The organism is Streptomyces sp. x-80, assembly GCF_046549095.1.
Taxonomy (GTDB): Bacteria; Actinomycetota; Actinomycetes; order Streptomycetales; family Streptomycetaceae; genus Streptomyces; species Streptomyces celluloflavus.
The window spans coordinates 1-56406 of record NZ_JAJPWM010000026.1 but is presented as its reverse complement, the minus strand read 5'-3'; the positions used below and the strand labels follow the sequence as shown (position 1 = coordinate 56406).

Sequence of the window (56406 nt, the reverse complement as noted above, 5' to 3'; positions counted from 1 at the left end):
TCGCGCCATGGACGATGTTGCCGCCGGCCTGCTCAGAGTCCTCGACGTGTGGTGCGCGACCAGCGGCGTGACCCGGCAGCTGACACCTCGCCACCGGCGGCGAGCCGTGGCCTCGCGAGGCTGCGGCGGGCCACGGGCGATCCCCTGCCGGTTCGCGGTGGCCGGGGCCTCGTCCCGACGTCGCGGGAGCGAACGAGGTGGCGTCGCCGAGCGGGTTCGCCGGCCGCGGCCATGGCCTCGCACACCGGGCCGCTCCGGCCCGCGAAGGGTACGTTCGGCAGCGTCACGGGACTTTCTGACGTCCCGCCACGAGCCTTGGTGGCATCCGGTGCCGGGGCCGGGCCGCTACTCGGTCTTGGCCAGGTGGACCCCGAAGAAGCTCCTCAGCCTCGTGACCGCGGGCGTGACGTACTCGTCCTTGTCGTAGAGGTCGTTGTGCGTCGCACCGTCGATCCACAGCAGCTCCTTCGGGCCGGGAGCCTGCTGGAACGCTGCCACGCTCATCCAGGAGGTCACCGCTTCGCGCCCGACGATCATGAGCAGCGGAGACGGGGCGAGCAGGCCGAGGGAGCGGAAGGCGTCGAAGGCGGCGATGCGGTCGATGCTGGTCCAGGTCAGAGCCTTGGCCGACCGCGGGTGCCGGGCGCGAGGGGTGCAGTAGTACTCCCAGCCCTCGAAGACATGCGGGCCACCCGCGCGCGCCTCCTCCTCGGTGTCGGGAAAGAGCCTGAAGGTCTGGACGCCCTCGCCGCGGGCTTCGGCGGTCCGCGCGGCGGCGGCCGCCGCCAGCATGCCCTGGATGACGGCGGGGTCCTGGGTGCCGTCCGCGCCCACCCGGAACTGGCGGGCGATGTCGACGGCGCTGACGGTGCCGACGGCCTTGATGCGGTGGTCGGTCGCGGCGGCGGTCAGGACGTATCCGCCGGAGGCGCAGATCCCCAGCGCCCCGATGCGGTCGGGGTCGACATCGTCGCGGGTGGTGAGGAAGGAGACCGCGGCCTTGAGGTCCTCGACCCGATGGGCAGGGTCCTCCAGACCGCGCGGCTCCCCCTCGCTCTCGCCTTGGTACGCGGCGTCGAACGCCAAGGTGACCAGCCCCTGCTCGGCCAGGCGCCGTGCGTAGAGGCCCGCAGCCTGCTCCTTCACACCGCTGCCGGGGTGGCCCACGACGATCGCCGGGCGCGGACCGGCGGCTTCGCCGTCCGGGGTGTAGAGGTGGCCGGCGAGCTTCAGGCCGGCGCTGAGAAACGTGATGTCGGTCCTCATGAGTGGTGCACTCCAGTGACAAGGAAGGGCCGGCTCGCGGGGCGAACCCGATGGCCGCCGGGGTCCGTCGGCCACGCCCCCACCGTCGCGCCGCCGGGCACACGGTGCCAGGGAGAGTCCCGCCTGTGCAGACCAGTACCAGGCACACGGCCGTGAACGCGCGGACACTGGAGCCATGGAACACCGTGGCGCTGCTCCCGATGGCAACGAGCTGGGCGAATTCCTGCGCTCCCGTCGCGCCGCCCTGGATCCCCGGCAGGCCGGCCTGCCCGACGACGGCCGGCTGCGCCGCGTGCCGGGCCTGCGCCGGGAGGAGCTGGCCCAGCTCGCGCACCTGAGCGTCGACTACGTCGTCCGGCTGGAGCAGGGGCGTACCCGCCGGGCCTCCCGCACGGTCCTCGGCGCGCTCGCCGATGCGCTCCAACTCGCCCCCGACGAACGGGACTACCTGCTCACCCTCGCCGATGTCGCGCCCGCCGTTCCCGCGCGGCAGCCCGGCCGGCCAGAGGTGGCCCCGCGTCTGCGGCAGTTGCTGGACACGATGCCCGATGTCCCCGCGATGGTCCTGAACCGCCGCCTGGACGTGCTGGCCTGGAACCCTGGGGCCGCCGCCCTGCTGACCGACTTCGGCGCCCTGCCCCCGACCGAACGCAATCTGATCCGGCTGACCTTCCTCGACGCCGCCGTCCGGGCCCTGTACGCGGACTGGCCGCGCGCCGCCCGCGAATGCGTCGCCGTGCTGCGCATGGAAGCCGGCCGCAACCCCCACGACCGCGGTCTGAACACGCTGGTCGGCGAACTCAGCGTCCGTGATGGAGACTTCCGCGACTGGTGGGCCGGCCACCAGGTCCGCGGCCCGAGACAGCTCGCCAAGACCTACCACCATCCCGTCGCGGGCACCCTCACCCTCGACGTCCAGCAGTTCTCCGTCGACACCCACCCCGACCAGCAGCTGATCGCCTACACCACGGATCCCGACACCCCCTCCCACGAGGCGTTGCGCTTCCTTCTGCAAGGGACCGCGTCCCGCCCCGGCCACCACGACGACCGCACCGCGGACCCCGACAGCCGCCACTGGACACCCACCGGACACCCACGAGTCGGACGCTCTTGACGGAGAACGCCGAGTTCCCGCCCGATGCCATCGGCACCGGACGGGAACTCGGGGGTACGCGTTCGCGTCAGGAGGCGGCGGGCGGCAGGATCCTGCGGTCGATGAGGTCCTGTAGCCAGTGGCGGAAGCTGTCCTCGGTGTCCATGACCTCGGTGAAGCCGGCCTGCCGCAGCTTGATGGTGCTCACGAACGCACGCGGGCCGGCCTCGGCCCCGTAGGCGAAGGCGAAGTCCGCGTGCTGGTGCGCCTTGCCGATCACCCGGTCCAGGCTCAGCGGCCGCAGGTCGTACTTGGCCACGACCTTGTCCCACACTCCGGCTTTCTCCGGCAGGTAGGAGGTCAGCGGAAGGGGCCGGTCCGGGCCGGTCTCGACGCCGAGGGTCTCGGCGAGGGCGGGCCACAGGTTGCGCCATTCGAACACATCGCCGTTGGTGATGTTGAAGGTCTCGTCGGCCGCCTGCGGGGCGGTGGCCGCCCAGGCGAGAGCGTCGGCCAGCAGGCGGACGTCGACCGCCTCCCACACGAAGGACGGACCGCCGGGGAAGGAGAACGGCAGCCCCTCCTCCCGGGCGATGGCCGCGTACGCGCCGATCGCCGGGATGATGTTCAGCTCGACACCGACATTCGGCCCGATGACCACCTGGGGGCGCCATACGGTGTACGCGAAGCCGTGGCGGCCGGCCGCGGCCCGGAGGTAGTCCTCCTGGCGGAACATGTAGTTCTCGTGGTCATCGCGCGGGTCCCGTTCGCGGGCCGGGATCGGGATCGGGTGCAGATGCACCCCGTACGCCTTGGTGCCCTGGAGGATGCTCACATGCCGGAGCGCGCCGGCGGCGGCCAGCGGTTCCACCGTGTTGCGCAGCATCGTCTCGTTGGTCTCCATCTGGTCGCGGTCGTGCCAGCCGGCGACCAGGTCCGGCTTCTCGTACACCGCGGCATAGACCACGTGTGTCACGCCCGACAGGCCCCCGAGCGCCTCCCGGCCGGCGGCCTCGTCGCGCAGGTCCACCGCCACGTGCTGGAAGGGGCGGCGGCTACGGACCTCGGGCTTGCGGCGGGAGACGGCGACCACGTCCCAGCCCTCGCCGAGGAACTTCTCCAGCGACGCGGTGCCCACCAGGCCACTGGCTCCCGTGATCACGACCTTGTTCGTCACGATCGGTCCTCTCCCTCCGGCCGCGCCGGAGAGCCTCTGTGTGCGAGGGGCGGCGTGATGGAGCCGCCCAGGCAGTTTGTTGACGTATCACCTATCGTTCTACGCCTCGATGGTTGACGTGTCAACCGCGCTGGTAGGCTGGGTGTCGTGACCGAGACCCGATGGCTGGCCGACGATGAGCACCGCGCCTGGTGCGCCCTGATCGCCATGCACACACAGCTGACGGCGCGGCTCAACCGGCAGCTCCAGGACGACTCGGGTCTGTCCCTGGCCGACTTCGACGTGCTGTCCCAGCTGACCGACCATCACGAGGACAGGGCCCGCAACTTCGAGCTCGCCGACGCCCTCCAGTGGGAGAAGAGCCGCCTCTCCCACCACCTCAGCCGCATGCAGCGCCGCGGCCTGATAACCCGCGAGGACGCCCCCGACGACGGCCGCGGCGCCCTCGTGGTCCTCACCGAAGAAGGCCGACGCGCCATCCGGCAGGCCGCCCCGGGCCATGTCACCGCGGTACGCCGGTACATGTTCGACCACCTCGACCCCGACCAGGTCACCGCCTTGCGCGAGGTCGCCGAGACCGTCCTCGCCCAACTCGACCGCCGCGCGCCCTACCCGCCCACCACCCACGGCTGAGGCGCCCCGGCTGCCGCTCGGCTCCGCAGGGTCCGCAGGTCACACGTCGCACGTCGCACGTCGCACGTCGCACGTCGCACCGGAAGCGATCACGCGGTGGAGCACCACGCAAACGGGACAGGTCGCCGGTTCGACGGCACAGACGCCCACCTGGACGACGGCGGGAGCACTCCGTCGATCCCCCGTAGCCACTCCAACCGCTCCCCTTCCCCGCACTTCATGCCGATCAACACGCTCCCGACCAGGCAAGACCGGCGGACTTCAGGTCCGCGCCCGGTTCCCCCCGTCACCATCAGCGCACCGCTGGTCAGACCGAGAACGGCCGCACTCTCGCTTTCCGCCCCACCATGCTCACCGTCCGACTCCGCGACCCGGTGCCGGGCGTCACCGACCGGCCGTACCACGCCGCGTTCCGCACCCTGCGAGGTGCGGTCATGTCAACCGCACCTGCGAAGGACCATAGGGCGAGGCAGGCGGGCGGGCTGCGGGCGGCGGAAGGGGCACGGCAAGGTGGTCAACGGGCTTCTGTTCGGGCGCGCGCAGGGGTTCCCGCGCTCAGAACCAGCCACCGTCGGCCTGGATGGTCCGGCCGGTGATGAACGAGGCGTCGTCCGACACCAGGAAGGAGACGACCGCGGCGATCTCGGCGGGCTGGGCCATTCGCCCGAGCGCACTCGCCGTGCGGATAACGGTAGGGAAGTCAGCGTCGACATCGGGATGGACGTACCGGGAACCCGCATGGTCCGACATGTCGGTGACCGTTCCCCCGGGTGCGAGGGCGTTGATGGTGATGCCACGCCGGCCGAGCTCCGGGCTGAGGTTGAGCGCAATGGACTCGACGGCGGCTTTACTCGACGCGTAGAGGGCGTGGTGAAAGACCGCCTTGTGGGCACTTCCCGATGACATCAGTACGACCCTCCCCCCTTCGCCCATGTGTCGTACCGCGTTCTGTACGGCGAAGAACTGACCCCGTGTGTTGACGGCGAAGACCCGGTCGAATTCGGCGGGGGTGACGGCGTCCAACGTGCCGAAGTGCTCGATTCCGGCGTTGCTGGCCAGGATGTCGAGTCCGCCGAGAGCATCGGCGGCCTGGTCGGTCAGCCGCTGGATCTGGTCCGGATCACTGATGTCCGCCTTGAACGCGACCGCCCGGCGACCACCGGCGGTGATCTCAGCGGCGAGCGCTTCGGCCGCGTCGCTGCTGCTCCGGTAGTTGATCGCCACGTCGGCCCCGTCAGCGGCGAATCTGCGGGCCACTGCCGCGCCGATCCCTCGTGCGCCACCCGTGACCAGGGCCTTCCTGCCTGCCAGCGTTCCGCTCATCGTTCTTCTCCCGGGGTTCCGGCGGTCACGGCAGCAGGCGGCTGAAGCCCCTCGCACTCGGAGGCGAAGGGGGCTGCCGTGGTCTTCCTCGTCGCCTGGGTGCGGCCCTGTTCACCACCGGGCGATCCGCACCGTAATCGCCCGGCCTGGGCCAGGTTGCCACTCGAAGCACGGCCCGACCCCGAGTGGCACGCCGCCGTTCCGGCATCGGCGATCACCTTCGGGTTTCCGCTCACCGTGGCAGCCGGAAAGTCGCCCTCGCACCTGGCGGCTCCGTTCCGATTCGCCTGATCCATGTTCCGCCGGCAACCCGCGTCACCTGGCAAGGAAACGCGGCACCCTTCACGAGGAGTGCGTCGATCACCGGGGGGGCGGGTGGGCCGGCGGCGTTCTCCCGGCCCGGTCTCGCCGGCGCCGCCACTACAGCCGTCAGTTCGCCGAGCACCGGCCGATCCCGGGACGAACGTCATCCACACGTCAAGGAAATGGTCATCGCTCCTTACCAGCGTCAACGTGGCACCTGAGGATTGCGAGAGCTCTCCGTGGCGGACAGCCCCGCGACAGCCCCCGCTCAACCCGTCAGGCCGGCCAAATCGAGGCGGTTACGTCCTGCCGCCTCTCGACGGTTCTCATATGACGCTGTCGGTTCGCAACGGGCCAGCGGTGATGTGCAGGGTCCTGATACGCGCGGGCTCTGCGCCGTCGAGACGGTAGATGTGCATGAACGGGGCACGCACGACAGCGTCGGGGGCCGTCTTCTTCGCCATGGTGGCTTCCCCCCGCAGGAGGTGGACGCCGTGGGCGGCGGTCCAGTACTCGACGACTTCGTGGGTGATGTCGAGGGGTCCGTCGATCTTCACGAAGAATGCCTTGATGGCTTCGACGCCGACCACGTGCGCGGTGCCGAAGTACATCTCGGTCTCGTCGGTCATACGGGCGAACCCCTCGCCGAAGGCGAGCGTGTCGATCTCGTGCATGATCTGTAGCACCCAAGTGGGCGGTGCGGCGCTGGTCGCGGTGGGATTCGGTGTCATCGCTCCACTCTCTTTCAGGCCGCCACGGCGGACAGGCCGGCGGGGAAGGCGTCAACTTCGGCATTGGCCTCGTCCGGGTTCTCACAGACGGCGAGGTGACCGGTATGCGGCAGCACCCGGAAGGTGCCCCTCTTTATGGCATCGGCCATCTTCCGTACGAGGTGCGCGGGGAATTGGCTGTCCTCCGCGCCCGTGATGACGAGGCCGGGAATGTGGGCGGGGACCATGCGGCGGGTGGGGGCGAAGTGCGCGTACTGGTAATGCCACATGGTGCCGTCCCTCATCGGGCTCGGCCGGCAGACCATGGCGGGGCCGTCGACACGCCCCCTCCCGCACGTTGATCAGTCCGAGCGATGTCGGGATCAGCTTCTCCATGAGGCTGTCCAGCCAGTTCACTGCTGCCATGACCACTCCCCTCGGGGGCGGTTGGCGGACGACATCCACCCACCGCCACTAGCGGTAGCCTACTGCAACTAGTAGCGAATGTGTACTACTTCTCCATCTCGCTCTGTCGCTCAGCCAGCGGCTCCAGGGCGGAGGCGAGAATGGGCTGGTGGCAGCTGCTGCACGCGAGATAGGGCTCGGTCTCGTTCCCGCAGGTGGTGTGGAGGAGAGGTCGGGAATCGACCCCCGCGCCGGCCGACCGGCTCTCCGCCCAGCGCGTGATCGCCACGACGGCGGGTACGACCAACTCCCGTGCCGCACCGGTGAGCCGGTACTCGTACCACGGCTTGTCGGGCCGGTAGGCCCGCTTCTCCAGCAGCCCCAGCTCGGTGAGGTCGTTCAACCGGGTCGTCAGCATGGTCGCCGAAATTCCCAGGGTGCGCTTGAGTTCGCCGAACCGACGGACACCGAAGAAAACCTCGCGCAGGATCTGGTAGTTCCAGCGCTCCGCGATCGCAGCGAGAAACGACTGGCCGTGCTGAAAGGTGACATGCGGGGTTCGTTCGACCATGACCCGTCCTCCAGGTAGCAAACAAGTACTAGTTGGCGAAATGTACCTGCTACGCCCGCCTTGGCCTCCGGTCCGGGGGCACGTTGCCGCCAACGCCTCACTCCCGTCGGCGGCAACGCGCAGGACTCCCCCTGTGATCCGGACGACAGACCCAGCGCGTCCGGCGACGCGGGGTCACGCGACCCTCTGGACGGGCCATCGGTGCGCTGTTCAGAGATGTTGATCAAGGTCGTGGAACGATCTCGACGTGCTCGCGGAGAACCGATGGGCCAACAGTGGGTTGGCCTGGAGGCGGTGTTGCCGCTGTTACGTACACGCTCTTCCGGCGTTGGCAGATCGACGGCACCTGGCCCGCGTCCTGAAGACCTGAAGACTTGAAGAGACCGCAAGCCAAGGCCGTTGCCGCCGGGCACCTCGGGCGGGAGGCGCCCGTCAACTCGACGATCCGCCGGGCCGGCCGCCAGCACGCCACCGGGGCCTGATTCCGGGGAGCGCGATCTGCGCCCACGTCGTGTGTCCCCGTCGCGTGTCCCCGTCGCGTGTCCCCGTCGCGTGTCCGCGTCGTGTGTCCGCGTCGTGTGTGGTGACTGGTGCGGGCTTGGTGTTGTCGTGGTCGGCGCCAGGTCGACCGGTGCAGGGTGTGGTCGACGGGTGTGGGTCGCGTCCAGGCCGAGGGGTTGCAGCCGACCGGCGAAGGCGTGCTGCCACAGCAGCTGATCGAGCGACCGCGGGAGTCCGTACTCGATGGCGGTTGGCCCATGGGGCCGGACTGCCTGGACTCGGGCCGAGCCTGAAGGCGGAGCGGAGACGAATTTGAGGCGTCCGTGCGGCTTGAGATCACAAGCGAAGAAGACGTCACCCGAAACGCAGACGATCAATTATCGGAAGTTGTTCCTGAAGCACTCGAAAAGCCGACGATCCGTCGGCGGCAGTAGCTGATCCATTCCGGACTTGGGCGTATCGTGGCCGGCGATGGGGTCGGCCCGTAGCCTCCGGAATGCGGGATTGTCGGTGTCGCCCCACCGGTCCCGTCCCTGTCTGCTCTGCTGCGACTGAACAAATGTCGCGCACCCCAACCGCTTCAGCCCTTCACTCGGAAGGATCAGCAATGAGCACGGTCACCACCAGCGACGGCACGAGAATCTTCTACAAGGATTGGGGTCCGCGCGACGGTCAGCCGATCGTCTTCCACCATGGCTGGCCGCTCAGTGCCGACGACTGGGACAATCAGATGTTGTTCTTCCTTGCGCATGGCTACCGGGTGATCGCCCACGATCGACGTGGCCATGGGCGCTCCACCCAGACCGCGACCGGTCATGAGATGGACACCTATGCCGCCGATGTGGCGGCACTGACCGACGAACTCGACCTGCAAGGAGCCTTCCACATCGGGCATTCGACCGGCGGCGGTGAGGTCGCGCGCTATGTGGCGCGTGCCAAGCCCGGCCGTGTCGGGAAGGCGGTGCTCATCAGCGCGGTGCCCCCGATCATGGTCAAGTCGGCCATCAACCCTGGCGGCCTGCCGATCGAATTCTTCGACGAAATGCGCACGACCTTGGCCGCCAATCGCTCGCAGCTCTATATCGACATGCCGACGGGTCCGTTCTACGGATTCAACCGGCCCGGCGCGAAAGTTTCGCAGGGGCTGATCGACAGCTGGTGGCGACAGGGGATGATGGGTGCGGCCAATGCCCATTACGAATGCATCAAGGCGTTCTCCGAGACCGACTTCAATGAGGACCTCAAAAAGATCGACGTCCCGGTCCTCGTCGCCCACGGCACCGACGATCAGATCGTGCCGTATCCGGATTCAGCGCCACTGTCGGCCAAGCTCCTGAAGCACAGCACCCTCAAGAGCTACGAGGGGCTTCCCCACGGCATGTTGTCGACCCATCCGGATATCCTCAATCCCGACATCCTGGCGTTCTTGAAGGCGTAGAGCGCGAAAGAGAGTCACGGCCGGTGTTCCTTGAGCCGTCGCCAGCAGCTGACACGGGAGACCAGTAAGCGCGGGCCCGTAAATGACCTTTTCCGTGCTGGGCCTGACCTTTCTCGCGGCGGCGCGACATGACCTGACCGCTCCCCCGGTAGCCGTCGTCCACGATCACGGTGGTGCGGCCGACGGCGGCCTCCGCGCCGGACAGCTCCCACGCCTTGCCGTCGTTGCGGTTACCGGCGACCGGCCGGCCGACCACGGCGACGACCAGGCGGGGGTTGGCGTCGACGGCGGCCTGGTGGTGCACGAGCACCGGCAGGAGATCGACAGGATGCTGGCCGAGCGCGGACGAGTGCGCATGAGTGCGGGCGAGTACCGACGTACTCGCGAGCGAACGTGCTCCATCACGTACGACTGAACACGGGTTTGTGGACTGTACGAGTCCCGCCCGGCCGCGCCCGTACGCGGCGGGGCCCTCAGCCTGCCGCCGCGGTCCGATAGGGGCGGAAGAACGCCCGCAGTTCCCTCGCGTAGAGCTCGGGCTCCGCGAAGGGCGCGAAGTGCCCGCCGCGCGCGGGCGCCCGGCATGTCGGGCACCACCACGTCGAATGCGTCGGCGGGGTCGGCGCCGTGCGCGCCGGGGTCGGCGAGCAGCGGGATGACCTTCGCGTAGCGCCAGAAGGAGTCCGGCCAGCCGTGGCTGAGGACCAGCGGCAGGACGGGCCCGGCAGGCGCGGCGGCCCGGACGTGCACGAAGTGGATCCCGAGGCCGCCGAGCGGGACACGGAAGCGCGGGAGCCGGGCGAGCGCCGCCTCCTGCGCCGGCCAGTCGAACTCGTCCGCCCAGGAGGCGACCAGCTCGCGGAGGTAGGCGAGGTCGGTCCCGAGCGACCATCCGGCGTCCTCGGGCGCGTCCGGCCAGCGTGTCGCGCGCAGCCGTGCTCGGAGGTCGTCAAGCGCCGCGGGGGCGGTCTGCGAGGTGAATGGCTCAGGACGGGACAGAGCGTCTGACATGGGGCGCATGCTGATGGGGCGGAGTGGACCGCCGGTTCAGGTTCCGTGCGTCTGACGCGCGCGGCCGACAGCGGTCCCGTGGGTATGAGTCGTCCTGGGTCGTCGCCCTGGGCCAAAGGTCCCGCCGTTGCCGGTAACCGATGCCCGGCGGGCTGTGCTTGAGGGCTCGGTGTGCGTCGGTGTACGACGGCGCAGGCGCAGAACCTGGCCCTGGCCCTCCTGGCCCTGGCCCGGACTCCGGCTCTGGCGCTCGCTCAGCGGTCGCGGATCGTGCTGGGGTGGCGCGGAGAAGGCGGGCCGACGAGCCATGGCCGGGCGTCCTGCACCGACGTCGCTATCGCCATCGGCATCGACATCGAATTCGCCACACTCCTCTGCCACGGCCCTCAGGCCCGGGACTTCCCGGCGCGGTGCCCCGAGGGCCGGTCACAGCGCGGATCCACCCACCGGGCAGGGAACAGGGGCAGGGAACAGCGGCAGGGAACGAAGGTGCCGCCGTTCCGGTCTATCGTCAGCGGACGGACGCGCTGAAGGACGGACAGCCGGCCGGTGCCGGCCGGTGAGCTTCCCGCGTTGCCGTCCACCTCACGGTGTCGTCCACGACGCTGGTGGCCGGGGTACGGAGCCCGTCCGCCGCGGCAGCGGCGCCACGGGCACCCTGCCGCGCCCAGCCGGCAGGGTGCTACTCGGCGCTGCCGACCGAACCGGCGGCGCTCGCGGGTTTCGGGGCCGGGCTCAGGACCAGTGGCAGGTACACGTCGTCAACGATGTCGGTGATGGTCTCGTCCTCGATGGGCGCGCCGAACATCAGGAACTCGTTGCGCAGCAGGTCGGTCGCGACCGTGACCCGCCGGGAATCCAGGATCCAGCGCTCGACCTCACCGCGCTCGACGGCCCGCTCCAGGATGACGCCGATCGTCGCGGGACCGACGGTGTGGACCTGTTCCCGGATCAGCCGAGCGAAGTCGGGATCGCGCGTCATCTCGGTGAGCAGGCCGCGCAGGATGCCCCCGAGCGGGCTGGCCATCTTCGCGGACACCTGTCGCAGCAGGGCGATCACGTCCGTGCGGAGCGCACCGGTGTCGGGGAGGTCGACGTCGGAGATGCGACGCAGCTTGCACGCGTCCACGACCAGTTCGGCGCGGCCGGGCCAACGGCGATAGAGGGCGGCCTTGCTGGTGCGGGCCCGGGTGGCCACCCGTTCCATGGTCAGCGCGGCATAACCCACTTCGGTGAGTTCCTCCAGCGCCGCCGTCAGGATGGCGTTTTCCAGCTCCTCACCGCGGCGGCGCGGACCTTTGCGGTGGTCAACGGCCGCTTCGACGGTCTGGTCGACGTTCGGTGGCAGCGTGACTCCCGAGAGTTTGCCGAGGGGGCGTTGCGCTCCTTGCGGGAACACCCTAGCCTCTCAATTAGAGAACTAACCGTTCTTTAAATGCAAGGCTATGAGGGGATCGATGACCGTGACCGTTACGACGCCCCAGACGCACGACGCCCCCGCCTTCCCGAACGACCGCACCTGCCCCTACCAGCTGCCCGACGGGTACGCCCGGCTCCGGGACGACCAGGACTCACTACGGAAGGTGACCCTCTACGACGGTCGCCTGGCCTGGGTGGCGACCAAGCACGAGGTGGCGCGCAAACTGCTGGCCGACCCCCGGCTGTCCTCCGACCGCACCCACGCCGACTTCCCCGCCACCTCGCCACGTTTCCAGGGCCTCCGGGACCGGCGCCCGGGGTTCATCTCCCTGGACCCGCCGGAACACAACGCCAAGCGGCGGATGACGATCAGCGAGTTCACCGTCAAGCGCATCAAGGGCATGCGTACGGACATCGAGCGGATCGTGCACGGCTTCATCGACGAGCTGCTCGCCGCGGGTCCGCCCGCCGACCTGGTCAGCCGGTTCGCACTGCCGGTGCCGTCCATGGTGATCTGCCGGCTGCTCGGCGTGCCCTACGACGACCACGACTTCTTCCAGGACGCGAGCAGGCGGCTGGTGCAGGCGACGAACGTGGCAAGTGCGGTCGCCGCGCGCGACGACCTTGAGCACTACATGGACGAGCTGATCACCAAGCTCCAGGCAGAGCCCGGCTCGGGCCTGCTCGGCAGCCTGGTCACCGAGCAACTGGCCAACGGCGAGATCGACCGCGACGAACTGGTCTCGACCGCGCTGCTGCTGCTCGTCGCCGGCCACGAGACGACGGCCTCGATGACCTCGCTCAGCGTGATCACCCTGCTGGACCACCCCGAGCAGCACGCCGCGCTGCGCGCCGACCCCAGCCTCGTACCCGGCGCCGTCGAGGAATTGCTCCGTTACCTCGCCATCGCCGACATCGCGGGCGGCCGCGTCGCCCTGGCCGACATCGAGATCGACGGGCAGCTCATCCGGGCCGGTGAGGGCGTGATCATCACCAACTCCATCGCCAACCGCGACGGCTCGGTGTTCGAGGACCCGGACACCTTCGACGTGCACCGCTCGGCCCGCCACCACCTCGCCTTCGGCTACGGAGTACACCAGTGCCTCGGCCAGAACCTGGCCCGTCTGGAACTTGAGGTGATCATCACCGCGTTGTTCGATCGCATTCCGACGTTGCGCCTGGCCGTACCCGTCGAGCAGCTGACGCTGCGACCGGGCACGACGATCCAGGGCGTCAACGAACTCCCGGTCACCTGGTGACCCCGGCGAAAGGAGTGGCCATGCGAGTGACCGCCGACCGGAACGTCTGTGTGGGGGCCGGCCTCTGCGCCCTGACCGCACCCGAGATCTTCGACCAGGACGACGACGGCCTGGTCACGGTGCTCAAGTCCGACCCCGACGACGACAGCCGGCCCGCCGCGCGGGAGGCAGGCATGCTCTGCCCGTCCGGCGCCATCCAGATCACCGAATAACCCGGCCGGGACCGGCCCGCCGACGGGATCCGGTCCCTGCCGACCACTCCCGGATCGCCAGGTGCCGCACCATCCGCATCCGCCGGCACGGGCGCACCGACACCGTGTACATCACGACCACACCCTCCTGCGTTCCCGGCTCGCTCCCTGCCAGGACCGTGCGTACGGCCCTGGCTCGCGACCACGAGCCGCACACCCCCAACACCTGTGGCCACGGCTACGAACTGCCGTCGGCCACCACCGGCTTGACATCCACCACGGAAGGCAGGCCATCACCGCGCCACGCGGCCAGCAGGTGCATCAGCGCCGCTTTCCCCGACGTCCACGGCCCCACCTCGTCGCCAGGCCCGCGCCGTCACTCGGCAAGCGGCCGGGCGGTCCGCACCGATCGGACCGGCCCGCCCGCGCCTGGTCACCGTCTGAGCGGTAACGCCGCTCCGGCGGCAGCGGCGCCCGTGGACCACGCGTCTGCGGCCGGGCCGCGTCCCGGTCCGTGCCTGGCCCCGGCCGGCCGGGGCTCCCCCTGGACGACCGGAGTTGAGGGACCTGGTACCACCGGGCGGCGGGGCCCGGACGGCGTGGCCTGTCGAGGGTCCCGGGACGGCTCCACAGGGGAGCGGCGGGTGCGGCGATTCCCGCCCTCGGCCCGTTTCACGCCTCGCGGTCACGTGTCTCACCTCACCATCCGCATGCTGGACGTGGCCGTACGCGCCCGCGCACGGCCACGTAGGCTGGCAGGTGCAGCTGGTTCGCCCCGTCCGCCAGGCGGGATGCGTCGTAAGAGGGAACCCGGTGGGAATCCGGGACTGCCCCGCAGCGGTGAGCGGGAACGACCGCCGTCACCACGCACTGGGCCCGTCCGGGCCTGGGAAGCGACGGCCAGTAGATGTCCTCCTCGGGAGGACGTGCCCGCGAGTCCGAAGACCTGCCCGCTGCCCGTGTGCGACCCCCTCGTGCGCGGACATCCCGGTGACCTCGTGGGCGGGTCGGCGTACATACCAGGCGGACGACCGTGCCATGCCGCGCAGGGTCGCAGAGCGTCCGGTCTGTCACCCCTTCGCGCTCTCGTCCCGTCTCCGGGATCTCAGGGATTCATCTCGCGAAGGAGATCTCCGTGACCACCAAGCCCGCAGCCGCGGCAGCACGGGCCACCGTGTACGGCTACCCCCGCCAGGGTCAGAACCGGGAACTGAAGAAGGCGATCGAGGGCTACTGGAAGGGCCGCGTCACCGCCGACGCTCTCAAGGCCACCGCCGCCGAACTGCGCGGCGCCAACTGGCGGCAGCTCGCCGGGGCCGGCGTCCACGAGGTGCCGACCGGTGACTTCTCGTACTACGACCATGTCCTCGACACCACCGTCATGGTCGGCGCGATCCCCGAGCGGCACCGGGCCGCCGTCGAAACGGACGCGCTGGACGGCTACTTCGCGATGGCCCGCGGCACCCAGGACGTGGCGCCGCTGGAGATGACCAAGTGGTTCGACACCAACTACCACTATCTGGTACCGGAGTTGGGTCCGGGCACGGTGTTCACGGCCGACTCGTCCAAGCAGGTGGCCGAGCTCAAGGAGGCCCTCGCCCTGGACTTGAGCGCGCGGCCCGTCCTCGTCGGACCCGTCACCTACCTCCTGCTCGCCAAGCCCGCGCCCGGTGTGGCCGCCGGCTTCGACCCGCTCACCCTCCTCGACCGGCTGCTGCCCGTGTACGCCGAGGTCCTCGCCGACCTGCGCGCCGCGGGCGCCGAGTGGGTGCAACTCGACGAACCGGCTCTCGTCCAGGACCGCACCCCGGCCGAACTGGACGCCACCGAGCGCGCCTATCGCTACCTCGGCGCACTCACCGACCGCCCGAAGCTGCTGGTCGCCTCCTACTTCGACCGGCTCGGCGACGCACTGCCCGTGCTGGCCAAGGCGCCGGTGGAGGGGCTCGCGGTGGACTTCACCGAGGCCGCCGCCGCCAACCTCGACGCGCTCGCCGCCGTCGGCGGGCTGCCCGGCAAGCGCCTCGTCGCCGGCGTCGTCAACGGCCGCAACATCTGGGTCAACGACCTGGAGAAGTCCCTGGCCGTGCTCGGCACCCTGCTGGGCCTGGCCGACCGGGTCGACGTGGCCGCCTCGTGCAGCCTGCTGCACGTCCCGCTCGACGCGACCGCCGAACACGACATCGCACCGCAGATCGTGCGCTGGCTCGCCTTCGCCCGGCAGAAGACCGCCGAAATCGTCACGCTCGCCAACGGCCTCGCGCGCGGCACCGGCGCGATCGCCGCCGAACTGTCGGCCAACCGTGCCCACCTGGCGTCGCGGGCCGGCTCCCCGATCACCCTGGACCCGGCCGTACGGGCCCGCACGGCGGCCGTCACCGAGGCCGACGCGCGCCGCTCCCAGCCGTACGCCGAGCGGACCGCCGCCCAGCGCGCCCACCTCGGCCTGCCACTGCTGCCGACCACCACCATCGGTTCCTTCCCGCAGACCACCGAAGTGCGCACCGCGCGCAGCGATCTGCGGGCCGGGCGCATCGACACCGCCGGGTACGAGGAGCGCATCAAGACCGAGATCCGGGAGGTGATCTCCTTCCAGGAGAAGGCCGGGCTGGACGTCCTGGTGCACGGCGAGGCCGAACGCAACGACATGGTCCAGTACTTCGCCGAACAGCTCACCGGCTACCTCGCCACCCAGCACGGCTGGGTCCAGTCGTACGGCACCCGCTACGTGCGGCCGCCGATCCTCGCCGGGGACATCTCGCGCCCCGCGCCGATGACGGTGCGCTGGACGACCTACGCCCAGTCCCTCACCGACCGCCCGGTCAAGGGCATGCTGACGGGCCCCGTCACCATGCTCGCCTGGTCCTTCGTCCGCGACGACCAGCCCCTCGCCGACACCGCCCGCCAGGTCGCCCTCGCGCTGCGCGACGAGGTGAACGACCTGGAGGCGGCGGGGACTTCGGTCATCCAGGTGGACGAGCCCGCCCTGCGCGAAACCCTGCCGCTGCGCACCGCCGACCGGTCCGCCTATCTGGGGTGGGCCACGGAAGCCTTCCGGCTCACCACCGGCGGGGTGCGGCCGGCCACCCAGATCCACACCCATATGTGCTACGCGGAGTTCGGTGACATCGTCGAGGCCATCGACGATCTGGACGCCGATGTCATCAGTCTGGAGGCCGCCCGGTCCCATATGCAGGTCGCCCGGGAGCTGGCGGCCCATGGCTACCCGCGGGAGGCCGGCCCCGGCGTGTACGACATCCACTCCCCGCGCGTGCCGAGCGCCGAGGAGGCCACCGCCCTGCTGCGCACCGGACTTGAGGCCCTGCCGGCGGAACGGCTGTGGGTCAACCCCGACTGTGGCCTCAAGACCCGTGGCTGGCCCGAGACGCGTGCCTCGCTGGAGAACCTGGTCGCCGCCGCGCGCACGATCCGCGGTGAGCTGTGAGCCGTGAGCCGTGAGCCGTCGGTGTACTGACCGCGCGTGATCCGGGGCGAGGCCGGTGCGCACTGTGCGCACCGGCCTCGCCCTGCGGCGGCCTTCCGGCGGTTCGGTGGTCCGCCCCTGGCGGCGGCCGTGAGCTGACCCGGTGTCGTGGAGTGCCCGCACCGTGGCGAAGCCGGCGCCGCTCGCTACTGTCGTCGGCTCACGATCAGTTGCGCGTACGCCCTGCCTGATCGGTCTGGTCGGGCTGGTCGGTGTGATCGATGTGGTCGGCGTCGTCGATGGGTCATGTCCGTCGTCCGGGGCGTCGGTGTCCGGAGAACGCGAGAGGGCCCCCGGATGGTTCCGCGGGCCCTCTCCCTGGTGGCTTCGGGTCGGTCAGTCCGAGGCGGCGACCGCCGCTCCCGGTGCGGCCGGCGCGGGCTTGGGGGCCAGGAACCGCTCGGCGAGTTCGCCGAAGGCGAGGCCGAAACCGCCCCACAGGGTGATCTGGATGGCGAGGGCGGAGAGGCGGAACCGCCACAGCAGGGTCGCGGGGAAGTTCTTCGGCACCTCGTTGGTGACGGGCAGGAAGGCATACGCCAGCCCGATCACGAGGGCGAAGGCCGTCACCGCGACGACCGTGGCGTACCAGGCGCCCAGTCGTGGGACGAGCCGCTTGCCCAGGAGGGTGGCGGCGATCGCGAGGAGCACGCTGAGCAGCATCATCAGGAAGTACAGGGTCGTGCGCCTGCCGATGGTGTCGGGCTCGCCGACCGACGGCGGGTTGGCCGGGTACTTCAGGAACGGCACGACGTACACGGCGAGCAGCGCGCAGCCGGACAGCAGCAGCGCGGTGGCCCGCGGGGTGCGGCGGCCGACGCGGCCGAGCGCGAAGCAGTAGGCGAGCGCGGCGATGCCGCCGAACGCGACACCGTAGACCAGGACACCGGTGGCGAGGCCGGCGGTGGACTGGAGGCCGCGGGAGACGAGCTCGACCTCGTGCTCATGCGCCGGGGCGTGGGCCTCCTCGAAGCCGATGGCGCCGTCGACGTTCGGCTCACCGAGGAAGTAGGCGACGATCAGGGCGAGCACCCCGGCCGTGAGGCCGGCGAGCATGCCCCGCACGAGCAGGTTTCTTACCGTTGCGGAGTTCATGGGTATGCGGCGTCCCTCGCGTCAGTGGCAGGGGAAGCCGAGCAGGTGGCGTCCGTCGTGTACCCATTCGTGGACGTCCGCACCGCTGATCACGGAGGTGGCGCCCTGCTCGGCGCCGACGAAGTACAGCAGGACGAGCATCAGGATGCCGAAAAAGACCGCCCAGGGGGCTATCGCTGTCAGCGGCAGCTTGGCGGGTGCGACGGGGGTGGTGGCTGTCGGCTGGGCGACATGCTGCGCCATGGCAGGGCCTCCTCTGGGAGTTCGCGTCCCATATCGGTGGTGCACTGGACGAGGGCGGCGTGTCTGACTCACGTGACGGCCCGCCCGGGGGGCTCGCCGTCTCGCTCACAGTGGCGCGACCGTGCCGGATTTCCACCGGCTTCCGCCACACCCTCGTCGATAACGGACCGACGGTACCCCGTGTCGGGTACATGGCCAAGACCGGGCCCGGTGGCCACGGTCCGCGGCTGCGGCCGGCACGACCCCGGCAGGTGCCCCGGTACGTGGCGGTTCCCGGTCGGCGATCGGCACCGTCCGGACGCCGTAGCGGCCACACCGCGTCCGCCGTGCGGTCCGTGACATGGCGTCGGCCGGGAGGCGGGAACCGGGAGGCGGGTCCGGCCGACTACCTGTGCCGGGTCGCGTCCGTGGCCCGTCGGCTGGTGAGTGGTAGAGGAGATGGTCCATGCGTCCTGGGAAGATGTGCGGGCTCGCGGTGGTGGTCGCGGTGGCCGCCACGGCGTGCGGTGGCGGCGGTGCCGTGGACGGCGTCAAGGGGGCCGGGCCGGCTGCCGCGGGGAGCGGCGGCTCCGGGTTTCCGGTGCGGGTCACGGACTGTCAGGGCGTGCCGACCACGTTCCCGGCGGCGCCCGACAGGATCGTGACGAGCAATGCCGCCGCCCTGGAGATGCTGCTCCGACTGGGGGCGGGCGACCGGGTCGTCGGAACGGGATTCCCGCCCGGCAAGGGCACCCTGCCCGCGGATCTCGACGCACGGGCGCAGCGGGTGCCGGTGCTGGGGAAGGCGGTGATTCCCAAGGAGAAGCTGCTGGGCTCCGGGGCGGATCTCTACATCGACACGTTCGCGTCGATGGAGCACATGGGCGGGGCGGGTGACGCGCCGACCGCGGCGGAGTTCGCGTCGGCGGGGATCCGGCACATCTATCTGGCCTCCACCGCCTGTGCGCCGATGGCCAAGGAGCCGCAGCGGGACCTGTCCGGTGTGGAGGGCGACCTCACCCGGCTGGGCGCGGTGACGGGGACCTCGAAGCGGGCGGCGGAACTCGTGTCGGGGATGCGGGCGAAGGTCGCCGCGGTCCACAAGGCGATCGGCGACGTGCCGCCGGAGCGGCGGCCGGGCTACTTCTTCTTCGACTTCGACGCGGGGACCAAGCAGCCGATCGCCGTCTGCGGCAAGCAGGTCGCCAACGCGGTGATCAACCAGGCCGGGGCCCGCAATGTCTTCGGCGGCTGCGACGGCGCCTTCCAGCGGGTGTCGTGGGAGGACGTGGTCGACAAGAACCCGGACTGGATCCAGCTGGCCGTACGCAACCGCGGGGACGCGGCCGCGAACCGGAAGGCGTTCGAGGAGGCCGCGGCTTTTCTGAAGGACTTCCCCGCCACCAAGGAGCTCAAGGCGGTGCGGGACGGGAAGTTCCTGCGGATCGGCTCGGAGCGTACGACGATCGCCGGTGTCGGCAACGCGGACGCGGTCGAGGAGATCGCGCACACCCTCTACCCGGCCGAGTTCGCGGCGGCCCGGTAGTGGGGGCGCGCCCCGCGGTGCGGGCCGGCGAGAAGCCCCCCGTACGGCAGCGGGACCTCGTACGAAAGGAGATCCCCGTGCGCGAGGACATCCCCGTACGGGACGGCACCGCCGGGCGTGCCGGGCGCGGTGTGCGGACCGGGGTGCTGGCGGTGGGGCTGGGTGCCGCCCTGGTGGTGGCGCTGACCGTCGCGGTGTCCCTGGGCGCCACGGACATCGCGCCGGACCGGGTGTGGTCGGTGGTGTTCCGGCGGCTGGGGGGCGCGGCGCCCCGGCCGGGTACCAACGATCTGATCGTGTGGCAACTCCGCGTGCCACGGGCCCTGTTGGCGGCGTTCGTCGGTGCCGGGCTGGGGCTGGTGGGGACGGCGACCCAGGCGTTGGTGCGCAATCCGCTGGCGGACCCGTATCTGCTGGGTATCTCCAACGGCGCGTCGCTCGGCGCGGTCGGTGCGATCGTGCTGGGGGCGAGCACCGGCGGCCTGCTGGGGCTGGGGCTGTCGGCGGCCGCCTTCGCGGGGGCGCTCGCCGCGTTCGCGCTGGTGTGGTTCATGGCCCGGCGGGGCGGGGGCTTCTCGCCGCTGCGCCTGGTGCTGGCCGGGGTGGGGATCGGGCAGTTCCTCTCCGGATTCACCAGCTATCTGGTGCTCCAGGCCGGTGACGAACAGCAGACGCGCAGCGTGCTGTTCTGGCTCATGGGGAGTCTGAGCGGGGCGACCTGGCAGGTGCTGTGGCCGCCCGTCCTCGCGGTGGCGGCCGGGCTGCTGGCGCTCCAGGCGCGCGCCCGTGCCATGAACGCGCTGATCATGGGCGACGAAACGGCCGCCGGGGTCGGCGTGGACGTCACCCGGCTGCGCCGGGAGCTGTTCGTGGTGACCAGTCTGCTGACCGGTGTGCTGGTCGCGGTGTCCGGGGCGGTCGGCTTCGTGGGGCTGATGGTGCCGCATCTGTGCCGGCTGGTCGTCGGGGGTGATCACCGGCGGCTGCTGCCGCTCTCCGCGCTCACCGGTGCGCTGTTGCTGGTGGTGGTGGACATCGTGTGCCGTACGGCGATGGACACCCAGGAACTGCCGGTGGGTGTGGTCACCGCGATGATCGGGGCCCCGGCCCTGCTGTTCCTCCTGGACCGGCGGATGGCGGCGGGCCGGTGAACGTCGGAATCGAGGATCTGCATGTCGCCTACGCGGGCCGCAACGTGGTCGCCGGGGTGCGTCTGATGGCCGCGGCGGGCGAGATCGCGGGGCTGGTCGGCCCCAACGGGAGCGGCAAGTCCACCGTCCTGCGGACCGTCTACCGGCATCTGCGGCCCGCCGCCGGACGGGTCCTGCTGGCCGGCGCCGATATCCGCACGCTGACGCCGGGGCAGACCGCGCGGCATGTCGCCGCGCTGCCGCAGGAGCGCGGCAGCGACTTCGAACTGACCGTGCGGGAAGTGGTGGCGATGGGCCGGACGCCCTACAAACGGGCCTTCGCCGGCGAGGACCGCGGCGACCGGGAGACGGTGGCCCGGTCGCTGGCCGCCGTCGGCATGGCGGGGCAGGACGCCCGCCGCTTCGCGGCGCTGTCCGGGGGCGAACGTCAACGGGTGCTGCTGGCACGGGCGTTCGCGCAGGATCCGGACGTGCTGGTACTGGACGAGCCCACCAACCACCTCGACGTACGGCACCAGGTGGAGCTGCTCGCGCTGCTGCGGGCGCAGCGCCGTACCACGTTGATCTCGCTGCACGATCTGAACGCCGCGGCGTCGTTGTGCGACCGGCTGCATGTGCTGCACGGCGGGCGGGTGGTGGCGTCCGGCGCGCCGCGCGCGGTGCTGACGCCCGAGCTGCTGGCCGAGGTGTTCGGGGTGCGGGCCGCGGTGACCGAGCACCCGCTCACCGGAGACCCGCTGATCGCCTTCGACCACCGGCGGCTGCCGTCCTCCCCCGCGTCCGGCGGGGCGCCCGACGGCGAGGGCTGAGAGCCTGTCGGGTGACCGGCCGTGATCGGAGTGTGTCAGGTTCGCGTGTTCGTCGGGCAGGGCGGAGGCCCCGTAATGATCGCGTGGTGTGTGCCAGCGCGATAATTCCAGGGCCGTCAGCGGCTCATGCTGTCCGTCCGGCCTGACCGATGCGATGCGGGAGGCCGTCCGACCCGGCGGCGTCCCGCCGGGCCGTACCTGTCCGGACTTCCGCCCGATCCCGTTGCGGACCATCGGGTCGTCCAGCCGTCCAGCCGTCGCTGCCCCATTACCGCCGGGGCAGCGACGGCTGCACGAAGGCCCGCTCCGCATCGGACAGTTCATGGTGACGTATCACCCGAGCGTGATCCGCGACTCAAGATCATGTGAAGACGGAATCCAGATCGTCTCCACACGGCGAGGGGACCGGCAGTGCAACGCTACTTGCCGAGGTAGAGGTCGCGGAGTAGCTCTCCGGCCGCGGGGGCCTGGCACAGTCCCGTGCCGGAGAATCCCGCCGCGTAGAAGAAGGGGCGGTCGGGGTCCCGGCCGATGAGGGCGGCCCCGTCCTTGCTGGAGTCGAAGGAACCGCTCCATCCGCGACGAAGGCGGATGCCCGCGAGGGCCGGGTAGGTGGTGCCGAGCTGCTGCGACAGCCGCTGGAGCCAGTCCTCCCGGGATTCGTCCTGCCGGGGGCGGCCCATCCCGACGAGGATGCGGTCCTTCCAGGCGCGGATCCGCAGTCTGGTGGGGTGCAGGGTCATCGGCAGGTTGGTGAGCGGCTCGGCGGGAGGGTCGGCGAGGAGCAGCTCAGTGGGCTCCGGGGTCACCGGGAGGTGGACGCCGGCCATGTCGCCGACCGCCCCCGCCCAGGGTCCGGCCGCGCAGATGATGTTCTCGGCGAGGATGCTGCCCGCGGGGGTGTGGACCCGTCCGTCGGGGTCGATGGCGGTGACGGGGGCGTCCGTGCGCACGACGGCGCCGGCCTCCTGGGCGGCCGCGGCGTAGCCACGCACGATCGCGGCGGGGTCGCAGGAGTACGCCTCGGGCGACCAGGCCGCCGCCAGGACGGTGCGCTCGTCGAGCAGCGGGTTGAGGCGCGCCGCTTCGGACGCGCTCACGAGCTTGACGTCCACTCCCGCGGCCTGCTGCGCGGCGTGGTCGCGGCGGAACTTCTCCACCTGCTCTTCTTCGGTGAACAGCACCATGAACCCGACGCGTTGCAGGCCGAGCGGAGATCCGGTTCGCTCGGCGAAGGCGCGGTAGGCCGCCAGGCTGCGGACGGCGAGGCTGCCGGTGCGGGCGTCGCCGGGGAAGAAGGTGCGCACGACGTTCGCCGTGGCCCCGGACGCCCCCGATCCGAGGGTGCCCCGCTCCAGCAGGACGGTGCCGACACCGGCCTCGGCGAGATGGCAGGCGACCGAGGTGCCGATGACCCCTCCGCCGATGACGAGGGCGTCGGTGCGTTCGGGCAGCTCGCTCATGCCGGCTGCTCCACTTCGGTGCGGCGCTGCTGGCGCAGCGGGTCCGCGGCGTCCCACGGGAACAGATGCAGGTTCCAGCCCCCCAGGCAGTTGATGTAGAGGGCCATGTGTCTCGCCACGGCCAGAAAGTCGTCACGGTCGAGGTGGTCCAGGCAGGACATGAAGCGCTGGGTGAAGTCCCACAGCTTCTCCAGACCGCAGTAGCCCAGGAACTCGGCCGGGACACCGACCAGCAGGCGTGCCATCTGGCGCACGGAGTCCATCGGCATGTCCGCGACCGCGGCTCGGATCAGGCCACCGTAGGAGGCGTACCCCAGCGGGCGGGTCTCGCCGTTGACGAACAGAAGGGTGGACAGAACCGTCTCGTGGGTCCCGGCCCTGGAGGGGATCCAGCCGCGGTGCATGTCGCCGAGCTCAGGAGGTTCGGACAACCAGATCCGCTCCGTCTCGGTGTGCACGTCGTGGATCAGCTGGTTCGCCTCGGCGTGGGCGGCGGTCAGCCGGGGGATGCCGTGGCCGCCCGAGGTGCCCGCCTGGCGGACCTCCACCAGGATCTGCTTCTTCGTCGAGTAGACCGCCTCCCAGACGGCCTGTCCGGCTTCGAGCAGAGTCGATATGTCCTCCGCCAGGACCTGGCCCACAGGGGCCGCCGGCATCGGTTCGGTCAACTCGCCGTACTTGATACCCAGATGCTGGAGCGCGGAACAGAACACCGTCCCGTTGGGCGCCTCACGCCGATCGGCGATCTTGTAGGACGCGTGGGTGTGCAACAGGGAGTGGATCGGCGCCACGTGATACAGGTGCTCTCCCGCCACCAGCGCGTGCCCCTGGAGGCTTTGGTAGGGCAGCGATTCCCACAGCGCAGCGGCCAACTCGGGGTTGCGATCGTCGAGTTCCGCGGTGACGGTGAAACCTAAACCGGGCCAAGCTATCTCGATGCGCCGTCCGGGTAACGTCTCAGACAAGGTTCTCCCCTTACGTTCCGACGAGGTGTCACCTTCCGTGTCACGGGAGACAGGAAGGCGTTCCAAGCCACATTTGTCACTTCCGCACGAGAACAACACGCCTTCCCCACCCGCCACAAGAAGAATTCGGGCCCATCCATGCCCGTGAACCTCAGTCTGCGGGCTGTCCCACACGGCCGACTATCGAACCAAGGGACCGGCCCCGCCCCGCCCCACTCCCCGGCACTTTCGCCTGCGCAGCACGCCGACGATCAAGGAGTGGGCGGTGCCCGCCACCTTTCCGAGTGCGGAACAGCGCACGCGTTTCGGTCACTTCACCGAGGACTCGGACACGGGACAGCTCCCGGGCCCTTCCTGCTGGATCGGACGGCACGGCGCCGGGCGCCGGCCGCGCGCGGGCCGCGGAACCGGATCGGCCGGGCCGTGCAACTGGACACATGAGCCGTTGACAGCCCCGGAGTTGTCGCACCGGCACACACCACGCGATCGTTCCGGAGCCTCCGCCCTACCCGACGAACACGCGGACCTGCTCACTCACCGGTCACTCACCGGTCACGGCCGGCCATCCGACAGGCTCCCAGCGGGCCGTCGCAGATCCGGCGACCGGCCCCGCACCGGTCACCGTCCACCGTTCACCGCGCCGGTGGCCTCGTAATGGCTCGGCCGTCCCTGGCGCAGGACCAGGCGGCCGAGCCGTTCGGCGTCGGACCGCCGCATCAGTTCCCGTCGGCCGTCCGCGTGCCGGAGCAGACAGGAGTGCCAGGGCGTCAGCCATACGTCGGGGGCGTCGAGCAGGCGTATGCCGAACTTGGCCGAGCCCCGTGGCTGCGGGTGGATGGAGAGCCGACACGCGTCGGGGTGATGTGCGGCGATCAGGTCGCCCCAGGCGCGGCTGCGCTGGATGACGCCGTACGCGCGGGTGCGGCAGTCGCGCTGCAACGCCGAACGGGAGCCGGTGAAGGAGACGGTGTCCTCGAAGAGGAACCGGGTGATGCCCTGGTAGAGCCGCCGGGTCGGCTCGTCGCCGCGCGTCCGGGCGCGCAGGGTCTCCAGGGACGGTGCGTGGCGTGCGTGGATCCGGGACCGCTTCTCGTCGTTCGGGAGGTCCCCGTAGACGTCCCGCAGGTCGAAGACGTCCAGGTGGGTCAGGCCCTCGTCGCGGATCAGGGCGCGCAGGGCGTCGCCGTAGGCGTCGATATGCCGGTCGGGGACGTGGACGAGGTCGCTGAAGACGTGCCCGTCCGAGCAGATGAGCACGCGGGCGCCGGGCGGGTGCACGGCCGTGACGCGGGCGCAGAGGTCGTCGAGGAAGCGCAGCGAGAGCCGTTCGCCCTCGTCCGGGAGGTGGCCGAGGACCTTTGCCGGGTTGGGGGACTTGCAGGGGAAGCCCGGCAGGGTGAACAGGACCGGCTCGCCCGCCGCGACCCGCGGGGCGAGCTGGCGCAGTTGGGCCGGGTACGCGTCGGGGCCGAGGCCGTGGCCGGTGTCCAGCGTGCGCCGGTACGGCAGGAGGGTGGCGAGGATGGCGTGACAGGTGGCCAGGTGTGCGGCGGGGTCGCCCGGCGGGGGCTGGGGAGGGGTGCCGGCCGGGTGGACGGGCGCGGCGCCGGTCGTGGTGACGGGTCTGGTGCCGGTCGGTGGCATGGGGGCTCCTTCGGTGGCCGGAGGCGGCGTCGGTGCGGCGGCCGGGCGGCGGCCTGGGGTGTCGCGGGTGGGTGGGGCGGCGGGCGGCCGGTTCAGCGGTCCCCGCGCTCGTGCCGGGCGGCGGCCGGGTGGCCGGTGACCGGGCACCCCGCGGCCGGGGCGGCGCCGGGGCCGGGCCGGTAGGTCACCGGCAGCCGGTCGACCCCGCGGGCCAGTACCGCGGGGGTCCAGCGGAGCTCCGCCTCGGGGACGGCCAGTCGGAGTCCGGGCAGCCGGCGGAGCAGGGTGCCCAGAGCGATCCGGAGTTCGGCGCGGGCCAGCGCGGCGCCGGGGCAGAAGTGGCTGCCGTGGCCGAAGGCGAGGTGGGCCCGGTCGGCGCGGTCGAAGTCGAGGGTGTCGGCGTCGGCGAAGTGCCGGGGGTCGCGGTTGGCCGCGCAGAGGGAGACGATCACCGAGTCACCCGCCGGGATCCGCGTCCCGTGCAGGTCGGCGTCCTCGGCGAAGAAGCGCCAGGTCGTCAGCTCGAAGGCGCTGTCGTGGCGGAGCAGTTCCTCGACGGCCCGGGGCAGCGGCTCCGGGCGGCGGGCCAGCGCCGCGTGGTGCCCGGGGTGGCGCAGCAGGGTGAGCAGGGCGGTGGTGATCTGCTGGGTCACCGGTTCCTGCCCGGCGACCAGGAGCTGGAAGATCATGGAGTCCAGCTCCTCCTGTTCGAGCCGGCCGCCGTCGCGGGCGGCGACCAGCCGGGAGAGCAGGTCCTCGCCGTACTCACGGCGTTTGTGGACGACCAGATCGGCGATGTACCGCTGGAGCCCGCGCAGCCGGGCCTCGTACGCGGTACGGCCGGGGTCCGTGGGGCCGACGGGCTGGACGACCTTGCCCCAGTCCCGGTCGAAGCGCTGCTGGAACTCCGGTGGCAGTCCGATGACTTCGGCCAGCGCCAGGAAGGGGAAGCGGGCCGCGAAGGCGTCGACGAGGTCGGCGTGCCCGGTGGCGGGGAGTTCGTCGAGCAGCGCGTCGGCGAGGGCCTGGAGGCGGGGGCGGAGGCCCTCGACGCGCTGCGGGGCGAAGGCATCGGTGATCAGACGGCGCAGCGCGGTGTGCCGGGGCGGGTCCTGGTGGAGCAGATGCACCTGGAGCTGGGAGTGCTGCGGCTCGGGCATGATCGATGCGCGGGCCCGCCAGGCGGCGTTGCCGCGCGAGTGGTGCTTGCCCAGCCGGTCGTCGGTCAGCGTGCTGCGGGCGGCTTCGTATCCGGTGACGAGCCAGGCGCAGACTCCACTGGGGAAGCGGACCCGGTGGACCGGACCGCGCTCGCGCAGCTCGGCGTAGAGCGGGTACGGATCGCGCTTGTAGTCCGCCCCGTACAACTCGACGGGATCGGGGATCGCGGCCATGGCGGCCTCCTCACGGGGATGGGTCACCGGGCGCTGCCGGGGTGGTGGTGCGGGCCGGCGGCCGGTGGTGGGGACCGGGCCGGGACGGCACGGCGTTGGAGAGGTCGGGCGAAACGCGCGTCGAGTTCCCGCCGGGACCGGAGGTTTTCGTCCGCGCGGGGGCGAACGACGCGGGCCGCAAACCCAGTTAGTCGCGGCCGGGGGCGCGTCGGTTCCGGTACGGACGGAGGACAAACCTCACGCGTCTCACCGGCCACTTTCGTGCGTCCGAGCGGGGCCGTGGCTGCCACCATGACGCCATCGGGCGGCTGTTGCCACGCGCTCCCCCGCCCCCTCGTTCTCCTCCCCTCCCCCACTCCCCCACTCCTCCTTCCGAGCACTGGAGCGGCGATGTCCTCGTCCTCGGCCGACCGCCGTCGGCCCGTCCTTCCCCCGGCCGTTCAGCGGCTGCTGCCCGCCCGGCCGGTGGCCGGCTTCGCCGTCCTGCTGGCGGTGCTGTTCGCGCTGTCCTACGCGGCCGGCTCCGCCGCCGGACCGGTGGCCCCGAGCCTGCGTCCCGGGGGCGGTGCCGGCACCGGTGGCACCGGTCCGGCCGGCGGTGGCGGCATGGGCGATATGCCCGGCATGGGTGCCGTTGCGCCGCGGGCCGGCATCGTGGGGGATGCGCGGTGACCACCCAACCGCACGACTCGGCCACCCCGCCCGCGCCGTCGCGCACCACCACCCTGGCGGTCGGCGGCATGACCTGCGCCGCGTGCGTGGGCCGGGTGGAGCGGAAACTCGGCCGGCTGGACGGCGTATCGGCCTCGGTGAACCTGGCCACCGGCCGGGCCACCATCAGCCACCCCGCGGCGGTACCCGTGAGCACGCTCGTCACCACCGTCGAGGCCGCCGGGTTCACCGCGCACCTCCCCGAACCCACCGTGGCGCCCGAGCAGCCGGACGGTCCGGATGCCGGGCGTGCCGGGCGCCGGGACGACGGTGCCCGCGCCGCGCGCGACCGGCTGCTGGTGACCGCGCTGCTGTCGCTCCCGGTGCTGGTCCTGTCGATGGTGCCCGGCTGGCAGTTCCGCAACTGGCAGTGGCTGTGCTTCGTGCTCGCCGCACCGGTCGCCGTATGGGGCGCGTGGCCCTTCCACCTCCGTGCGCTGCGCGGCCTGCGGCACGGCGCCGCGACCATGGACACCCTGGTGTCCCTCGGTGTCGCCGCGTCGTTCCTCTGGTCCGCCTACGCGCTGTTCTTCGGCGGGGCCGGCGAGCCGGGCATGGCCATGCCGTTCTCCCTGCTGCCCGCCGCCGATGACGGGACCGCGCACCTCTATCTGGAAGCCGCCGTCGGCGTGCCGCTGTTCGTCCTGGCCGGCCGACGGATGGAGGCCAGGGCCCGGCGCGGCACCGGCTCCGCGCTGCGCTCGCTGGCCGAACTCGCCGCCAAGGACGTCGCGGTGCGGGTGGACGGCGGCGAGGTACGCGTCCCGGTGTCCCGGCTGAAGACGGGCGATCTCTTCGTCGTCCGGCCCGGCGAACGCGTCGCCACCGACGGCACCGTCACCGCGGGGCGTTCCGCCCTGGACCTGTCGCTGATCAGCGGGGAGAGCCGGCCGGTCGAGGTCGGTCCCGGCTCGGCGGCCGTCGGCGGCGCGGTCAACTCCGGTGGTCTGCTGGAGATCCGGGCCACCGCCGTGGGCGGTGACACCCAGCTCGCCCGGATCACCCGGCTCGTCGAGGACGCGCAGACCGGCAAGACCAGGGCCCAGCGGCTGGCCGACGCGGTGGCGGCCGTCTTCGTGCCGGCCGTGCTGACCGTCTCCGTCACCGTCCTGGGGTTCTGGCTCGGGGCCGGTGCCGACCCGCAGGCCGCCGTCACCGCCGCGGTCGCCGTCCTGGTCGTCGCCTGTCCCTGTGCGCTGGGACTGGCCACCCCGACCGCGCTGCTGGCCGCCACCGGCCGCGGCGCGCAGCTCGGCATCCTGGTCAGCGGGCCGCAGGCGCTGGAGCGGCTGCGGCGGATCGACACCGTCGTGCTGGACAAGACCGGCACCCTCACCACGGGGCGGATGAGCGTCACGTCCCTCACCCCGCGGGCCGGCGGCCTCGATCCGGCCGACACGCTCCGGCTGGCCGCCGCGGTCGAACAGGGCTCGGAGCACCCGCTGGCCCGCGCCGTCCTCGCGCACGCCCGCAGCCAGGAGCCCGGCCAACCGCCGCTGCCCGTGGACGACTTCACCGCCACCCCGGGATTCGGCGTACGCGGCGGCGTGGCCGGCCGCCGGGTGACGCTCGAACGGCCCGGCGACCCCGACGGTCTGCCCGCTCCGCTGCCGGCGGCGGTACGTACGGCGGAGGGCGCCGGTGACACGGCGGTCCTGGTCACCGTCGACGGCACCGCGGAGGCCGTCATCGCCATCGGTGACGCGCTCCGCCCCGACAGCTACCGCGCCGTCGACCGGCTGCGCCGCCTGGGGCTGCGCCCGGTGCTGGCCACCGGGGACCGCGCGGCCACCGCCCGCGCGGTGGCCGGTCACCTCGCCATCACCGAGGTCCACGCCGAGGCCCGCCCGGAGGACAAGGCCGCCCTCGTCACCGCCTTGCGGGAGCGGGGCGGGCGGGTCGCCGTGGTGGGCGACGGCGTCAACGACGCGGCGGCCCTCGCCCTCGCCGACCTCGGCATCGCCATGGGCAGCGGCACCGACGCCGCGATCGGCGCCGCCGATGTCACCCTGGTGCGCGAGGACCTCCAGGCCATCGCCGACGCCGTGCACCTGGCCCGCCGGACCCTGGGCACCATCCGCGCCAATCTGCTCTGGGCCTTCGGCTACAACCTCGTCACCGTGCCGCTCGCCGCCGTCGGACTGCTCAACCCGATGCTCGCGGCCGCCGCGATGTCCGCCAGCTCGCTGCTCGTCGTGGGCAACAGTCTGCGCCTGCGGTCGTGGAAACCGGGGTCCCCTGCGAAGCGGGAAAGCTCAGCGCAGCAGGACAACCCAGCGCAGCGGGACAACACGGCGCAGCACGGAAGCACGGCGGAGGCGGCCCGCCCGAGCGAGGGTTCCGACGCGCGACCCGCCCGTACGCACACCCCCCGGAGGACGTCATGAGCCGACTGCGCGGCGCCGCCGTACCGCTGCTCACCTGTCTGGTGACGCTGGGCGCGCTCACCGCCTGGACCGCGGCCGGCCGGGCGGGGTCACCCGCGGAGCTGAGCGCCGCCGAGGGCCGGGTCCTGGTCCCCTTGAGTACGGAAGCCACCGCGGCGTTCGTGACCGTCCGCAACACCGGCGGCGCGGACGATGTGCTGACCGGGGTCACCGGTCCGGCGAGGCACACCACGATGCTCAGCCGCACCGTCGACATCGGGCGGAACGCGCGGCGGATGGAGATGGCCGGCGCCGTCACCGTCCCGGCGGGCGGCTCGCTGCGGATGTCCCCCACCGGCCTGGACATCATGGTGAGCCCGCCGCCGCGGCTCGCGCCCGGCGACCGGCTCACCTTCACGCTGCACTTCCGCGACAGTCCCCCGCTCACCGTCCGGACGCGGGCCGTGCTCCCCGGCCGGTGACGGCCGGTCGGTTACGGCTGGTCGGTGACGGCCGGTCGGTTACGGGCTTCGGGGCCGGTACCACGGGGCTCATGGACAGGCGACCGCCGTCCATGAGCCCCGTCGGCGTACCGGAGCGGCGCGTCAGGCCACCGCGCCCGCGAGGTCCCGGGGCCGGTCACCCGGCCACGGTCCGGCGTCGCGCGCGGCTCCCGGGCACGGCCGGTCCGCCGGGGCCTCCGCTTCCGCCAGCAGCGCGACGAGGGTCTCGCGCGCGCGGGCCACCCGGGAGCGCACCGTCCCCACGGGGCAGCCCATCACCCCGGCGGCCGCCGCGTACGGCAGCCCCAGCAACTGGGTGAGCACGAACGCCTCGCGCCGCGCCGGAGCCAGCGCGGACAGCAGCTCCGCCAGGGCGACACCCTCCTCGAACCCCGGCACACCGCGCGGCTGCACCCGCTCCGCCGCCGTCTGCCAGTCGTCGGTCGCGGCCAGCCGGGGCCGGGCAGCGTGGGAGCGGATACGGTCCGCCACGACCCGGCGGGCGATGGTCAGCAGCCAGGTCCGCGCCGACGACCGGCCCTCGAACCCCGGCAGACTGCGCAGCGCCCGGACATAGGTGTCCTGCGTCAGATCGTCGGCGGCCTGCGGATCGCCGCTGAGGTGCGTCACATAGCGGCGCACATCGAGCTGGGTGGCCCGGACGAACTGTTCGGCCGCCGCCTCGTCGCCGTTCCTGGCGACCAGCGCCCAGGCCGTCACCGCCTCGTCATCGCGCATGCCGCGGCCGCCCCTCGCCGTGCGCCCCCGGGTTCGGGGAGGATGGCCGCATGCTCTGTTCGCGCATTCGTACGGCCCTTTCCGCACGCCTCGACGGCGAGGAACCGCCGCCGGGCCACACCGCCCGCGGGCTCGACGGCCATCTGGCGGAGTGTGCGGACTGCCGCGACTGGGCGGCGCGGGCGCGGCGGCTGACGGCGGTGGTCGGCCAGGCGTCGGCGGACGACCGGGAACCGGCGGCGTCCGCCGACGCCTTGCTCGCCCGGCTGCGGGCGGTGTCCGCGCTCCCGGATGCCGGGGACAGGGACGGGATCGGCGAACAGGCCGGCTGACCGGGCGCGTGGGCGCCCGCCCCGCCGTCCGGTGAACCGGGTACGGACGGCGGCACCTGGGGTGCCGGCATCCGGACAGGAGTCATCATCTGGAGTCCTTCGCGTGGTCCGGTCGCCGCCGTGGCGGCACCGGTGACGTCAGAGCCCGGGGCGCCCGGCGCCGACGACGCGGCGCCGGGTCCGGCCCGGGGGTACGACCGTGCTGTCAGACGACAGCCGGTCCACGCGGCGGACCCCGCAGGGAGATGACATGAGCCAGCAGAACGGTCCGCACCGCACGCCGCGGCTCCGGACGGCGGGGGCGTACGCCGGGCGGGGCGTCGGGCAGTACGATCCGCCAGATCAGGAGCAGCGGGGCGACCAGGAGCGCCGAGACGGTCCGGACGACCCGGAAGGCCGCGCGCTCCCCGCCCCACAGCCACCACGCGCTCAGCAGCGCGACGAGCAGATGCGCCGCGAGCATGCCGCTCGCACTGCCGTGCATCCCGCCCTCTGTCATCGGCTGCGGCATCGGCGGTGACATGCCCGGCAACTGGTCCAGCAGTCCCTGGCCGCCGTGGTGGCCGGAACCCGCCGTGCCGGTGGCGGCCGCCGCCGCGAGAGCGCGGCCCCCCGGCCCCGCCTCCTGCGCCCGGCGGGCGGCCTCGATGTCGGCGAGCGGCATGCCCTGCGCGCCGCACAGCCACGCGTTCGCCCACTGACGCGCGAGCGAGAGCCGCTCACCGCCCGCGTCGGCGACCGCCTGCCCGAAGGAGAACGCGCTGTGCAGGGCCGCCTGGGCGCCCACCGTCAGCACACCCACCAGCACCGGTCCACGCTCGCGGCCCGCGAAACACCAGGCCGCGGCGGTGCATCCGGCACCGGCGGCGAGCAGCGTCCACCAGGGCACGACGGCATCCGACATCGCCATGTGTCCCAGCGCGGCGAGCAGCACACAGACCGCCGCGAACACCGCGGCGCGCAGCCCCCTGAGAATGTGCCCCGCATCCATGACGGCCCCATCGTCGCACCCCGCCCCGCACGGGCGACGGGAGGGGCACCGGCCGGCGCGGGCCCCGGCGGGGCGCGGTGCCACGCGCCACCACCGCACGCCACCACCGGGCGGCCCCGCCGGCCCTTCGCAGTCCGCAACGCACGGCCACGACCGGCGCCTTCACCGCGCACCCACCGCCGCCGCGGACCCACCGGCACCGCGGCCCGGCGGAGGGTGCCGCCTTCGCGATGCCGCCCTAGCGGATCTCGCTCGTCGTACGGCGGTAGGTGGACCGCCGGTCCTCGATGGCGGACCAGCGGTCGCCGTAGACGGTCTGCGTGATGGCCGGTTCCCGCAGGAAGTCGTGCGGGAACCCGAGCGGTACCGCGCTCGCCGCGTCGAGCCGTTCGACGGCGTCGGCGTCGAGTTCGACCCCGACGCTGGCGAGATTGTCGGCGAGCTGGCTCTCCTTGGTGGCGCCGATGATCGGGATGATGTTGCCGGGCCGGCTGCGGAGCCACGCCAGCGCCACCTGCGCCGGGCTCCAGCCGCCCTGCTCGGCGATCTCCAGCACCGCGGTGATGACCGCGTCCTCGTTGTCGTGCTCCGGGCGGCGGTCCTCGAGCCCCGTGCCCAGCCTGCCGGACTCGCCACGGCGGTACTTGCCGGTGAGTTTGCCCGCGGCGAGCGGGGCCCAGGCCAGTACCGCCATGTCGAAGGCGCGTGCCTGCGGGAGCAGTTCGCGCTCCGGCGTCCGCTCCAGCAGGCTGTAGCGCAGCTGCGAACCCGCGAAGGAGGTCCAGCCGCGCAGCTCGGCGAGCGTGTTCGCCTGCGCGATCTCCCAGGCGGGCCAGTCGGACACCCCGATGTAGAGCACCTTTCCGGCGCGTACGAGGTCGTCCAGGGCGCGCATGACCTCCTCGACGGGGGTGAAGTTGTCCCGTGCGTGCACCCACAGGACGTCTACGTGGTCGGTGCGCAGCCGCCCGAGGCTCGCCTCCACCGACTGGACGAGGTTCTTGCGGTGGTTGCCGGCACCGTTCACATCGCCCGGACGGGTCGCGCAGGTGTACTTGGTGGCCAGGACGAAGCTCTCCCGGCGGCCGGTGAGCAGCTCGCCGAGGATGCTCTCCGAATCGCCGTCCGAGTAGTTGTTGGCGGTGTCGATGAAGTTGCCGCCCGCGTCCGCGTAGGCGTCGAGGATCCGTCCGCTCGTCTCCTTGGCGGCGCCCCAGCCATAGGCGTCCCCGATGGTCATGGCGCCCAGGCTCAGTTCGCTCACCCGCAGGCCGGTCCTGCCGAACAGTGTGTAGTGCACGGTGTTCCCCTTCGGTCGGGTCCTGCCGCAGACGCTAGGGGCTGGAGCACACTCCAACACAAGCGGCGACACCGCGCCGCCCGGTGCACCCGGACCCGGTCCCACCGGCCGTGGTCCCACCGGGAGCCACCGGCCGGCCGGGGTGGACCTCACCATGGCGCCGCCCGGCCGGGTCCGGGGACCTCCGCGGCGGGGCCGCGCCGCGGAAGTCGCCGGCCGCCGGTCAGCGGAGGCCGGGCCGGGGACTCACTCGGCCGGGCCGGACGCCACGGTGGTGGCCGCCGCCGGCCGCTCCGACACCTTCTGATCCGCCACCCGCTGTGCCTCCTTCTGCACCAGCGCGCGCAGTTTCTTCGGGGTCAGCGAGGTGCCGGCGCCCGGGACCGGTACCTCGTTCAGCGCCACGACCGGGGCGTCACCGAGCCCCGCGGCGGCGAACTCCGCCTGGGACGCGGCCACCCAGCCCTGCCGTTCGCCGGTCTCGACGCAGGACCGGAAGGTGCCCTCATTGATTTTCCCGGCCTTCTTCGCGAGCCCGAGGAGCAGCTTCCGGTTGCCGAGCCCGTCGTGTGCGATGTCCGACTGGTGCTGCCAGACCTGGTCCACGAACTGGGTGAACCGGCCCTGGTCCTGTGCGCAGGCGGCCGCGGCCGCGGCGGCCTTGGCCCCGCTGCCGCCGTACTGCTTGTCGCTCTGGGTCACCAGGCGGTGGTCGATCTGCACCTGGCCCGACGCGAGGAGCTGGGTGAAGGTGTCGGCGTACCGCTGGGCGAAGGCCCGGGACGCCGGGCTGCCCAGGTCCTCGTAGACCGTCAGCGTCACCGGGACGGTCGGCTTCACCGGCAGCGCCAGCTTCGTCTTTCCCGCGGGACCCGTCGCGTCCGCGGGCGCCACGACCGCGTCCGCTTTACCGCTGCGGACGTACGCACCCAGGGTCGCGGCCGCTCCGTAGACCACCGCGAGCCCCACGATGATCACGGTGTAATGACGCCAGTTGTCCCGTCGGCGCCCGCGCCGCGGCGCGCCCTTCCCGGACTGGTCATTACCTTCTTTGAGTTCCGTGGAACCCGCCATGCGAAACCGCCTTGTCACCATGCTCCGCGGTGGCGTACGCACACCACCACATTCACCGACCACCGCGGCGTCGTCCCGACCACCACGTCAACGTCTCCACTGTGCCAGGTGAACCGCCCCACACCCGCCGACGGGTGGCGCCCACAGCACCGCGCCGGGCGCACCGGGGCCGCCGCCGCGAGGGAAAGAAGCACGCCAAGTCGGTGCGGCCCCCTTGCCAAGGCGAGATAGTACGTGTTCGGATTATTTCCGTCGGATACCGCGATCCCCGTGCATCACCGCAGATCAGAGCATGCCCGCAGGCCGGAGAGAGTCGCCGCGTCGCCCTCCTGGCCGACTGCCCGTCAGCCCCGCCCGCCCGTCACCGGCCCGCCTCCTCCGCCGGCTCCGTCCGCCGCACCCGCGGCCCGGAGCGGCGTCCGCCCTCCCGCCCAGGAGGAACATGAAACCCGCTCCCTTCCGCTACCACCGGGCCCGCGACGTCGTGGGCGCCACCGGGCTGCTCGCCGAACTCGGGGACGACGCCAAGGTCATCGCCGGCGGCCAGAGCCTGGTCGCGATGATGAACTTCCGGCTGGCCCGCCCGCAGCACCTGGTCGACATCGCCGCGCTGCGCGAACTCGACCACCTCGGCACCGACACCGACGGCGCGCTGCGCATCGGGGCGCTCACCACCCATCACACGGTCGAGACCGCGCCGTCCGGCACGCTGGGGGCGGAGTTCGAGGTCCTCCGCGCGGCGATGGGGTGGATCGGACATCTGCCGATCCGTACCCGGGGCACGGTCGGCGGCAGCATCGCGCATGCCGACGCGACCGCCGAATGGTGTCTGCTCGCCGTCGCGCTGGATGCCGGATTCCTGGTCCACGGCCCGCGCGGGCGGCGCCGGATCGCGGCCGGGGACTTCTTCCTCGGCCCGTACACCAACGCCCTCGACCCCGATGAGCTGCTCACCGAGATCGTCTTCCCGCGGCCCGCGCCGTACGCCGCGCTCACCGAATTCGCCGCCCGCCGGGGGGACTTCGCGATCGTGTCGGCGGCGGTGGACCTTGATGTCGAGGGTGCGGCGGTGCGCGGCGGCCGGGTGGCGCTCGGCGGTGTGGCGCCGGTGCCGGTACGGGTGCCCGAGGCGGAGGAGGTGCTGGCCGGCGGCGGCTCGTTCGCCGCGTGCGCGGCGGCGGCCGCGGCCGCCGTCGAGCCACCGGACGACGCCAACGGCAGCGCGTCCTACCGGAAGCAGCTGATCGCCACGCTGGTCCGGCGCGCCTGTGAGGAGGCTGTTTCCCGATGAGAGACGGTCCGATGAAAGACGGTCCGATGCCGGGTGTCCGGGTGCCGGACGCGCCGGGGGCGGGGGTCCCACCGGCGCCGGGGCGGGACGGGCGGCTGGTCGGCCGGTCGGTCCCGCGCCGGGAGGATCCGCGGCTGCTGACCGGGCGCGGCCGGTTCGTGGACGACATCGCGCTGCCGGGCATGCTGCACGCGCAGTTCGTGCGCAGCACCGTCGCGCACGGCGTCATCGAGGCGATCGACCTCACGGCGGTGCACGATGTGCCGGGGGTGGTCGCGGCGTTCACCGCCGAGGATCTGGCGCTCGGCGACATCATCGCCCAACTGGAGCGTCCGGAACCGGAGTTCGTGGCGACGGCGATGCCGGTGCTGGCCCGTGACCGGGTCCGCTACGTCGGCGAGCCGGTCGCCATCGTCATCGCCCGGGACGCGTACGCCGCCGAGGACGGGCTGGAGGCGGCCCGGGTCAGCTATGCCGTACGCCCGCCCGTGACGAGCGCGGCGGCGGCGCTGGCGGCGGGCGCGCCGCTCGTCCACGCGGAGGCCGCGCACAACACCCTGGTCGATGTGTCGCTGTGCGCGACGGACGGCATCGACGAGGTGTTCGCGGCCGCCGACCGCGTCGTCCGGGTGGACACCCGCACCGGGCGGCAGAACGCGCTGCCGCTGGAGACCCGGGGTGCGGTGGCGCACTGGGACGACCGGGAGGAGCAGTTGGTCGTGCAGACCTGCACCCAGGTGCCGCACCAGGTACGGACGGTGGCCTCGCGCTGTCTGCGGCTGGCCGAGCGGGCGGTGCGGGTGGTGGTGCCGGACATGGGCGGCGGCTTCGGCCAGAAGTCCGTGGTGGGCCGCGAGGAGATCGCCACCGCGGCGGCGGCGCTGCGGCTGCGCCGGCCGGTGAAGTGGATCGAGGACCGCAAGGACGCGCTGTCGGCGTCCTTCCTCGCCCGTGAGCAGCACTACGACGTACGTGCCGCGTTCGACGCGGACGGCAGGATCCTGGGGATCGACGCCGATGTGGTGTGCGATATGGGCGCCTACTCCTGCTATCCGTTCACCGCCGGTATCGAACCGCTGATGGCGTCGGCCGAGCTGCCGGGCGTCTACAAGGTCCCCGCCTACCGGGTGCGGGGCCGGGCGGTCGCCACCAACAAGGCACCCACCGCGCCGTACCGGGGGGTCAGCCGCCCGCAGTACGTCATGGTGGTGGAGCGGCTCTTCGAGCGGGCCGCCCGGGAACTGGGCCTGGACCCGGTGGAGATCCGCCGCCGCAATGTCATCACCGACTTCCCGTACACCGGCGTCAACGGCATCACCTACGACCCGGGCTCCTACCTGGAGTCGCTGGACCTCTGCGCGCGGACGCTGCGGGACGAGGGCTGGTACGAGCGGCGGACGGCGGCGGACGGGGCGGGCCGTCATCTCGGCATCGGCTACGCGTGTTTCAGCGAGCGCACCGGCTACGGTTCCGCGGCCTTCGCGCAGCGCAGGATGGCGGTGGTGCCGGGGTTCGACATCTCCGAGGTCCGGATGGACACCAGCGGCGCGGTGACCGTGACCACGGGCACGATGAGTCATGGGCAGAGCCACGAGACGACCATGGCGCAGATCGTCGCCGACGAACTGGGCCTGGACATCGGCGGCGTGCGGCTCCATCAGGGCGACACGGACCGCATCACCTACGGCTGGGGCACCTTCGCCAGCCGCTCGATCACGGTCGGCGGCAGCGCCGTACGGCTGGCCGCGGGCAAGCTCGGCGAGAAACTGCGCCGTATCGCGGCGGACCGCTGGGGCATCCCGTGGGAGGAGACCGCACTCGGCCGCGGCCGGGTGCACCACCGCGGGGACCCGGCCGTCACGATCGGCTACCCGGAGCTCGCCGACATCGCGTACCTCAGGGCCCATCTGCTGCCCAAGGACATCGAGCCGGGGCTGACGGCGACGGCCACCTTCGACGTCTTCAACGACGGGACGTTCTCCAACGCCACCCACGGTGTGGTGGTGGAACTGGACGAGGGCACCGGCCGGGTGGAGATCCTGCGGTACGTCTGCGTCGAGGACTGCGGTGTGGCGATCAATCCGCAGGTGGTGGAGGGCCAGTGCCGGGGCGGTATCGCCCAGGGCATCGCGGGCGCGCTCTTCGAGCAGGTGACGTACGACGCCCAGGGCGAACCGTCGGCGACCAGCTTCCTGGACTACAAGGTGCCCACCGCCCACGAGATCCCGGAGGTGACGATCCACCACCTGGAGACGCCGTGCGCCTTCTCCGCGACCGGGGCCAAGGGTGCGGGCGAGGGCGGCACGATCGGCGCGCCCGCCGCCGTACTGAACGCCGTCAACGACGCCCTGCGCGCCACCGGAGTCGAACTCGACCGCACCCCCCTCACCCCGGAGACGGTGCACCGCGCACTGCGCGGACTCCCGGAGCCCGCCGCATGACCCCCGGCCAGGAACACACCGCGTCCCCAGGAGCCCCCTCATGACCGACACCGAAGCCGGCGCCGACACCGCCACGGGTGCGGATTCTCCCCCCGTCGACTCCTCCCCCGTCATCGGTCAGGAACGGCAACTGATCACGCTCGACGTGAACGGCGAGGAGTACGAGGTGATCACCGAACCGCGCCGCACGCTGGTGGACGTGCTCCGCCACGAACTGCGGCTGACCGGTACCCATGTCGGCTGTGAGCACGGCGTCTGCGGCGCCTGCACGGTGCTGCTCGACGGGCGGCCGGTTCGGGCCTGTCTGATGTTCGCGGCGCAGGCGGAAGGGGGCGCGATCCGCACCGTCGAATCGCTGTCGGACGGCGCCGACGGGAGTGAACTGAGCGATCTGCAACGGGCGTTCCGCGCCCATCACGGATTGCAGTGCGGTTTCTGCACCCCCGGCTTCCTGATGCTCGCCGAGGGGTTCCTGGCCGAGCGGCCGCAGGCGACCAAGGCGGAGATCCGCGAGGTGGTGGCGGCCAATCTCTGCCGGTGCACCGGCTATCAGTCCATCGTCGAGGCGATCGACGGCTGTGCCGCCGCCCGGCGCGAGGGAGAGGAGCAGTGATGCGGCTCAGCAATACGGTCCCGGTGCCCGCCGCGCCGGACGAGGTGTTCGCCCTGCTGAACGATGTGGCGCGGGTGGCGTCCTGTATGCCGGGCGCGGTGCTCGACGGGCGGGACGGCGACTGCTGGCAGGGCAGGGTGAAGGTCCGGGTCGGGCCGGTCACCGCCGCGTACGCGGGCACCGTCCGGTTCCTGGAGGCCGACGCCGGACAACGGCGGCTGCGGGTACAGGCCCGCGGCGCCGATACGCACGGCAGCGGCGACGCGGAGGCGGAGGTGACGCTGACGGTGGCCGAGGCGCCGGAGGGTGCCCGGCTGGAGCTCTCCACGGACCTGGTGATCCGCGGCAAGCTCGCCCAGTTCGGCAAGGGCGCCATCGGCACCGTCTCGACGCGGATCCTCCAGCAGTTCGCCCAGAATCTCGGCGGCCTGCTGGACCAGGAACGCACCGCGGAGGCACCTGCGGAGGCAGCCACCGACGTACCCGCGGCGGCGGCCCGGCCGGCTGCACCGGCGGCGGCCGCGCCCACCGCCGCCACCGCGCCCGCCCCCGCCCTTGACGGGTTGTCGCTGCTCGCCGGGCCGGCCCTGGCCCGGTACGGCCCGGTGGCCGCGGCGTTCGCCTTCGGCGTGTTCGAGGGCTGGCTGCTGGGCCGGCTCGCCTGTCAGGCACGCCAGCTCAAGGCGGCGGGGCGGGGGTGAACGCGAGCCGCTGCGGGGCGGCCACCGGCCGTGTCTCCGCGCGCGCCGGACCCGGCGCCGTGGTGCGCCCCGGCCGCCGCCCCGCGCTCCCCGTCGTGGACCTCGCCCGCGGCCGCGCCGCGGACCGCTTTCCGCTGCCGGTGTGCCCCTTGGCCATGAGCGGACAGGCCCACCCTGACGCCGGATCACCGTGATTGAGTTGCCCCATGGCTGACGAGACCGATTCCCTTGGTTCCCTTGGTTCCTCCGGATCCCTTGCTTCCCCTGCTTCCCCCGGTTCCCCCGCTTCCCTTGAGTCCGGTCCCGCGATACCGCCCGCCCTGTCCGCCGCCCCCGGCTACCAGGTGCGCCGTCTCTATCAGGCGTATCTCGCGATATGGATGCGCGCGGTCGACGCGACGCTGACCGGTCCGCAGTACGCGGTGCTGACGGCCGTGGACGCGGCGCCGGGCCACGATCAGCGGTCGATGGCGTCGGCGGTGGCGCTGGACACGTCCACGATGGCGGACGTGGCCCGGCGGCTGGAGAACCGCGGGCTGATAGTGCGCCGCACCGCCGCCGCCGACGGGCGCCGCAAGCTGCTTTATCTGACCGAGGAGGGCGAGCGGGTGCTGCGCGCCGCCAGCGACCGGGCGCGCCAGCTGGACGAGCGGCTGCTCACCCCGTACGAACCGGGGCGGCGCGACGACCTCATGCGGCTGCTGACCTCCCTGGCCGACCACTGGGAGGGCCTGGCCCAGGACTCCTGACCCGCACCCGCCCGGCCACCGCGCCGCACCGCCGCCGGTGTGCGCACCGACCGTGCGGGGTCATCTGGCGGCGCCCCCCACCCGGACCGCGGACGGCAGCCGGTGGTGAGCGCCGCCGGTGCCCGGACGGTCCGCTCCCCGGCCGGGGACCCGCACGGGCCGGGTCCGCTATGGCCTGAACCAGACGGTAAATGGCGCGACTTGGGGCCGTTGGGCCGCCCGGGACGGCGGCGCGGGCGGGGCCGTACGGGTATCCCGTCGCGGTGTGCCGGCGGGCCTCAGACCAGGCCGGGCAGTTCCGCGGGGTTGTTCCTGATGAGGTCGATCAGTCCGGGGAAACGGGCTTCGAGGTCCGTCGTGCGGAGCGTGGCCATCCGGCTGTTGCCCCGGTCGGTCTGCCGGATGAGCCCGGCCTCCCGCAGGACACGGAAGTGGTGGCTGCGCGTCGACTTGGAGACCGGCAGGCCGAAGGACGTGCAGTGCCGTTCGGTGCCCTCCGGTTCCCGGGTGAGCCGGGAGACCACCTCGTAGCGCCGGCGGTCGGACAGGGCGTGCAGGACGGTGCGCAGCTCCATCTCCTGGGGGTCCGGGTGTCCTTCTGCGTCGGGCATCGTGACGGCTCCTTCGGCTGCGGATGATCGGGGGCAAGGAATCGGGTTCCCGGCGCATGGCACCCGGACCCCGCCCTCACCTTAAGGACCGATCACCCGTCCCCCGGCCCGCTCCGCGGACGGTCTCGCCGCGCACGGAGCGTGGGTTGTCCAGGTGGTTGCCGTCCCCTCCCCGGCTTCCCGGTACTGCGGGGCGTACGGCGGAACGGGGTGCGCGGCGGCGCCGGTCAGCCGAGTCCGACGGCCGTCAGGTAGGGGCGGACATCCGCCGGGTCCTGGGTGGCCAGGCCGACATATCCGTCCGGGCGCACCAGGAACAGCCCCTCCCCGTAGATCTCCGCCACGGCGTCGTCGTGCACCGAGTGGGTACGCACGCGCGCGGAGACGGACGGCGGTTTGACGCCGATGGCGAGCAGCGTGAACTGCGGCCCCCGGAAGACGTCGAAGAGCCGCCGCGGGTGGCCGGCCACCCCGGGGAGTGCGACGTCGGGGGCGCGGTCGCCGGCCCGGAGGGCACTCTCGGTCAGGCGGTCGCGGGCCTCCGCCGTCATGGGGCTCTGCCGGTAGCCGACCCCCAACTGGTTGGTGGCCTTGCCGCGCCGGGCGGCCTCGCCGGCGCTGCCCACCTCCGGTTTGCGGCCGACGCGGTAGAGCCGGGTGCTCAGCTCCAGCACCTCGGCGGCCACCGGCAGCCGCTCCGCCTGGTAACTGTCGAGCAGCCGGGGCCGCGCGCCGTGGCGCAGCACCTGGCCCAGTTTCCAGCCCAGGTTGTACGCGTCCTGGACGCTGGTGTTCAGTCCCTGTCCGCCGCCCGGTGGGTGGACGTGCGCGGCGTCGCCCGCGAGGAAGACCCGGCCACAGCGGAACCGGGGGGCCAGGGCCGCGTGCGGCTGGTAGTACGAGGCGCACCGTACGTCCGTCACCGCTCCGGCGAGCAGATGGCTGCGGGTCGCGATGATGCCGCGCACATCGCGGGAGGTGTCCGAGCCGTCCGTTTCGAACTGCGCGGAGAACTGGAAGTCATCGGTGCCGGGGAGCGGGCACAACAGCATCGAGCCGCCGGGGGCCTTGGGCCAGACATGCCAGTTCTCGCGGTCCAGGCCGTCGATGCGGACATCGGCGACCAGCGCGGCGCGCAGACCGCTGTCCTTGCCGACCATCGCGATCCCCAGTGCGTGCCGGACCGCGCTGTGGCCGCCGTCGGCGGCGACGAGGTAGCGGGCGGTGACGGTGCGGAGCGTCCCGTCCCGGTGCGCGAGTTCGGCCGTGACGTGTTCCGCGCTCTGCCGCAGATCGAGCAGCGAGGTGTCGAACTCCACGTCGCCGCCCAGCTGTCGCAGCCGTTCATGGAGTATCTGCTGGGTGCGCCACTGCGGGATCATCCACACGCTCGGGTAGCGGGAGAGCGGGCTGCCGGGTGCCTGTCCGATCAGGTGCCACGCCCCGCGGCGTTCGCCGTTCTCCCAGCTCATCATCGGCGGGAAGGGGGCGCCGGCGGCACGTATCGCGTCGCTCACGCCGAGATCGTCGAAGACCTCCTGGGTGCGCGGCTGGAGACCCTTGCCGCGCGAACCGGGGAAGAGCCGGTCGGACTGTTCGATCAGCCGGCACCGGACTCCGCGCCGGGCCAGATCGCAGGCGAGGGTGAGCCCGGTCGGTCCGGCACCGACGATGAGCACCTCCGTGGTGGTGGCGCCCCTGTCGTCAAGCTGGCTCTCGGAGGTCATGAACACCACACCCTTCGCCAACACTCCAGGTATGTGACAGGGTCACACAGCTCGGCGCCGCTGTCCTGTGACGCCGCTGCGGCCCGGTGCGCACCGGGCGCGGCCGGCCATGACGGCGTGGAGCGCGGCGGCTCGCCCGGCGGCCGAGGACCGCGCGGGCCGATCTGCGCGCGGCTCCGCCTCCCCCGATCATCGGAACATGGCCCCGAGCGACGGGCGTGGGTCCGCTCCGTACCCCGAGATCCGGCCGATGCTGGCCACCCCGGGTCCGCTGCCCGGCGGGGGCGAGGACGCGGCGTGGGCATTCGAGACGAAATGGGACGGGGCGCGCTGCGTCGTCGGCACGCCGGGCGACGGAACGGTGCGCCTCGTCACCCGGGCGGGCGGCGACGCGACCGTGACGTACCCGGAGCTCGGCGCCCTGGGCGAGCAGCTGCGCGGCCGGCCCGCGGTGCTGGACGGTGAGGTCGTGGTCCTGGACGCCCGGGGGCACCCCGACTTCGGGCTGTTGCAGCGCCGGATGGGCGTGGTGAACCCGCGGCGGGCCGCCCGGCTGGCCCTGGCCCACCCGGCCCACCTCGTGCTCTTCGACCTCATGTACCTGGGCCGCTCGCTGCTGGACGCCCCGTATCACGAGCGCCGGTCCGTCCTGGCCGCCCTGGGCCTGGGCGGCCCGAACTGGTCGGTACCCGCGTACGCCGAGGGCCACGGGCAGCAGGCATGGGAGGCCACCCTGCGCGGCGGGTTCGAGGGCGTCGTGGCGAAGCGGCTCACCTCCCGTTATGTCCCGGGCGTCCGGTCGCCCGAATGGCGCAAGACGAAGCATGTGCTGACCCTCGATGTCCTCATCGGCGGCTGGACGGAAGGCCGCGGCGGCCTCGCCGGGCTGCCCGGTGCGGTGCTGGTCGGTGTCGCGGAGCCGGCGGGACTGCGGTACGCGGGTTCCGTGGGCTCGGGGCTGTCCGGCCAGGAGCGGCGCGAGCTGGCGCGCTACCTGAGCGTGATCCCGGCCGGCCGCTCCCCCTTCGCCGGCCCCGTCGACGTGCCCGGCGCCCACTGGGTCGAAGCCCGGCTGGTCGCGGAGGTCACCCACGCCGGCTGGACGCCCGCCGGGCGGCTGCGCCACCCCGTCTGGCACCGGCTGCGCCCCGACCTCACCCAACTCGGCTGACACCAGCGGGAGTTCACGCCGCCCCGCCCCTCGGTCACCGCGGCCGCCGGTGGGGCGGGGCGCCCGCCACGCCCACCATGGGGTCAACCCTCTCCCGGCCTGGTTCTTCGCGCTATCAACGTCTCGAAGCCGACAGCGTCGGCTCCGTCAGGTCCATCGGGCAGGAGGCCCTTTCCCGCCCGGACGTGGCGAACCGGTCGGGCGACGCCATCGGGGTCTCGCCGCCGGGGCCGAAAGGGGTGGGACATGCCGGTAGGGACAGCGCCGCGAACGACACCCGGCAGGGCGCGTCGCGCGCACGGTGCCGCCTTGGTGGCGTGGCTGACCACCACGGACCACAAGCGGATCGGCACCCTCTACATGGTCACGTCGTTCGGCTTCTTCCTCCTCGGCGGTCTGCTGGCGATGTTCATGCGGGCCGAACTGGCGCGCCCCGGCATGCAGATCCTCTCCAGCGAGCAGTACAACCAGGCGTTCACGATGCACGGCACGATCATGATGCTGTTCTTCGCTACGCCGCTGTTCGCGGGATTCACCAACTGGATCATGCCGTTGCAGATCGGTTCTCCCGATGTCGCCTTCCCGCGGCTGAACATGTTCGCCTACTGGCTCTATCTCTTCGGTGCGCTCATCGCCGTGGGCGCCTTCCTCACGCCGGACGGCGCCGCCTCCTTCGGCTGGTTCGCCTACACCCCGCTGTCGGACGGGGTGCGCAGTCCCGGACTGGGCGGCGATATGTGGATCATGGGCCTGGCCTTCACGGGATTCGGCACGATCCTCGGCGCGGTCAATTTCATCGCCACCATCATCTGCCTGCGCGCGCCCGGAATGACGATGTTCCGGATGCCCATCTTCACCTGGAACGTCCTGCTCACCAGCGTGCTCGTACTGATGGCCTTTCCGGTGCTGGCGGCCGCTCTGTTCGCGCTGGAGGCGGACCGGAAATTCGGTGCGCACGTCTATGACCCGGCCAACGGCGGCGCGTTGCTGTGGCAGCACCTGTTCTGGTTCTTCGGGCATCCCGAGGTCTACATCATCGCGCTGCCGTTCTTCGGCATCATCTCGGAGATCATTCCGGTCTTCAGCCGCAAGCCGGTCTTCGGCTACATCGGGCTGATCGGTGCCACGATCACGATCACCGGGCTGTCGATCGTGGTGTGGGCGCACCATATGTTCGTCACCGGCGCCGTGCTGCTGCCGTTCTTCTCCATCATGTCGTTCCTCATCGCCGTGCCCACCGGCGTGAAGTTCTTCAACTGGATCGGCACGATGTGGCGGGGGTCGCTGTCGTTCGAGACGCCGATGCTGTGGAGCGTGGGCTTTCTGATGACATTCCTCTTCGGCGGCCTGACCGGGGTGGTACTGGCCTCCCCGCCGTTGGACTTCCACGTCAGCGACACCTATTTCGTGGTCGCCCATTTCCACTATGTCGTCTTCGGCACGGTGGTGTTCGCGATGTTCGGCGGATTCTATTTCTGGTGGCCCAAGTTCACCGGAAGAATGCTGGACGAACGCCTCGGGCGCATCCATTTCTGGACGCTCTTCGTCGGATTCCACACCACCTTCCTCGTTCAGCACTGGCTCGGCGTCGAAGGTATGCCCCGCCGCTACGCCGACTATCTGGTGGCCGACGGCTTCACGGCGCTGAACACCGTCTCCTCCCTCGGCGCGTTCCTGCTGGGGCTCTCCACCCTGCCGTTCCTCTACAACATCTGGTACACCTCCCGGCACGCGCCACGGACCGCTACCGACGACCCCTGGGGCTACGGCCGTTCGCTGGAGTGGGCCACCTCCTGCCCGCCGCCCCGGCACAACTTCCGCACCCTGCCGCGGATCCGCTCCGAATGCCCGGCCTTCGACCTCCACCACCCCGAGATCGCCGCGCTGGACCGGGCCCTGAACCCCGGCCACGGGGGCCGGCCGGCCGCGCCGGGTGCGGGCCCGCGCGCGGACGGCGAAGGCGGCTGAGCCGTCCCCGGCACCCGTCGTTCACCAGACCGGCCGGAGCCCGGTCCGCCGGCCGTCCGGCAGGTGGTCGACATAGGCGCGCAGTGCGTCGTGGACGGCGGCGAGGCGGTCGGCGCCGATGATGTCGGCCCACCGCTGTTCCGCCTCCGCCCACAGCGTGTCGGCCAGCCGGACGTACTCCTGTCCGCGGTCGGTGAGCCGGAGGATCTGGGCGCGCCGGTCGGTGGGGTGGGGCCGGCGCCGGAGGTAGCCCCAGTCGGCCAGTTCGCCGACGGTCTTGGAAGCGGACTGCTTGGTCACACCCAGGTGGGCGGCGAGGCCGACCGTCGTGGCGTGCGGCTGGTCCGCGAGGTAGCGGAAGGCGTAGCCGTGCGCCGGCCGCAGCGGTTCGCGCCCGAGTTCGGCCAGCCGGGCGTGCAGATGGTCGCTCATGTCACGGAAGACCGTGGCGAGCAACAGGGGGACCTCACCGGGGCGGCGGCCCCCGGAGGTGGTGGCCGGGCCGGCGTTCTCGTCCATGGCGTCCCTCGGAAGCGGCTGCGGGGTACCCGCCCATCATAGTCAACCAGGTTGACCTTCTCCGTTCTGGGACATACCGTCAAACAAGTCAGTTCAGTTGACCAATTTCGGAGGAACCCATGCCCCTGTCGACCCTCGCCGATGCCCCGGTGTTCGCCCGCGACGGCTTCACCTTCCGCCCGCTGGCCGTACCGTCCCGGGGGAGCTCGGAGCTGGCGATCTGGGCGCTGGAGATCGCACCGGGGGCGGCCAGCGAGGTCCACTCGATGGACCGCGAGGAGGTGTTCGTCGTGGTGACGGGCGAGGTGTCGGCCACCGTCGCGGACCAGGAGATCAGCGCGGCGAGCGGCGACGCCGTCATCGTCCCGGCCCACCACACGCTCCGGATCCGCAACGCCTGCGCGACGACACCGGCCACGCTGACCGCGGTGACCTCGGCCGGTATGCGGGCCACCGTCGGTGACGCGACGTTCCCGCCGCCGTGGGCCCAGTGAGCCACCGCGGCCCCTCCGAGGCGCGCCGGCCGGATGCGGTCAGGCACCGTCGGAGCCGCCGCCCGGCCGGAGCCGTCGGTGTCGGGTGGGATCGGCGAGGATGCCGGTCCCGACGATCCCGCCGCTGGTGACCGGGCAGCCCATGACGGCGAACGGCCGCCCCTCGGGAGCCGTGACGGGTCCCGCGGCCCCGTCGGCCGGCGGCGGCCGGGCGAGGCGGGCGAGCCGGGCGACGGCGAGCGCCCGCCCGGCCACCGCCCGCGCCCCGTGCAACACCCCGTCAGTGCCCGGAGAGACGGTGCCGCCGTCGGCCCGCAGCACGGCGTCCGGGGCGAGCACCGCGACCAGCGCGTCGAAATCGCCGCCCCGCCAAGCAGCGAGGAAGGCCCCGGCCGCCTCGCGCTGACGGGCGAGACCGGGGCCGGGAACCGGGGCCGCGCCCCGCACCCGGCGCCGCGCCCGGCCGACGAGCTGTCGCGTCGCGGCCGGGGACGGCCAGGGTGCGCGCCACATTCCTCATTCGCCGTCCGTCACCACCGTGACGGACGGAACCCGGCCGTTGCGACACGGGAGCCGGACAGGGCCGGGTTCCGGACGGACCGGCCGGGGCCGGACGGACCGGCCGGGGCCGGACGGACCGGCCGGGGCCGGACGGACCGGCCGGGGCCGGACGGACCGGCCGGGGCCGGACGGACTAGAGAATGCCGAGCAGGCCGAGACCGGCGAGACCCCCGCCGCGACCAAGGCCGTCACCGCGGCCGAAGCCAAGGCCGTCACCGCGACCGAACCCGAGGCCGTCGCGGCGGCCGAATCCGAAACCGTCACGCCCCTCGCACCGGCAGCCATCGCCCCGGTCACCCCGGTCACCTCGGTCACCTCGGTCCCGCCGGTCACCTCGGTCGCCCCGGTCACCCCGGTCGCCCCGGTCACGCCGGTCGTCCCGGTCACGCCGGTCCCCCCGGTCGCGGCGGTCGTCGTGCCTGCCGGAACAGCCGTCGTGGGAGGCGCACATGACGGGCCGGGAGTTACTCGGGGCCGCGACCGCGGCGCCGTTCATCGGGACGACGAGGGCCACGGTCAGACCGGCGACGGCGAGCCCACGGGAGATCGAACGGAGCATTCTTCCACCTTCACTCAACTCGGAGCGGGATACGGACATTTTCCGCATAAGTGACGATAGGTCGAATGCGGCACCCCGGCCGACGACCCACCGGGCGGCGCCGGAGGGTCACCGGAACGCACCAGAGGTCCCGGCACCTCCCCGAAGCCGCGCCGGCAGGAGGTCAGCCGGCCGGCTCACGGGCCGCTGCCCTTCCCGTACGGGCCGGCGTCACCGCACTCACCGCCGTCACCGCAGTCGGCCCGGGTGCCGCGTCCGCCCGGGTACGCGCCGCGCCCCGGCGCACCGCACCGCGCCGCAGGACCAGTTGGAGGACAACCAGCAGCACACCGGTCACCACCGCGCTGTGCCAGAGCAGCGCGTCCAGCCGGCCCGCCGACAGGTAGGCGCCGGCGGCCACCGCCGCCAGCGCGCACACCCCCCGGTCCACGATGCTCTCGACGGACAGCAGCGTGGCACGTGGGGCGTCCGCCGGGATCGCGTCGTTCACCAGCTTGCGCTGGACGGGATAGGCGAAGCCGGTGCCCGCGGCGAACACACAGAGCAGCGCGATCACGGTCCAGGGACCGCCGGCGGTGATACCGGCCAGCGTGCCCGCCAGGGCGAGGCTGAGCAGGGACACCCAGGCCACCGGCGACAGCCGCCGGCCGAGCCACTGGGGGCGCGCCGAGGCCACCGCCTCCGCCACGGTCATGGCCGCCAGCACCCCGCCGTGCGAGGTCTCGGCGATGCCGTGGTCGAGCAGGATGGGCTGGAAGAGGTTCACCTGGCAGATCCGGGAGAGCGTGAACACGGCCACGCCCTGCACCATGATCAGCGCGAGCCAGGGGCTGGCCCGCACGCACCGCAGCGCGGCCCCGGCGTCGCGCAGGAAGGCCCCGTAACTCCGGCTCTCCTTGCGGCCGTCGGCCGCCTCGGCCGCCGGTGCGCCGCGCCCGGGTCCCGCGAGCCGGGGCAGCGCGACGGCGCAGGCGAGGGAGCCCGCCGCACTCACGGCGCTCAGCACGTACGGCGCCAGGTGGGCGAGCGCCATCAGCGGACCGACCAGCGGCCAGCACAGCACCTTCGCGGCCAGGCCGAGGGCGCGGGCGGTGCCCTCGGCCTTCAGATAGTGCTCCCCCGCGCCCTCGGCCCGCAGGCCGTCGTAGAGGTAGGCGCTGGCGGCGCCCGAGGTCAGGGAGCGGCCGGCGGCGATGGCCAGGAAGTGGACGAGGAAGCCCGCGTAGCCGGGGCTGACGACGGGGGCGAGGTTCGCCGCGGTCATCACGACCGCCCCGGCCCGCAGGCAGTTGCGGGTACCGATGCGGTCGGCGACGATCCCGGTCGGGATCTCGAACAGGCAGAACGCGACGTAGTAGATGCTCTGGATCCCGAAGATCTGCCCGTCGGAGAGCCCCGCCTCCCGCTGGTAGGCGTAGAACACCGGCATCCACCACAGCAGGTTGAACAGCAGCTGGAAGCCGTTGTTCAGCCGGATGATCCGGCGGGCCCGCGGGGACGGCGGCGGGCCCGCGCCCTGCCGCCGCGAGGCGCGCCGCGGACCGGGCGGCCGGCCGGTCACCGCGCGTAGGGGCGGATCTGGACCACGCGGAACGCCCCCTGGCCGGTCATCAGCCACTCGATGTCCAGCGGGCCGTCCCCGGCCGCGTCGCCGAAGTGCGACTGCAACAGCCGGCCGGTGAGGGCCAGGTCGGCCAGCCGGCGGCGCGTCCCGGCGGGCAGATCCGCGCCGGCCGAGCCGAGGGACACCGTACGGCCGCCGCCCTCGACGGTGTTGTAGAGGTATTGCAGCGGCAGCACCGTTCCGTCGACGATCCGCTCTGGTGAGCCCGGGGAGCAGTTGAGGTAGACGTTGCGGAAGTCCGCGCGCTTCGTCGGGTCGCAGGTGACCAGGACACCGCCGAGTTCCGCGGGGACGTACCGCTGGATGATCACCCCCATATAGGTGTCGTCCGGGGCGATACCGGCCTGGTGGCGCAGCCGCACGCCGCGCGGCGAGAACAGGGAGGCCCACACCTGGCGTACCGCGTCGAGGAGTTCGCCGGTGCCGTGCACGGCGGTGACCGAGGCGTAGACCCCGGCCGCGGAGAAGCCGGGCAGGTCCTCGGCGTTGGCGGAGGAGCGCACCACCAGGCGGTGGCGGCCGGTGAGACCGGGCGGGAGTGCCCCGGTGATCCGCCGGGCGATCCCGTCGGGCACCGGGGTGTGGCGGATGAGGTGTTGCAGGTGTCGGCAGAGCGGGTCCAGCGCCTGCGGTGCGGCGGGGGCGAGGGCGTCCTTGAGCTGCCGGACGGCCTGCCGCAGCGCCGGGGAGGAGGTGAGGAAGCGGTGTTGCAGGGCGAACGGCAGGGCGATCCCTTCGGGGGCCGCGACGGTACGGGCGGCGAACTCGGCCGCCGCCCGCCGCAGTTCGCCGGTGCCGCGCCCGGTGCCGTCACCGGGGTGCGTGCCCGGCAGGCCGAGGCGGGACGCGAGGTGGCCGTACAGGTCCCGGCGGGGCGGCCGCGGCCGGCCGTAGTAGGCGGTGAGATCGGCGGTGCGGCGCTCCAGGACGTGGTGGAGCTCGCCGAGTTGGGCGGCCTTGGTGCCGTAGCGGTCCCGGTCGGTGCGGCGCAGCAGGCGCAGGGGGAGCGCGGGCGCGTCGGCGAGCCGCGGCGGCGCCAGCCGGATCCGCTGCCGGGGCTGGTCCGCCGCGCGCGGGGCCGGGGCCCCGGCCAGCGGTACGAGGGTGATCTCGTCGTCGCTCACCCGGTAGCGGACCCAGGCGCCGTTCAGGCCGTCCCGTTCGATGATCCGGTCCAGGTCGCGGACGATCGCGTTGGGGATGCCCCAGCCGGCGGCGAGGACATTGGTGTGGGAGAGCGGAGTGCTGGGCTCGGTGTGGAGGAACCCGGCGACCCGCGGCACGTCGTCCGGCAGGCAGGCCATGGCCACGATGTCCGGCCGGCCGAGCCCGGCGGCGGCCGCCGCGTACTCCTCGGCGGTCCGGAAGTAGCGCAGCCGGCCGGTGGCCTCGCCGGGGTTGAGCGGTGTCCTGGTCCGGTTGCCGAAGAGTTCGTGGGCGAGGATCCGCGGCACCCGGTCGTCGCCGATCGCGGCGAGCTCCTGCTCCTGGCCGTGGTTCGCCGGCTTCAGCAGCAGCGGCAGCGTGTCGTCGGCCCGGTGGCGGACGAAGCCGTAGAACTCGTCGAGGAGGGCACCGGACATGGTGTCGGCCTCGGTCGTCTCCAGGACGAGGAAGGGGCGTTCCCCGGCGTCGGCGTCGGTGTCGGTGTCGGTGTGCAGCGAGAGGACGCCCAGCAGGAAGCGGCGCTCCGGGGCCGTGTACACCGAGGCGTTGAAGTCGTCCAGGCAGGCGTCCAGCGCCGCCAGGTCCATGCCGAGGACGCGGGTGGCGACGTAGTCGACGTGGAAGGGGTGGACGGCCGTGTCGAGCAGATGCCAGGTGTCCTCGGCGCGGTCCACGACGACCTTCAGGTACGGGTGGCCGGCCAGGACGCCGGAGAGGGTGTGGAACAGCGGCAGTGACAGGTGTCCGCCGACGGCCGTGCGATCGGCGACAGGGCCGGGCACGCCGACGGGGAGGGCGGCGGTGGTCATATCCGTGCTCCCCCGGTCCCGGCCGGAGCCGTCGGCAGGACGTGGGGCAGGGCGTCCACCAGGGTGCGGAAGTCGGCGAGGACGGTCCGCGGATCGGCGGCGGAGAGCAGGCAGAGCGCCGCCATGGTGTTGGCGCCCGCGGCCGGATCGTAGACCGGCACCACGGTGCCGTCGGGCAGCGAGCTCTCGGCCACCACGGAGAGCCGGCTGCCGTCGCTGACCGGGACGGCGTCCGCCACGGCCGGGAAGTCCCAGATCCGCCGGCCGGGCCAGGCGTCGCCCGCGCCGTCGACGGCCAGCACGACGAGCGAACCGGCGGCGCCGCGCGCCTCGTTCGGGGTGCGCACCTCCGCCGGCCAGATGACCGGACGCCCCAGGAGGTGGTCGGTGAGCAGGCCGATGAGGTCGATACCGAAGACCTCCTCGGTCTGCGGGACGGTCATCGCGCCGCCGAAACGGGCGGCCGTCTCGATCACCCACATGCGGCCGCCGGCCCCGAGCTTGATCTCGGTGTGCGTCCCGCAGTTCTCCAGACCCAGCGCGTCCACGGCGTCGCGGGCCAGGGCGACGACGCGGTCCTGGGCGGCGGGCGGCAGCGCGGCGGGGGTGATCCCGGCGCGCTCGGTGAACGGCTCGACCGTGGGCATCCGCCCGCTGAGGCAGACGGGATGGAAGTCGCCGTCGGCCACCACGCCTTCCACGCTCACATAGTCGCCCCACCCCGGCTCGTCGAACCAGTCCGCGGCCGAGCCCCGCACGATCTCCTCGACCAGGAAGTCGGCGCCGGCGCCGGCCACATGGAGTTCGGCGTAGCCCAGGTGCGCGGATTCGGCCATGACGTCCCGGGCCCGGGACCAGGCCGCCGGTATCTCCGCTGCGGAGCGGATGATCCGGTGCGCCGTGGAGCCGGCGCTCCAGGCCGCCTTGAGCAGCAGCGGGAAGGACAGCGCGGCGGCCGCCCGGTGCAGCTCCCGCTCGGTGGCGACGGGGCGGAACCGGGGCTGGGGGATGCCCCGTTCCTGCCAGGTGCGCCGCATCAGCCGCTTGTCGCGGGCGAGCGTGCAGGAGTCGCCGGCGCCGGGCAGGCCCAGTTTCGCGCAGGCTTGTGCGACGGCGACGACGGCGTACTCGGAGAAGGTGACGACCGCGTCCGCGCCCACCTGCTGGGCGTGGTCGACGATCAGCGACACCAGGTCGTGCCGCTCGGGCTCGGCGGGGGCCACGACCGAGGCGCACAGGCGCTCGGCGGTGGCGGCGGCGGTGGGCGGCAGCGCGCTGAGGGCCAGCACGTGCACGACCGCCTTCGCGGCGACCCGGGACAGCGCGTACCCCGGTGGAGGGCCACCCTTGGCATGGACGAACAGCACCGTGCTCACAGAGATCCGACTCCTCGAACGTGCGGAAATGGGCGGTGGAAACGGCGGGATCATGCGGACATACCGCCCGCGATCCCTCCGCTCCAGCCAACCAGTCGGGCGCCGCCGCACTCTCCGCTTCCGGCGGTGCGCGGTCAGGCAAATGCCAGAGTTGTGGGAGCAGTTGAAGTGTGGTGAAGGTTTGGTGACGACGTAGGGCGGATGCGGCCGGGACGCTGCGGGCCTGCGTAGGCCAGGTCGGCCGAAAACCGGGCGTGCCCGACGACCGCCGGGGATACGCATACCGATGTCACCCCGGGCAAACCGGTTGAATCTTTCATGACAGAGAGGCCGTCGTGGACGAGACCAGTCTCCGCTCGCTGCTCGCGCAGCTCCCCGTGTTCTGGTGGGAGGCCGACGGGCAGCTGCGCACCGTCGAGAGCGGCGGTGGCGCCTTCGGCGACGACATCCGCACGGCGCGACGGTTCCTCGACACCCTGCGGCAGGACATCGCCAGCCCCTGGCGCTCCCCCGGAACCCGCCACTGGCAGGTGCCGTTCGAGGGACGGGTCTTCGACGTGAGCTGGCCCCTCGGCGACGCCCCGGCCGGCGGCCGGACCCGCGGTGTGGCGGCGGTGGCGGGCGCGGGCACCACCGCCGCCCGCCGGGACGGGGCGTTCGCGGACTTCGTCCCCGACCCGGCCTTCATCCGGGACCACGACGGCCGCTATCTCTGGGCGAACCACGCCTACGCCCACCGCTACGGCACCACGCCGGAGAACGTCATCGGCAAGACGGTGCACGAACTCCACTCCCCCGCCGCCGCGGCCCAGTTCCTCGCCCTGGACCAGGACGTCCTCACCCGCGGCAAACCCCTGCGGCACACCTTCACGTACGAACGCGACGACGGTGGCAGCGGGCAGGTCGCGGGCCACCGGTTCCCCTTCCGGGAGGGCGCACAGACCCACGTCGCGGGCATCTACGTGGACATCACCGACTGCACCCGGGCGGTGGACCAGCGCCGGGAGGCCGAGGAGAGCCTGCGCGCGCTGCGCGACCACAGCGGACTGCCCTGCGCGCTGCTCTCGGCGGGCGGCCGGATCCAGCAGGCGAGCACGGCCGCCGCCGAACTGCTCCAGACCCGGCTCTCCGACCTCGTCGGCCGCCGGGCCGACACCCTGCTGGCCCCGCTGCCGGAGCTCGACGGGCTGCACCACCGATGGCAGGACCTGATATCCCGTCGCAGCAGGAGGGTCCAGATGTCCGCGGTCTTCGTCGACGCCCGGGGAGCGCAGCGCCGCGCCCGGCTGCATCTGACGACGGTCGGCCGGAGTTCGGCCCGCGCGGCGAGCGTCTGGGCGGTCGTCACCCACCAGGGGCTGGCCCACGAGCCACAGCCGCCGCTCACCGCCAGCCAGCTCCGCATCCTGTCGCTGCTCGCCGGCGGTCGCAGCAACGGCGAGATCGCCACTTCGCTGCGGCTCTCCCGTCAGACGGTCGACTACCACCTCAGCCGCCTGCGGGCCCTGCTGGGCGCCACCACCCGACCCGCCCTCGTCGCCCGCGCCTACGTCCTGGGCATCCTCGCCCCCCAGACCTGGCCACCGCGCTCCGCCACGGCCACCCATCCACAGAGCTGCGCCTGACGCCGGGGGCGGGGGTCGCGCGATGGATCGCGGCGGGGTGTTCTCATCATCAACTGTGCGGCACTGGGCGGGAGTTCACCCAGATCTCACCACCGCGTTCACAGCGGGCCGCCCACCAGGTGCGCATCCGGGCCCGACAGCAGGCCGGGAAGGTCCGTGACCGGGCCGGGCGCGGCAGCCTCCACGGGCAACCACCGGCCTCCGCCGTCCGCAGCCGGGTCCGCACCCCCGTCCGCGTCCGCGGGCGACGCGATCCCGTCGGACGGCGTCCATCGGTTTCGCCGTCGATGTCGCCACCCTTGATCCAGGTGTGCGGCAGATGGCAGGGTTCGCAACAGATGCGGCCGGTCTCGCGCGGCGGACCAACTCATCGGCGCGCCAAGGGAACTGACGGCCATCAGCGCAACTGCCGAGCGTCCCGGACACGTCTCGGCAGGTGGGCCGGTACGGCTCACCTCAACCGACCGGACACAAGGGGGAACATATGCGGACGAGGAAGGCATTCGGCGGGGTACTGGCCGCCGCCACGCTCACGGTGGGGCTGGGCTTCGCGACCGCCCCGTCGGCGGCGGCCGCGAGCAACTGCTGGCCCGGCGAGAGCAACAGGTGGTACTGCAACAACGTGTCGGGGGCGCCGGTCTACGGCATCATCGGCAACAACCACTCCTATCCCGACCCCAACACGGTGGTGGGGTACATGAACTCCAACCCGAGCTGGTTCTACTGCAAGATGGACGGCCAAGCCTGGGTGGGCGGCCCGCACCCGACCCGCTGGCTCATGACCGTGGCGGACAACGGCCGGCTCGGCTTCATGAAGGACACGGCCATCTCCAGCGAGACGGACCCCGTTCGGGACTGCTGACGCACCGCGCACCCGCGGGGCCGCCAGGTGGACGACACCGGGCGGCCCCGCGCCGCGTCGCGGTCCAGGCCCGCCTCCCCCGGTCAGCGGGCCGACGCACCCGGTCCGCTCCCGACGCGCCCCGGGCGGCCGGGCCTTCCGTGCGGGTCCGCCGACTCCGACTCCGAGTCCGCCCGCGTTCCGCTGTCCCGGCGACCGGGGCCGGCCCGGGGGTGCGGCACCGTAGGGCGCAGTGGTGTGCCACCCGGACCCGCGGCGGCCGGTCGGGTCCGGCGGTGCAGCCGGGCGCCGCGCGGCAGGCGCCACCGCGCCGACGGCCTAGTTGTGCCATCTCATGACATTGGTTCCTCGCGGTCAGGCTTGGCGAGCATAGGACGTGAGGCGATCGGCGAGCGCGGTGACGAGGTCGCGCAGTTCATCGGGGCGCTCGATGACGAACGGCCGGTCGAG

The 56406-nt window shown here is 72.5% G+C and carries 48 protein-coding genes, 3 pseudogenes and 2 riboswitches; of the genes and pseudogenes, 24 read left to right on the top strand and 27 right to left on the bottom strand.

Going from position 1 to position 56406, the window contains the following annotated elements; all coding sequences use genetic code 11:
- Positions 1-345: 345 nt before the first annotated feature.
- Positions 346-1266, bottom strand: coding sequence for an alpha/beta hydrolase (locus tag ACLJWH_RS36450; RefSeq protein WP_411146090.1), 921 nt, complete (start codon positions 1264-1266; stop codon positions 346-348).
- Positions 1267-1441: 175 nt separating this feature from the next.
- Between ACLJWH_RS36450 and ACLJWH_RS36445 the strand changes: the two genes are divergently transcribed.
- On the top strand, positions 1442-2380 hold the full coding sequence (locus tag ACLJWH_RS36445) for a helix-turn-helix transcriptional regulator (RefSeq protein ID WP_411146089.1): 939 nt from the start codon (positions 1442-1444) through the stop codon (positions 2378-2380).
- 67 nt (positions 2381-2447) lie between these two features.
- Here ACLJWH_RS36445 and ACLJWH_RS36440 read toward each other — a convergent pair whose 3' ends face one another.
- The gene (locus ACLJWH_RS36440; protein WP_411146088.1) at positions 2448-3536 is read right to left on the bottom strand and encodes an NAD-dependent epimerase/dehydratase family protein; all 1089 of its coding nucleotides are present in this window, start codon (positions 3534-3536) and stop codon (positions 2448-2450) included.
- 147 nt (positions 3537-3683) lie between these two features.
- Between ACLJWH_RS36440 and ACLJWH_RS36435 the strand changes: the two genes are divergently transcribed.
- On the top strand, positions 3684-4169 hold the full coding sequence (locus tag ACLJWH_RS36435) for a MarR family winged helix-turn-helix transcriptional regulator (RefSeq protein ID WP_411146087.1): 486 nt from the start codon (positions 3684-3686) through the stop codon (positions 4167-4169).
- A gap of 555 nt (positions 4170-4724) precedes the next feature.
- Here ACLJWH_RS36435 and ACLJWH_RS36430 read toward each other — a convergent pair.
- The 4 genes from ACLJWH_RS36430 to ACLJWH_RS36415 all read right to left on the bottom strand — a co-directional run bounded on the left by ACLJWH_RS36430 (position 4725) and on the right by ACLJWH_RS36415 (position 7481).
- On the bottom strand, positions 4725-5492 hold the full coding sequence (locus tag ACLJWH_RS36430; protein WP_411146086.1) for an SDR family NAD(P)-dependent oxidoreductase: 768 nt from the start codon (positions 5490-5492) through the stop codon (positions 4725-4727).
- Positions 5493-6121: 629 nt separating this feature from the next.
- Positions 6122-6526 (bottom strand): nuclear transport factor 2 family protein, encoded by a 405-nt coding sequence (locus ACLJWH_RS36425; protein ID WP_411146085.1) that lies wholly within the window; start codon positions 6524-6526, stop codon positions 6122-6124.
- 14 nt (positions 6527-6540) lie between these two features.
- Positions 6541-6795, bottom strand: coding sequence for an alpha/beta fold hydrolase (locus tag ACLJWH_RS36420; protein WP_411146084.1), 255 nt, complete (start codon positions 6793-6795; stop codon positions 6541-6543).
- A gap of 221 nt (positions 6796-7016) precedes the next feature.
- Entirely contained in the window at positions 7017-7481 is a 465-nt protein-coding gene (locus ACLJWH_RS36415) for a winged helix-turn-helix transcriptional regulator (protein ID WP_411146083.1), read from the bottom strand.
- A 1108-nt stretch (positions 7482-8589) separates the two neighbouring features.
- Here ACLJWH_RS36415 and ACLJWH_RS36410 point away from each other — a divergent pair.
- Positions 8590-9420 (top strand): alpha/beta fold hydrolase, encoded by an 831-nt coding sequence (locus ACLJWH_RS36410; protein ID WP_411146082.1) that lies wholly within the window; start codon positions 8590-8592, stop codon positions 9418-9420.
- Between the two features lie 67 nt (positions 9421-9487).
- Here ACLJWH_RS36410 and ACLJWH_RS36405 read toward each other — a convergent pair.
- From ACLJWH_RS36405 to ACLJWH_RS36395, 3 genes and pseudogenes are all read right to left on the bottom strand, one after another.
- Positions 9488-9721: pseudogene (locus ACLJWH_RS36405) on the bottom strand (IS5/IS1182 family transposase); the annotation flags it as partial.
- A 275-nt stretch (positions 9722-9996) separates the two neighbouring features.
- A pseudogene (locus ACLJWH_RS36400) lies at positions 9997-10431 on the bottom strand (epoxide hydrolase family protein); the annotation flags it as partial.
- A 682-nt stretch (positions 10432-11113) separates the two neighbouring features.
- Positions 11114-11830 carry a TetR/AcrR family transcriptional regulator gene (locus tag ACLJWH_RS36395; RefSeq protein WP_411146081.1) on the bottom strand — a complete coding sequence of 239 codons (717 nt, stop codon included), beginning with the start codon at positions 11828-11830 and terminating at the stop codon, positions 11114-11116.
- A gap of 58 nt (positions 11831-11888) precedes the next feature.
- Between ACLJWH_RS36395 and ACLJWH_RS36390 the strand changes: the two genes are divergently transcribed.
- The 3 genes from ACLJWH_RS36390 to metE all read left to right on the top strand — a co-directional run bounded on the left by ACLJWH_RS36390 (position 11889) and on the right by metE (position 16745).
- Positions 11889-13109: a cytochrome P450 gene (locus ACLJWH_RS36390; RefSeq protein WP_411146080.1), complete on the top strand. Its 1221-nt coding sequence runs from the start codon at positions 11889-11891 to the stop codon at positions 13107-13109.
- A 20-nt stretch (positions 13110-13129) separates the two neighbouring features.
- Positions 13130-13321 (top strand): ferredoxin, encoded by a 192-nt coding sequence (locus ACLJWH_RS36385; protein WP_411146079.1) that lies wholly within the window; start codon positions 13130-13132, stop codon positions 13319-13321.
- Between the two features lie 728 nt (positions 13322-14049).
- A riboswitch (cobalamin riboswitch) is annotated at positions 14050-14269 on the top strand.
- Between the two features lie 166 nt (positions 14270-14435).
- Positions 14436-16745: a 5-methyltetrahydropteroyltriglutamate--homocysteine S-methyltransferase gene (metE, locus tag ACLJWH_RS36380; protein WP_411146078.1), complete on the top strand. Its 2310-nt coding sequence runs from the start codon at positions 14436-14438 to the stop codon at positions 16743-16745.
- 375 nt (positions 16746-17120) lie between these two features.
- On the opposite strand, the gene ACLJWH_RS36375 is transcribed toward metE, so the two are convergent.
- Both ACLJWH_RS36375 and ACLJWH_RS36370 read right to left on the bottom strand, forming a co-directional pair.
- Positions 17121-17879, bottom strand: a complete 759-nt coding sequence (locus tag ACLJWH_RS36375) for a CbtA family protein (RefSeq protein ID WP_411146077.1) — start codon at positions 17877-17879, stop codon at positions 17121-17123.
- Positions 17880-17900: 21 nt separating this feature from the next.
- Positions 17901-18122 (bottom strand): CbtB domain-containing protein, encoded by a 222-nt coding sequence (locus ACLJWH_RS36370; RefSeq protein WP_094791035.1) that lies wholly within the window; start codon positions 18120-18122, stop codon positions 17901-17903.
- A gap of 38 nt (positions 18123-18160) precedes the next feature.
- Positions 18161-18309, bottom strand: a riboswitch (cobalamin riboswitch).
- A gap of 258 nt (positions 18310-18567) precedes the next feature.
- On the opposite strand from ACLJWH_RS36370, the gene ACLJWH_RS36365 reads away from it, so the two are divergent.
- From ACLJWH_RS36365 to ACLJWH_RS36355, 3 genes are all read left to right on the top strand, one after another.
- Entirely contained in the window at positions 18568-19647 is a 1080-nt protein-coding gene (locus ACLJWH_RS36365; protein ID WP_411146076.1) for an ABC transporter substrate-binding protein, read from the top strand.
- A gap of 89 nt (positions 19648-19736) precedes the next feature.
- On the top strand, positions 19737-20798 hold the full coding sequence (locus ACLJWH_RS36360) for a FecCD family ABC transporter permease (RefSeq protein ID WP_411146124.1): 1062 nt from the start codon (positions 19737-19739) through the stop codon (positions 20796-20798).
- Positions 20795-21607, top strand: coding sequence for an ABC transporter ATP-binding protein (locus tag ACLJWH_RS36355; protein WP_411146075.1), 813 nt, complete (start codon positions 20795-20797; stop codon positions 21605-21607). Before ACLJWH_RS36360 ends, ACLJWH_RS36355 begins: the two co-directional genes overlap by 4 nt.
- Positions 21608-22026: 419 nt before the next feature.
- Here the strand turns inward: ACLJWH_RS36355 and ACLJWH_RS36350 are convergent, their stop codons facing one another.
- The 4 genes from ACLJWH_RS36350 to ACLJWH_RS36335 all read right to left on the bottom strand — a co-directional run bounded on the left by ACLJWH_RS36350 (position 22027) and on the right by ACLJWH_RS36335 (position 27073).
- On the bottom strand, positions 22027-23070 hold the full coding sequence (locus ACLJWH_RS36350) for an NAD(P)/FAD-dependent oxidoreductase (protein WP_411146074.1): 1044 nt from the start codon (positions 23068-23070) through the stop codon (positions 22027-22029).
- Positions 23067-24035 carry a hypothetical protein gene (locus tag ACLJWH_RS36345; RefSeq protein ID WP_411146073.1) on the bottom strand — a complete coding sequence of 323 codons (969 nt, stop codon included), beginning with the start codon at positions 24033-24035 and terminating at the stop codon, positions 23067-23069. Before ACLJWH_RS36345 ends, ACLJWH_RS36350 begins: the two co-directional genes overlap by 4 nt.
- 618 nt (positions 24036-24653) lie before the next feature.
- Positions 24654-25679 carry an L-tyrosine/L-tryptophan isonitrile synthase family protein gene (locus tag ACLJWH_RS36340; RefSeq protein WP_411146072.1) on the bottom strand — a complete coding sequence of 342 codons (1026 nt, stop codon included), beginning with the start codon at positions 25677-25679 and terminating at the stop codon, positions 24654-24656.
- 92 nt (positions 25680-25771) lie between these two features.
- On the bottom strand, positions 25772-27073 hold the full coding sequence (locus ACLJWH_RS36335) for a cytochrome P450 family protein (RefSeq protein WP_411146071.1): 1302 nt from the start codon (positions 27071-27073) through the stop codon (positions 25772-25774).
- Positions 27074-27463: 390 nt separating this feature from the next.
- On the opposite strand from ACLJWH_RS36335, the gene ACLJWH_RS36330 reads away from it, so the two are divergent.
- From ACLJWH_RS36330 to ACLJWH_RS36320, 3 genes are all read left to right on the top strand, one after another.
- Positions 27464-27745, top strand: a complete 282-nt coding sequence (locus ACLJWH_RS36330) for a hypothetical protein (protein WP_411146070.1) — start codon at positions 27464-27466, stop codon at positions 27743-27745.
- A gap of 68 nt (positions 27746-27813) precedes the next feature.
- Positions 27814-30171, top strand: coding sequence for a heavy metal translocating P-type ATPase (locus ACLJWH_RS36325; RefSeq protein WP_411146123.1), 2358 nt, complete (start codon positions 27814-27816; stop codon positions 30169-30171).
- Positions 30168-30632: a copper chaperone PCu(A)C gene (locus tag ACLJWH_RS36320; protein WP_411146069.1), complete on the top strand. Its 465-nt coding sequence runs from the start codon at positions 30168-30170 to the stop codon at positions 30630-30632. The genes ACLJWH_RS36325 and ACLJWH_RS36320 overlap by 4 nt, the downstream gene beginning before the upstream one ends.
- Positions 30633-30755: 123 nt before the next feature.
- Here the strand turns inward: ACLJWH_RS36320 and ACLJWH_RS36315 are convergent, their stop codons facing one another.
- Complete coding sequence (locus ACLJWH_RS36315) at positions 30756-31391, bottom strand: sigma-70 family RNA polymerase sigma factor (RefSeq protein ID WP_411146068.1); 636 nt, start codon at positions 31389-31391, stop codon at positions 30756-30758.
- Positions 31392-31441: 50 nt separating this feature from the next.
- Here ACLJWH_RS36315 and ACLJWH_RS36310 point away from each other — a divergent pair, with 50 nt between their 5' ends.
- Positions 31442-31723, top strand: coding sequence for a zf-HC2 domain-containing protein (locus tag ACLJWH_RS36310; protein ID WP_411146067.1), 282 nt, complete (start codon positions 31442-31444; stop codon positions 31721-31723).
- Between the two features lie 205 nt (positions 31724-31928).
- Here ACLJWH_RS36310 and ACLJWH_RS36305 read toward each other — a convergent pair whose 3' ends face one another.
- From ACLJWH_RS36305 to ACLJWH_RS36295, 3 genes are all read right to left on the bottom strand, one after another.
- Positions 31929-32714 (bottom strand): PE-PGRS family protein, encoded by a 786-nt coding sequence (locus ACLJWH_RS36305; RefSeq protein WP_411146066.1) that lies wholly within the window; start codon positions 32712-32714, stop codon positions 31929-31931.
- A gap of 238 nt (positions 32715-32952) precedes the next feature.
- Complete coding sequence (locus ACLJWH_RS36300) at positions 32953-34014, bottom strand: aldo/keto reductase (protein WP_411146065.1); 1062 nt, start codon at positions 34012-34014, stop codon at positions 32953-32955.
- A 246-nt stretch (positions 34015-34260) separates the two neighbouring features.
- Positions 34261-35088 carry a DsbA family protein gene (locus ACLJWH_RS36295; protein WP_411146064.1) on the bottom strand — a complete coding sequence of 276 codons (828 nt, stop codon included), beginning with the start codon at positions 35086-35088 and terminating at the stop codon, positions 34261-34263.
- A gap of 442 nt (positions 35089-35530) precedes the next feature.
- Between ACLJWH_RS36295 and ACLJWH_RS36290 the strand changes: the two genes are divergently transcribed.
- From ACLJWH_RS36290 to ACLJWH_RS36270, 5 genes are all read left to right on the top strand, one after another.
- A complete protein-coding gene (locus ACLJWH_RS36290; RefSeq protein ID WP_411146063.1) occupies positions 35531-36379 on the top strand; it encodes an FAD binding domain-containing protein in 849 nt (282 codons plus the stop codon).
- A 26-nt stretch (positions 36380-36405) separates the two neighbouring features.
- The gene (locus ACLJWH_RS36285) at positions 36406-38820 is read left to right on the top strand and encodes a xanthine dehydrogenase family protein molybdopterin-binding subunit (protein ID WP_411146122.1); all 2415 of its coding nucleotides are present in this window, start codon (positions 36406-36408) and stop codon (positions 38818-38820) included.
- 40 nt (positions 38821-38860) lie between these two features.
- A complete protein-coding gene (locus tag ACLJWH_RS36280) occupies positions 38861-39433 on the top strand; it encodes a (2Fe-2S)-binding protein (protein ID WP_411146062.1) in 573 nt (190 codons plus the stop codon).
- Positions 39433-40134 (top strand): SRPBCC family protein, encoded by a 702-nt coding sequence (locus ACLJWH_RS36275; RefSeq protein ID WP_411146061.1) that lies wholly within the window; start codon positions 39433-39435, stop codon positions 40132-40134. The genes ACLJWH_RS36280 and ACLJWH_RS36275 overlap by 1 nt, the downstream gene beginning before the upstream one ends.
- Positions 40135-40340: 206 nt before the next feature.
- Positions 40341-40883: a MarR family winged helix-turn-helix transcriptional regulator gene (locus ACLJWH_RS36270; RefSeq protein ID WP_411146060.1), complete on the top strand. Its 543-nt coding sequence runs from the start codon at positions 40341-40343 to the stop codon at positions 40881-40883.
- A 278-nt stretch (positions 40884-41161) separates the two neighbouring features.
- On the opposite strand, the gene ACLJWH_RS36265 is transcribed toward ACLJWH_RS36270, so the two are convergent.
- Positions 41162-41494 carry an ArsR/SmtB family transcription factor gene (locus ACLJWH_RS36265; protein WP_411146059.1) on the bottom strand — a complete coding sequence of 111 codons (333 nt, stop codon included), beginning with the start codon at positions 41492-41494 and terminating at the stop codon, positions 41162-41164.
- Between the two features lie 227 nt (positions 41495-41721).
- A complete protein-coding gene (locus ACLJWH_RS36260; RefSeq protein ID WP_411146058.1) occupies positions 41722-43245 on the bottom strand; it encodes an FAD-dependent monooxygenase in 1524 nt (507 codons plus the stop codon).
- Positions 43246-43420: 175 nt separating this feature from the next.
- Between ACLJWH_RS36260 and ligD the strand changes: the two genes are divergently transcribed.
- Positions 43421-44392 carry a non-homologous end-joining DNA ligase gene (ligD, locus tag ACLJWH_RS36255; protein WP_411146057.1) on the top strand — a complete coding sequence of 324 codons (972 nt, stop codon included), beginning with the start codon at positions 43421-43423 and terminating at the stop codon, positions 44390-44392.
- A 246-nt stretch (positions 44393-44638) separates the two neighbouring features.
- Positions 44639-46360, top strand: a complete 1722-nt coding sequence (gene ctaD / locus ACLJWH_RS36250) for a cytochrome c oxidase subunit I (RefSeq protein WP_411146056.1) — start codon at positions 44639-44641, stop codon at positions 46358-46360.
- 21 nt (positions 46361-46381) lie between these two features.
- Here ctaD and ACLJWH_RS36245 read toward each other — a convergent pair whose 3' ends face one another.
- Complete coding sequence (locus ACLJWH_RS36245) at positions 46382-46879, bottom strand: MarR family winged helix-turn-helix transcriptional regulator (RefSeq protein ID WP_411146055.1); 498 nt, start codon at positions 46877-46879, stop codon at positions 46382-46384.
- Positions 46880-46998: 119 nt separating this feature from the next.
- Between ACLJWH_RS36245 and ACLJWH_RS36240 the strand changes: the two genes are divergently transcribed.
- Complete coding sequence (locus ACLJWH_RS36240) at positions 46999-47373, top strand: cupin domain-containing protein (RefSeq protein ID WP_411146054.1); 375 nt, start codon at positions 46999-47001, stop codon at positions 47371-47373.
- Positions 47374-47412: 39 nt separating this feature from the next.
- On the opposite strand, the gene ACLJWH_RS36235 is transcribed toward ACLJWH_RS36240, so the two are convergent.
- The gene (locus tag ACLJWH_RS36235) at positions 47413-47886 is read right to left on the bottom strand and encodes a hypothetical protein (protein ID WP_411146053.1); all 474 of its coding nucleotides are present in this window, start codon (positions 47884-47886) and stop codon (positions 47413-47415) included.
- A gap of 46 nt (positions 47887-47932) precedes the next feature.
- Between ACLJWH_RS36235 and ACLJWH_RS36230 the strand changes: the two genes are divergently transcribed.
- Positions 47933-48547 (top strand): hypothetical protein, encoded by a 615-nt coding sequence (locus ACLJWH_RS36230; protein WP_411146052.1) that lies wholly within the window; start codon positions 47933-47935, stop codon positions 48545-48547.
- A 109-nt stretch (positions 48548-48656) separates the two neighbouring features.
- Here the strand turns inward: ACLJWH_RS36230 and ACLJWH_RS36225 are convergent, their stop codons facing one another.
- From ACLJWH_RS36225 to ACLJWH_RS36215, 3 genes are read right to left on the bottom strand one after another with little or no spacing between them, the layout of a single operon-like run.
- Positions 48657-50054: an MFS transporter gene (locus tag ACLJWH_RS36225; RefSeq protein WP_411146051.1), complete on the bottom strand. Its 1398-nt coding sequence runs from the start codon at positions 50052-50054 to the stop codon at positions 48657-48659.
- Complete coding sequence (locus tag ACLJWH_RS36220; RefSeq protein ID WP_411146050.1) at positions 50051-52093, bottom strand: PEP/pyruvate-binding domain-containing protein; 2043 nt, start codon at positions 52091-52093, stop codon at positions 50051-50053. Before ACLJWH_RS36220 ends, ACLJWH_RS36225 begins: the two co-directional genes overlap by 4 nt.
- Positions 52090-53469 (bottom strand): acetyl-CoA carboxylase biotin carboxylase subunit family protein, encoded by a 1380-nt coding sequence (locus tag ACLJWH_RS36215; RefSeq protein WP_411146049.1) that lies wholly within the window; start codon positions 53467-53469, stop codon positions 52090-52092. Before ACLJWH_RS36215 ends, ACLJWH_RS36220 begins: the two co-directional genes overlap by 4 nt.
- A 335-nt stretch (positions 53470-53804) precedes the next feature.
- Between ACLJWH_RS36215 and ACLJWH_RS36210 the strand changes: the two genes are divergently transcribed.
- Both ACLJWH_RS36210 and ACLJWH_RS36205 read left to right on the top strand, forming a co-directional pair.
- Complete coding sequence (locus ACLJWH_RS36210) at positions 53805-55094, top strand: PAS domain-containing protein (protein ID WP_411146048.1); 1290 nt, start codon at positions 53805-53807, stop codon at positions 55092-55094.
- A 484-nt stretch (positions 55095-55578) separates the two neighbouring features.
- Positions 55579-55956, top strand: a complete 378-nt coding sequence (locus tag ACLJWH_RS36205) for a hypothetical protein (RefSeq protein ID WP_411146047.1) — start codon at positions 55579-55581, stop codon at positions 55954-55956.
- A 354-nt stretch (positions 55957-56310) separates the two neighbouring features.
- Here the strand turns inward: ACLJWH_RS36205 and ACLJWH_RS36200 are convergent.
- A pseudogene (locus ACLJWH_RS36200) lies at positions 56311-56406 on the bottom strand (transcriptional regulator); the annotation flags it as partial.

Coding starts and splice junctions, on each gene's coding strand:
- ACLJWH_RS36240 (WP_411146054.1), top strand. CDS start 46,999: ATGCCCCTGTCGACCCTCGCCGATGCCCCGGTGTTCGCCCGCGACGGC.
- ACLJWH_RS36410 (WP_411146082.1), top strand. CDS start 8,590: ATGAGCACGGTCACCACCAGCGACGGCACGAGAATCTTCTACAAGGAT.
- ACLJWH_RS36335 (WP_411146071.1), bottom strand. CDS start 27,073: ATGGCCGCGATCCCCGATCCCGTCGAGTTGTACGGGGCGGACTACAAG.
- ACLJWH_RS36375 (WP_411146077.1), bottom strand. CDS start 17,879: ATGAACTCCGCAACGGTAAGAAACCTGCTCGTGCGGGGCATGCTCGCC.
- ACLJWH_RS36280 (WP_411146062.1), top strand. CDS start 38,861: ATGACCGACACCGAAGCCGGCGCCGACACCGCCACGGGTGCGGATTCT.
- ACLJWH_RS36325 (WP_411146123.1), top strand. CDS start 27,814: ATGACCTGCGCCGCGTGCGTGGGCCGGGTGGAGCGGAAACTCGGCCGG.
- ACLJWH_RS36220 (WP_411146050.1), bottom strand. CDS start 52,093: ATGACCACCGCCGCCCTCCCCGTCGGCGTGCCCGGCCCTGTCGCCGAT.
- ACLJWH_RS36330 (WP_411146070.1), top strand. CDS start 27,464: ATGTCCTCGTCCTCGGCCGACCGCCGTCGGCCCGTCCTTCCCCCGGCC.
- ligD (WP_411146057.1), top strand. CDS start 43,421: ATGGCCCCGAGCGACGGGCGTGGGTCCGCTCCGTACCCCGAGATCCGG.
- ACLJWH_RS36285 (WP_411146122.1), top strand. CDS start 36,406: ATGCCGGGTGTCCGGGTGCCGGACGCGCCGGGGGCGGGGGTCCCACCG.
- ACLJWH_RS36295 (WP_411146064.1), bottom strand. CDS start 35,088: ATGGCGGGTTCCACGGAACTCAAAGAAGGTAATGACCAGTCCGGGAAG.
- ACLJWH_RS36425 (WP_411146085.1), bottom strand. CDS start 6,526: ATGACACCGAATCCCACCGCGACCAGCGCCGCACCGCCCACTTGGGTG.
- ACLJWH_RS36370 (WP_094791035.1), bottom strand. CDS start 18,122: ATGGCGCAGCATGTCGCCCAGCCGACAGCCACCACCCCCGTCGCACCC.
- ACLJWH_RS36235 (WP_411146053.1), bottom strand. CDS start 47,886: ATGTGGCGCGCACCCTGGCCGTCCCCGGCCGCGACGCGACAGCTCGTC.
- ACLJWH_RS36265 (WP_411146059.1), bottom strand. CDS start 41,494: ATGCCCGACGCAGAAGGACACCCGGACCCCCAGGAGATGGAGCTGCGC.
- ACLJWH_RS36320 (WP_411146069.1), top strand. CDS start 30,168: ATGAGCCGACTGCGCGGCGCCGCCGTACCGCTGCTCACCTGTCTGGTG.
- ACLJWH_RS36350 (WP_411146074.1), bottom strand. CDS start 23,070: ATGAGCGAGCTGCCCGAACGCACCGACGCCCTCGTCATCGGCGGAGGG.
- ACLJWH_RS36270 (WP_411146060.1), top strand. CDS start 40,341: ATGGCTGACGAGACCGATTCCCTTGGTTCCCTTGGTTCCTCCGGATCC.
- ACLJWH_RS36415 (WP_411146083.1), bottom strand. CDS start 7,481: ATGGTCGAACGAACCCCGCATGTCACCTTTCAGCACGGCCAGTCGTTT.
- ACLJWH_RS36420 (WP_411146084.1), bottom strand. CDS start 6,795: ATGTGGCATTACCAGTACGCGCACTTCGCCCCCACCCGCCGCATGGTC.
- ACLJWH_RS36315 (WP_411146068.1), bottom strand. CDS start 31,391: ATGCGCGATGACGAGGCGGTGACGGCCTGGGCGCTGGTCGCCAGGAAC.
- ACLJWH_RS36385 (WP_411146079.1), top strand. CDS start 13,130: ATGCGAGTGACCGCCGACCGGAACGTCTGTGTGGGGGCCGGCCTCTGC.
- ACLJWH_RS36205 (WP_411146047.1), top strand. CDS start 55,579: ATGCGGACGAGGAAGGCATTCGGCGGGGTACTGGCCGCCGCCACGCTC.
- ACLJWH_RS36275 (WP_411146061.1), top strand. CDS start 39,433: ATGCGGCTCAGCAATACGGTCCCGGTGCCCGCCGCGCCGGACGAGGTG.
- ACLJWH_RS36430 (WP_411146086.1), bottom strand. CDS start 5,492: ATGAGCGGAACGCTGGCAGGCAGGAAGGCCCTGGTCACGGGTGGCGCA.
- ACLJWH_RS36365 (WP_411146076.1), top strand. CDS start 18,568: ATGCGTCCTGGGAAGATGTGCGGGCTCGCGGTGGTGGTCGCGGTGGCC.
- ACLJWH_RS36340 (WP_411146072.1), bottom strand. CDS start 25,679: ATGCCACCGACCGGCACCAGACCCGTCACCACGACCGGCGCCGCGCCC.
- ACLJWH_RS36445 (WP_411146089.1), top strand. CDS start 1,442: ATGGAACACCGTGGCGCTGCTCCCGATGGCAACGAGCTGGGCGAATTC.
- ACLJWH_RS36390 (WP_411146080.1), top strand. CDS start 11,889: ATGACCGTGACCGTTACGACGCCCCAGACGCACGACGCCCCCGCCTTC.
- ctaD (WP_411146056.1), top strand. CDS start 44,639: ATGCCGGTAGGGACAGCGCCGCGAACGACACCCGGCAGGGCGCGTCGC.
- ACLJWH_RS36305 (WP_411146066.1), bottom strand. CDS start 32,714: ATGGATGCGGGGCACATTCTCAGGGGGCTGCGCGCCGCGGTGTTCGCG.
- ACLJWH_RS36245 (WP_411146055.1), bottom strand. CDS start 46,879: ATGGACGAGAACGCCGGCCCGGCCACCACCTCCGGGGGCCGCCGCCCC.
- ACLJWH_RS36290 (WP_411146063.1), top strand. CDS start 35,531: ATGAAACCCGCTCCCTTCCGCTACCACCGGGCCCGCGACGTCGTGGGC.
- ACLJWH_RS36310 (WP_411146067.1), top strand. CDS start 31,442: ATGCTCTGTTCGCGCATTCGTACGGCCCTTTCCGCACGCCTCGACGGC.
- ACLJWH_RS36450 (WP_411146090.1), bottom strand. CDS start 1,266: ATGAGGACCGACATCACGTTTCTCAGCGCCGGCCTGAAGCTCGCCGGC.